The sequence below is a fragment of the Xanthomonas albilineans genome (genome assembly GCF_002939705.1).
In the GTDB taxonomy this organism is placed as follows: domain Bacteria; phylum Pseudomonadota; class Gammaproteobacteria; order Xanthomonadales; family Xanthomonadaceae; genus Xanthomonas_A; species Xanthomonas_A albilineans.
In genome coordinates this window covers 1-57,671 of sequence record NZ_MDCB01000013.1, presented here as the reverse complement: position 1 = coordinate 57,671, position 57,671 = coordinate 1, and the positions used below count along the sequence as shown (strand labels likewise).

General features: G+C 63.2%; 38 protein-coding genes, 1 other RNA gene, 1 pseudogene and 1 riboswitch (1 of these 41 running past the window's edge). Of the genes and pseudogenes, 19 read left to right on the top strand and 21 right to left on the bottom strand.

The genetic code is table 11. The features are described from left to right. On the bottom strand, positions 1 to 405 hold the 5' end (the start) of the coding sequence (locus XalbCFBP2523_RS12095) for a ligand-binding sensor domain-containing diguanylate cyclase (protein ID WP_080928046.1). It extends 2,709 nt beyond the left edge of the window; only the first 405 of its 3,114 coding nucleotides appear in the window; it begins with the start codon at positions 403 to 405; its stop codon lies off the left edge, out of view. A gap of 81 nt (positions 406 to 486) precedes the next feature. On the opposite strand from XalbCFBP2523_RS12095, the gene XalbCFBP2523_RS12090 reads away from it, so the two are divergent. Beyond that, positions 487 to 1,125 (top strand): LuxR C-terminal-related transcriptional regulator, encoded by a 639-nt coding sequence (locus XalbCFBP2523_RS12090; protein ID WP_045765360.1) that lies wholly within the window; start codon positions 487 to 489, stop codon positions 1,123 to 1,125. 158 nt (positions 1,126 to 1,283) lie between these two features. Here XalbCFBP2523_RS12090 and XalbCFBP2523_RS12085 read toward each other — a convergent pair whose 3' ends face one another. Together XalbCFBP2523_RS12085 and XalbCFBP2523_RS12080 are read right to left on the bottom strand one after the other, a co-directional pair. After that, positions 1,284 to 3,941 (bottom strand): hybrid sensor histidine kinase/response regulator, encoded by a 2,658-nt coding sequence (locus XalbCFBP2523_RS12085; RefSeq protein ID WP_045765361.1) that lies wholly within the window; start codon positions 3,939 to 3,941, stop codon positions 1,284 to 1,286. Positions 3,942 to 4,068: 127 nt separating this feature from the next. Continuing rightward, positions 4,069 to 5,244 (bottom strand): OprO/OprP family phosphate-selective porin, encoded by a 1,176-nt coding sequence (locus XalbCFBP2523_RS12080; protein WP_045760466.1) that lies wholly within the window; start codon positions 5,242 to 5,244, stop codon positions 4,069 to 4,071. Positions 5,245 to 5,683: 439 nt separating this feature from the next. Between XalbCFBP2523_RS12080 and XalbCFBP2523_RS12075 the strand changes: the two genes are divergently transcribed. The 4 genes and pseudogenes from XalbCFBP2523_RS12075 to XalbCFBP2523_RS17420 form a co-directional block, all read left to right on the top strand. Next, positions 5,684 to 7,030: a dicarboxylate/amino acid:cation symporter gene (locus XalbCFBP2523_RS12075; protein WP_045765362.1), complete on the top strand. Its 1,347-nt coding sequence runs from the start codon at positions 5,684 to 5,686 to the stop codon at positions 7,028 to 7,030. A 61-nt stretch (positions 7,031 to 7,091) separates the two neighbouring features. Then, positions 7,092 to 7,167, top strand: a non-coding RNA gene (locus XalbCFBP2523_RS12070) — sX9 sRNA. A 138-nt stretch (positions 7,168 to 7,305) separates the two neighbouring features. Continuing rightward, positions 7,306 to 9,597, top strand: coding sequence for an NADP-dependent malic enzyme (locus tag XalbCFBP2523_RS12065; protein WP_045760467.1), 2,292 nt, complete (start codon positions 7,306 to 7,308; stop codon positions 9,595 to 9,597). A 197-nt stretch (positions 9,598 to 9,794) separates the two neighbouring features. Next, a pseudogene (locus XalbCFBP2523_RS17420) lies at positions 9,795 to 10,224 on the top strand (peptidase domain-containing ABC transporter); the annotation flags it as partial. 185 nt (positions 10,225 to 10,409) lie between these two features. Here XalbCFBP2523_RS17420 and XalbCFBP2523_RS12055 read toward each other — a convergent pair. Beyond that, positions 10,410 to 10,673, bottom strand: coding sequence for a helix-turn-helix domain-containing protein (locus XalbCFBP2523_RS12055; RefSeq protein WP_230598591.1), 264 nt, complete (start codon positions 10,671 to 10,673; stop codon positions 10,410 to 10,412). A gap of 184 nt (positions 10,674 to 10,857) precedes the next feature. Here XalbCFBP2523_RS12055 and XalbCFBP2523_RS12050 point away from each other — a divergent pair, with 184 nt between their 5' ends. From XalbCFBP2523_RS12050 to XalbCFBP2523_RS12040, 3 genes are read left to right on the top strand one after another with little or no spacing between them, the layout of a single operon-like run. Continuing rightward, positions 10,858 to 11,055: a zinc-finger domain-containing protein gene (locus tag XalbCFBP2523_RS12050; protein WP_012915270.1), complete on the top strand. Its 198-nt coding sequence runs from the start codon at positions 10,858 to 10,860 to the stop codon at positions 11,053 to 11,055. Positions 11,056 to 11,066: 11 nt separating this feature from the next. Then, the gene (locus XalbCFBP2523_RS12045) at positions 11,067 to 12,182 is read left to right on the top strand and encodes a glycosyltransferase (protein ID WP_045758748.1); all 1,116 of its coding nucleotides are present in this window, start codon (positions 11,067 to 11,069) and stop codon (positions 12,180 to 12,182) included. After that, positions 12,163 to 13,521: an O-antigen ligase family protein gene (locus XalbCFBP2523_RS12040; protein WP_045765364.1), complete on the top strand. Its 1,359-nt coding sequence runs from the start codon at positions 12,163 to 12,165 to the stop codon at positions 13,519 to 13,521. Before XalbCFBP2523_RS12045 ends, XalbCFBP2523_RS12040 begins: the two co-directional genes overlap by 20 nt. A gap of 7 nt (positions 13,522 to 13,528) precedes the next feature. Here XalbCFBP2523_RS12040 and XalbCFBP2523_RS12035 read toward each other — a convergent pair whose 3' ends face one another. Beyond that, positions 13,529 to 14,473 (bottom strand): LpxL/LpxP family Kdo(2)-lipid IV(A) lauroyl/palmitoleoyl acyltransferase, encoded by a 945-nt coding sequence (locus tag XalbCFBP2523_RS12035; RefSeq protein WP_045765365.1) that lies wholly within the window; start codon positions 14,471 to 14,473, stop codon positions 13,529 to 13,531. An 80-nt stretch (positions 14,474 to 14,553) separates the two neighbouring features. Here XalbCFBP2523_RS12035 and waaA point away from each other — a divergent pair, with 80 nt between their 5' ends. Then, positions 14,554 to 15,891, top strand: coding sequence for a lipid IV(A) 3-deoxy-D-manno-octulosonic acid transferase (gene waaA / locus XalbCFBP2523_RS12030; RefSeq protein ID WP_045766631.1), 1,338 nt, complete (start codon positions 14,554 to 14,556; stop codon positions 15,889 to 15,891). A gap of 117 nt (positions 15,892 to 16,008) precedes the next feature. Here the strand turns inward: waaA and XalbCFBP2523_RS12025 are convergent, their stop codons facing one another. The 3 genes from XalbCFBP2523_RS12025 to XalbCFBP2523_RS12015 all read right to left on the bottom strand — a co-directional run bounded on the left by XalbCFBP2523_RS12025 (position 16,009) and on the right by XalbCFBP2523_RS12015 (position 18,780). Continuing rightward, positions 16,009 to 17,373, bottom strand: coding sequence for a TolC family outer membrane protein (locus XalbCFBP2523_RS12025; protein ID WP_045765366.1), 1,365 nt, complete (start codon positions 17,371 to 17,373; stop codon positions 16,009 to 16,011). Positions 17,374 to 17,391: 18 nt separating this feature from the next. After that, complete coding sequence (locus XalbCFBP2523_RS12020; RefSeq protein ID WP_045765367.1) at positions 17,392 to 18,054, bottom strand: protein-L-isoaspartate O-methyltransferase family protein; 663 nt, start codon at positions 18,052 to 18,054, stop codon at positions 17,392 to 17,394. 135 nt (positions 18,055 to 18,189) lie between these two features. Then, entirely contained in the window at positions 18,190 to 18,780 is a 591-nt protein-coding gene (locus XalbCFBP2523_RS12015) for a TetR/AcrR family transcriptional regulator (RefSeq protein ID WP_045764312.1), read from the bottom strand. Between the two features lie 515 nt (positions 18,781 to 19,295). Between XalbCFBP2523_RS12015 and XalbCFBP2523_RS12010 the strand changes: the two genes are divergently transcribed. Continuing rightward, positions 19,296 to 22,175, top strand: coding sequence for a ligand-binding sensor domain-containing diguanylate cyclase (locus XalbCFBP2523_RS12010; RefSeq protein ID WP_230599023.1), 2,880 nt, complete (start codon positions 19,296 to 19,298; stop codon positions 22,173 to 22,175). 80 nt (positions 22,176 to 22,255) lie between these two features. Here XalbCFBP2523_RS12010 and leuB read toward each other — a convergent pair whose 3' ends face one another. The 9 genes from leuB to ilvC all read right to left on the bottom strand — a co-directional run bounded on the left by leuB (position 22,256) and on the right by ilvC (position 31,446). Next, the gene (leuB, locus tag XalbCFBP2523_RS12005; protein WP_045765368.1) at positions 22,256 to 23,335 is read right to left on the bottom strand and encodes a 3-isopropylmalate dehydrogenase; all 1,080 of its coding nucleotides are present in this window, start codon (positions 23,333 to 23,335) and stop codon (positions 22,256 to 22,258) included. Continuing rightward, entirely contained in the window at positions 23,325 to 23,903 is a 579-nt protein-coding gene (gene leuD / locus XalbCFBP2523_RS12000) for a 3-isopropylmalate dehydratase small subunit (RefSeq protein WP_012915280.1), read from the bottom strand. Before leuD ends, leuB begins: the two co-directional genes overlap by 11 nt. Continuing rightward, positions 23,903 to 24,082: a hypothetical protein gene (locus XalbCFBP2523_RS11995; RefSeq protein ID WP_045765369.1), complete on the bottom strand. Its 180-nt coding sequence runs from the start codon at positions 24,080 to 24,082 to the stop codon at positions 23,903 to 23,905. Before XalbCFBP2523_RS11995 ends, leuD begins: the two co-directional genes overlap by 1 nt. Beyond that, positions 24,079 to 25,506, bottom strand: coding sequence for a 3-isopropylmalate dehydratase large subunit (gene leuC / locus XalbCFBP2523_RS11990; RefSeq protein WP_045760472.1), 1,428 nt, complete (start codon positions 25,504 to 25,506; stop codon positions 24,079 to 24,081). The genes XalbCFBP2523_RS11995 and leuC overlap by 4 nt, the downstream gene beginning before the upstream one ends. A gap of 75 nt (positions 25,507 to 25,581) precedes the next feature. Then, a complete protein-coding gene (locus XalbCFBP2523_RS11985; RefSeq protein WP_045760473.1) occupies positions 25,582 to 27,141 on the bottom strand; it encodes a 2-isopropylmalate synthase in 1,560 nt (519 codons plus the stop codon). Further along, positions 27,138 to 28,244, bottom strand: coding sequence for a threonine dehydratase (locus XalbCFBP2523_RS11980; protein WP_012915284.1), 1,107 nt, complete (start codon positions 28,242 to 28,244; stop codon positions 27,138 to 27,140). The genes XalbCFBP2523_RS11985 and XalbCFBP2523_RS11980 overlap by 4 nt, the downstream gene beginning before the upstream one ends. 195 nt (positions 28,245 to 28,439) lie before the next feature. Next, entirely contained in the window at positions 28,440 to 28,688 is a 249-nt protein-coding gene (locus XalbCFBP2523_RS11975) for an ACT domain-containing protein (RefSeq protein ID WP_012915285.1), read from the bottom strand. Next, positions 28,672 to 30,396, bottom strand: a complete 1,725-nt coding sequence (gene ilvG, locus XalbCFBP2523_RS11970) for an acetolactate synthase 2 catalytic subunit (protein ID WP_045765370.1) — start codon at positions 30,394 to 30,396, stop codon at positions 28,672 to 28,674. The genes XalbCFBP2523_RS11975 and ilvG overlap by 17 nt, the downstream gene beginning before the upstream one ends. A 42-nt stretch (positions 30,397 to 30,438) precedes the next feature. Then, positions 30,439 to 31,446, bottom strand: coding sequence for a ketol-acid reductoisomerase (gene ilvC / locus XalbCFBP2523_RS11965; RefSeq protein ID WP_012915287.1), 1,008 nt, complete (start codon positions 31,444 to 31,446; stop codon positions 30,439 to 30,441). Between the two features lie 692 nt (positions 31,447 to 32,138). Here ilvC and XalbCFBP2523_RS11960 point away from each other — a divergent pair. Both XalbCFBP2523_RS11960 and thiC read left to right on the top strand, forming a co-directional pair. Beyond that, on the top strand, positions 32,139 to 33,989 hold the full coding sequence (locus XalbCFBP2523_RS11960) for a methyl-accepting chemotaxis protein (protein WP_045765371.1): 1,851 nt from the start codon (positions 32,139 to 32,141) through the stop codon (positions 33,987 to 33,989). Between the two features lie 215 nt (positions 33,990 to 34,204). Continuing rightward, positions 34,205 to 34,305: riboswitch (TPP riboswitch) on the top strand. A 115-nt stretch (positions 34,306 to 34,420) separates the two neighbouring features. Next, the gene (gene thiC / locus XalbCFBP2523_RS11955) at positions 34,421 to 36,298 is read left to right on the top strand and encodes a phosphomethylpyrimidine synthase ThiC (protein WP_045757192.1); all 1,878 of its coding nucleotides are present in this window, start codon (positions 34,421 to 34,423) and stop codon (positions 36,296 to 36,298) included. 504 nt (positions 36,299 to 36,802) lie between these two features. Here the strand turns inward: thiC and XalbCFBP2523_RS11950 are convergent. After that, complete coding sequence (locus tag XalbCFBP2523_RS11950; protein ID WP_045765372.1) at positions 36,803 to 37,918, bottom strand: HDOD domain-containing protein; 1,116 nt, start codon at positions 37,916 to 37,918, stop codon at positions 36,803 to 36,805. A 158-nt stretch (positions 37,919 to 38,076) separates the two neighbouring features. Then, entirely contained in the window at positions 38,077 to 38,610 is a 534-nt protein-coding gene (gene ppa / locus XalbCFBP2523_RS11945; protein WP_045761734.1) for an inorganic diphosphatase, read from the bottom strand. A 198-nt stretch (positions 38,611 to 38,808) separates the two neighbouring features. Here ppa and XalbCFBP2523_RS11940 point away from each other — a divergent pair, with 198 nt between their 5' ends. Then, positions 38,809 to 39,309: a hypothetical protein gene (locus tag XalbCFBP2523_RS11940; RefSeq protein WP_045765373.1), complete on the top strand. Its 501-nt coding sequence runs from the start codon at positions 38,809 to 38,811 to the stop codon at positions 39,307 to 39,309. Between the two features lie 39 nt (positions 39,310 to 39,348). On the opposite strand, the gene XalbCFBP2523_RS11935 is transcribed toward XalbCFBP2523_RS11940, so the two are convergent. Further along, a complete protein-coding gene (locus XalbCFBP2523_RS11935; protein ID WP_045765374.1) occupies positions 39,349 to 41,376 on the bottom strand; it encodes a sodium-translocating pyrophosphatase in 2,028 nt (675 codons plus the stop codon). Positions 41,377 to 41,654: 278 nt separating this feature from the next. Here XalbCFBP2523_RS11935 and XalbCFBP2523_RS11930 point away from each other — a divergent pair, with 278 nt between their 5' ends. Then, positions 41,655 to 42,164 (top strand): hypothetical protein, encoded by a 510-nt coding sequence (locus XalbCFBP2523_RS11930; protein WP_407071001.1) that lies wholly within the window; start codon positions 41,655 to 41,657, stop codon positions 42,162 to 42,164. 150 nt (positions 42,165 to 42,314) lie between these two features. On the opposite strand, the gene XalbCFBP2523_RS11925 is transcribed toward XalbCFBP2523_RS11930, so the two are convergent. Then, positions 42,315 to 43,571, bottom strand: a complete 1,257-nt coding sequence (locus XalbCFBP2523_RS11925; protein ID WP_012915295.1) for a 6-phosphofructokinase — start codon at positions 43,569 to 43,571, stop codon at positions 42,315 to 42,317. Between the two features lie 140 nt (positions 43,572 to 43,711). On the opposite strand from XalbCFBP2523_RS11925, the gene XalbCFBP2523_RS11920 reads away from it, so the two are divergent. The 5 genes from XalbCFBP2523_RS11920 to XalbCFBP2523_RS11895 form a co-directional block, all read left to right on the top strand. After that, the gene (locus XalbCFBP2523_RS11920) at positions 43,712 to 44,275 is read left to right on the top strand and encodes an adenylate kinase (protein ID WP_045760477.1); all 564 of its coding nucleotides are present in this window, start codon (positions 43,712 to 43,714) and stop codon (positions 44,273 to 44,275) included. A gap of 231 nt (positions 44,276 to 44,506) precedes the next feature. Further along, positions 44,507 to 45,883: a UDP-N-acetylmuramate:L-alanyl-gamma-D-glutamyl-meso-diaminopimelate ligase gene (mpl, locus tag XalbCFBP2523_RS11915; protein ID WP_045765375.1), complete on the top strand. Its 1,377-nt coding sequence runs from the start codon at positions 44,507 to 44,509 to the stop codon at positions 45,881 to 45,883. 28 nt (positions 45,884 to 45,911) lie between these two features. After that, positions 45,912 to 46,493, top strand: a complete 582-nt coding sequence (locus XalbCFBP2523_RS11910) for an LON peptidase substrate-binding domain-containing protein (RefSeq protein ID WP_045760479.1) — start codon at positions 45,912 to 45,914, stop codon at positions 46,491 to 46,493. Between the two features lie 283 nt (positions 46,494 to 46,776). Continuing rightward, a complete protein-coding gene (locus XalbCFBP2523_RS11905; RefSeq protein ID WP_045765376.1) occupies positions 46,777 to 47,238 on the top strand; it encodes a protease inhibitor I42 family protein in 462 nt (153 codons plus the stop codon). Positions 47,239 to 48,243: 1,005 nt separating this feature from the next. Beyond that, positions 48,244 to 57,671 (top strand): non-ribosomal peptide synthetase (locus XalbCFBP2523_RS11895; protein WP_146084079.1); only part of this gene is annotated, 9,428 nt, incomplete at its 3' end.

Below are 57,671 nucleotides of genomic sequence, written 5' to 3'. Positions count from 1 at the left end.
GGTTGTATTGAGCCGATGGCGGTGCCAGGTGGTCAGGTCGATTACCTCCAGCCCGGCATCGTTGCTGCCTAGCCATAGGCGTTTGCCGCGCGATTCGAAGGCCAGGCTGTCGATGCTGCTGCTGACTAGGCTTTGCTTTTCGTTGGCGTTGAGCTCGTGTCGGTAGGTGTGGAACTGATGCCCGTCGAAGCGGTTCAAGCCTTCCTGGGTGGCGACCCACAGGAATCCCTGGTCGTCGCTTTGCAAACTATTGATCGTCAGTTGCGACAGGCCCTCGTCCAGACCGAAGTGTTCCAGGCTGCTGTGCGTCGCCGCGTTGCCAGCCAGGGCTGGAACCGGTGCCAAGAGCAGTCCTGGCAGGCAGCCGTACAAACAGCGGATCAGTGTGGAGAGAAATACGTTCACGCCGCATTATCGGCCGGCATGACCTCGGGCTTGAGTGTGCGTTACTGCCTTGCCGCCCATGCGCATGTCAGACTATCCCCCATGGATGGGCCCACAATCCTGGTCGCCGACGACCACCCTTTGTTTCGTGCTGCGGTGTTGCATGTATTGCGGCAGGCGTTGCCGCGCGCCCAGGTCGTTGAGGCGGCCAGCGCCGCCAACTTGGATGCTGCACTGGCCGCGCATGCCGATGTCGATCTCGTCTTGCTGGATCTGGCGATGCCCGGTGCGCGTGGCTTCTCGGCGCTATTGCACGTGCGTGGCGAGCGTCCGGATGTGCCGGTGGTGGTCATTTCCTCTAACGACCATCCGCGCGTGATCCGCCGCTCGCAGCAGTTCGGTGCCGCTGGATTCATTCCAAAGTCGTCTCCTGCCGAAACCATCGGGGTGGCGGTGGCGGCGGTGTTCGACGGTGGCACCTGGTTCCCGCCGCTGACAGTCGCGCGTTCGGAGGCCGATGCGCAGTTGGCGGCCCGCCTGGCCCAACTGACGCCGCAACAGTTCCGGGTACTGCTGTGCCTGGCCGATGGGCTGCTCAACAAGCAGATCGCTTACGCACTGGGTTTGGCTGAGAACACGGTCAAGGTCCACGTGACGGGCATTTTGAAGAAGCTCGAATGTCACAGTCGTACTCAGGCTGCGCTGCTGGTCAAGGCGCTGGAGCCGGAAGGTGAAGTTTGAGCCGTGGCTGCGGCCTAGGGATTCTCTGTATATCGACAAGGCCTACTGCCTGCTTGGCCGATGTCGACGCGTCGATTGCTTCACGTGCGCGGTCGGGGGTTGGGATCGGCCCGCATGGCATCGTCTTCGATTGTCCTCGTATTCCAATCCAAATCTCATCAGATGCTCTGGCCGCGTCGCAACAGCATTTGCGTCATCAGGGCGCGTAAGGCTGGCGCGCGTACCGGTTTGATCAGCAAGCCCCAGCCGTTCTGCTGGGCGAGTGCGCGCAACGCCGTGTCCATTTCGCCAGTGACCAGTATCAAGCGTGGTTCAGCCTGCCAGCGGGCGCAAAGTTGCGCGAACAGGGGCGGTCCGTCGTGTTCGTCCATGTGGATGTCTAGCAGCACCAGCTCTGGCACGTGTACCGGTTGCGCCGCGGCCAGCGCTTGCTTCGGGCTGGCGGCCAGATCTACTCGGCACGCCCAGCGCGTTAGCATGGCACTGTTGGCTTCGCACACACGCGGATCATCGTCGATGCACCAGACCCTGCAGCCGTGCAGGATAGGATCGTCGCCGTTGTCGCTGGCCACTGCGGCCGGTGCCTGCGGTTGCGTCATGGCCGCGGCATCGCCCAGCGGCACGGTGACGGCGAACACGCTGCCACGGCCCAGCTGCGAGCGTAGGCTGATGGGGTGCCCGAGCAGGCGTCCGATGCGTTCCACGATCGCCAGGCCCAGCCCGGCGCCGCGATCCTGGGCGACGCCGTCGCCGAGCCGTCGGAACTCTTCGAAGATCTCTTGATGCAACGCATCGGGGATGCCTGGGCCCTGATCGTGGACTTCGATGCGCAGGTTGGCACCATCGCGTCGGCAGCCAAGCAGAACGGATCCGCTTGGGGTGTAGCGCAGCGCATTGGACAGGAAATTTTGCAGGATGCGTCGCAGTAGGGTCGCGTCGCTGCGTACCGTGGCCCGGCTTGACACGTAGTTCAGGCGCAGGCCGCGGTCCTCGGCCAGAATGCCGAATTCGTGTGTCAGCGCTTGCAGTAGCGGGTCCAGTGCGATGTCCTGCACCTGAGTCTTCAGCGTGCCCGATTCCAGTCGCGAGATGTCCAGAAGGCTATTGAGGATCGCGTCTTGCGCCACCAGTGCGTTGTCGACATGGTCGACGATTTGCCGCGCGCCGGTGTCGTGCAGCTTGCCGCGTAGCGCCGAGACAAACATGCGCGCGGCGTTGAGCGGCTGCAACAGGTCGTGGACGGCCGCGGCGACGAAGCGGGTTTTGTAGCGGTTGGCGTTCTCGGCCTCGCGTTTGGCCGCGGCGAGGTCGCGGGTACGTTCGGCGACGCGGTTTTCGAGTGCATTCGCTAACGAGCGTAGTTCACGTGCGGCATTTTTGTAGCTGGTGATGTCGGCATAGCTGGTCACGAAGCCACCGTCGGGTAGCGGATTGCCACGAATTTCCAATACGGTGCCGTCTTCTTTCTCGCTCTCGCGCATGTGCGGACGACCGCTGCGCAAGTGGTCCAGGCGGCGTTGGATTGCCGCTTCCACCGGGCCAGCGCCGAGCAAGCCACGGCGTGCGTTGTAGCGGAAGACGTCCTCGATCGGACGGCCGACGCAGATCAGCTCTGGCGGGAAGCGGAAGATTTCCAGGTAGCGCGAATTCCATGCCACAAGACGCAGTTGCGTGTCGATGATCACCACGCCTTGTGGGAGGTGTTCCAGGCTGCGGCTGAGTCCTGTGTCGGCCTGTTGTGCTGCTTGCACGATGCCGTCCTGTGCGGTGTGGAGCTCGTGTGCATGCTGTTGCAGCAGCGATTCCAGTTCCTGTCGGCTGCGCTGACGCAACCACGCCAGACGCTGGTGTTGTTGGAACAGCAGTCCCAGCAATGCCAATGCTAGCCAGATGCCGCCTGCGGCCAGTGCCGCAGCATGGCCGGCGGCACGGGGACCACTGATGTCGTGCAGTAAATGCAGCCGCCATCCGTTCTCTGGTAGCGCGATACGTTGCCACAGCAGTGGCGCCGGTTGCGCGGGGACGGCGACGCGTATCACCTGGCTACCGTCCTCCAGCGTATCCAGTACGTACCGTTGCGTCGACAATAGGGGCTGCTGGGCGTACTGGCGGGTGGCCAGTAGTTCGTCGCGCTCGCGTGCACCGAGCGGCTGTAACTGACGGTAGCGCCAGACATCGCGGTTGGACAGGAAGACGATGTCGTGACGGTCGCTGACCAGGACCACGTCGGACAAACGTCGCCATTCGCGCTCCATTGCGGCCAACTCGATTTTGATGACGATCACGCCGAGTACTCGTCCGTCGTCGTCTTTGATCGCCTGCGAGAGGAAATACCCTGGGACGCTGGTGGTCATGCCGATGCCGTAGAAGCCTCCTTTACCTTGGGTCAGCGCCTGTTTCACGTAGGGCCGGAAGCCGTAGTCGGCACCCACGTTGCTGTTGGCAGAGCGCCAGTTGCTGGCGGCCAGGGCGAGGCCAGCGGTATCGATCAGGGTCAGCGTCGATGAGCGGGTGACGGTGTTGGCGCGTTCCAGCTTCAGATTCAACTGTCGCTGCGTGGCCGGACTCAGCGGCTGCTTCAGCGCGTTGCGCAACTCCGGGTCCAGTGCCAGTACCTGCGCTATGGTCCGATAGCGCTCGATGCGTTGTTGCAGTGATTGCGCATACAACTCCAACTGCTGGTGCAGTTGCAGGCTTTCGCTACGTCTTGCACGCTGTTCGGCCAAGTGCTGCGCCGACAGCATGACCAGCGCCATTGCGCCGACGATGAAGCTCAGTAGCAGGATGCGGTGGCGGTGTTGCAAGAAGAACGACATGCGGAGAAAGGCGATGACCAGTTCCGCATCAGCTTAGCTGGCGTGCGACGCGGTGTCCGCCGTGTCGCAGGCGCGATCGCGTGGCGGTCCGGTACGTGCCCGGACCGCCGTATTCGCGAGGGGTGGATCAGAACTGGACTTGGGCGCGCACGTCCACCGAGTTCGGCTTGAATTGCACGCCGGCGCGTTCGGCATTGGCCCGCACGTAGTTCAGTTGGAATTTGAAGTGGTTGGTCAGGTACCAGTTGGCGCCGAAGGTCCAATCGTGTTGGCGGCCGCCGAACACGTTGCCGTCGTCCAGGTCCAGACGGCTGTAGCGCGCCAGCACTTCCACCGCGCCGTAGGCGTTGGCCGGCTTGACCATGTCGACGTTGCCGGCGCTGTACGGGCGCGATTCGCCGGTCAATACATAGCTGGCGAACACGTACTGGCCGTCTGCGCTGTAGTTGGGCAGGCTGTTGGTGCGGGTTACGTCGGCACGCAACGCTTCGCCTTGCAGCGAGAACGGTCCCTTGATCCACAGCGCTTCCAGCCCGGTGCGGCGGATCTGGTCGACGTCGGTCAGGATGCCTGAATCAACCAAGCTCACAGGGGTCAGCGCGACTTCCGGCGGTGTATTCAGGCGCACGCTCGGGCTGAAACTCACGTTCAGGCCGTTGTGGTAGCCGCGCGGATTTTCCTGCGAATACACCAGGCCCAGGTGCAGGACATCGCCTTCGGCCTTGAACGGGGTCCACGCGGCATGGACGGCCTGCGTGGTGCCGGGATTGTGACCCTGCAGGTCTTTGCCGCCGTAAACGGCAGCCTGCAGCAGGTACTGCGGCTGCTCGAAGGTCCATTCCGCGCCAGTACGGCGGCCCTGATAGATCGCCTGTACCGGGAGCGCGGCTTCCATGAAGCTGCCCGCAGCACCGCTGGTCAACGCTTCCAGGCCACCCAGCACCTTGATGTAGCCCACGCGCACGTGGCCGTAGTTGTTGCCGAACAGCGCCTTGGTCTCCACGCCGAAGAACACGTCCAGCCACTGCTTGGACTGGAAGTCGAAGCCCACCATCGCGTCGTATACGCCGTCCTTATTCAAATGGACGCCGAATTCCTTGCGCCGGAACGTGTGGTTGTTCTTCAGGAGGCGACTGTTGTCGTTGGAGAATGTGTTCCAGTCGTACTGGTAGGTGCCGACCGCAGCCAGCGTGGTGCCATCGCTGAAGGTCACCTTGGTCGGCCAGTCATCGAAGCCGTTGGCGGCGATGGCGGGAGCGGCGGCGGTCAGGCCCAGTGCGGCGAAGAGGAGGCTGTGTCGCATGATGGAGGTTGTCTCGATTAAGGTCAAAGAGGCGCCACAGTTCCCGGTCAGGACGCAATGCGACACGGGAGCGGCCACGCATGAAAGGCTGCCATCGAGGGAGATGTAGTCCCCGATAACGGCTTGCATCTAGGCAATAGCGGTCGTGGGCGGCCATTCTTTAACGATAAGATCACAATTCATGTGTGAATGATTTAACTTAAGGGGCGTGTCGTGGCGAAAGTGCAGGCGAAAGGGGGCTGCGCACATATCTGAACGCCGATGCTGGTTTCTGGGTGGTCCCGCTTCCGTGAGCGTTTGGGGACACCGCCCCTGCGCCGCCGGCGCCCGCAACGAAGACTACGACCAATGGGTTATCTGCTTTCGCAGCGTTGACGCGTACAAAGGCTGCATTCCGCGACCCGCGTTGGGTTGCCGTACCGTTCCGGAGCGCGTTCAGATGCACAGTCCCTTTCCCACGCTAGGTCGCGGGCCGCAGCCCGTGCCGTTCTACCGGCACACATACGTTCAGGTATTGTTCGCCATTGTCGTCGGTGCCGTACTCGGCCATCTTGATCCCGCCTGGGCCGTACAGCTCAAGCCGCTGGCTGACGCATTCATCAAATTGGTGAAGATGATCATCGCCCCGGTGATCTTCCTGACCATCGTGACCGGTATCGCTGGGATGACTCAGTTGAAGACGGTGGGCCGGGTCTTCGTCAAGGCAATGGTGTATTTCCTATTTTTCTCCACGCTGGCGCTGGTGGTGGGCATGATCGTCGCGCATGTGGTGCAGCCCGGCGCGGGCATGAATGCCAATCTGGCGACGTTGGACCAGAGCAAGGTCGATAGTTACGTGCAGCAGTCGCACCAACTGACCATGACAGGCTTCTTGATGGACATCATTCCCAACTCGCTGATCGGGGCCTTTACTGGCGACCAAGTGATCAACGGCAAGTTGGCCGGTCCCAACATCCTGCAAGTGCTATTCGTTGCGGTGTTGTTCGGCGTGTCGCTGGCGTTGGTGGGCGAGCGCGGCAAGCCTGTGTTGAAGCTGCTCGATGCCTTGGTCGCGCCGGTGTTCAAACTGGTGCATCTGTTGATGAAGGCCGCGCCGATCGGTGCGTTCGGCGCGATCGCTTACACCATCGGCGAGCATGGTGTGCAGTCGCTGGTGAATCTTGCCTGGTTGGTCGGATCGTTCTACATCACCGCACTGCTATTCGTGTTGGTGATTCTCGGTGCAGTGGCCCACCTGTGCGGGTTTTCGATCTTCAAATTGATCCGCTATCTGAAGTCGGAGCTGCTGCTGGTGCTTGGTACTTCTTCGTCCGAATCGGCACTGCCGTCGCTGATGGAAAAGATGGAGCATGCCGGCTGCGAGAAGTCGGTCGTCGGCCTGGTGGTGCCCACCGGCTATTCGTTCAATCTCGACGGCACCAATATCTACATGACCCTGGCCGCGCTGTTCATCGCGCAGGCGACCAACACCGAGTTGACCCTTGGTCACCAGATCACCTTGTTGCTGGTGGCGATGATTAGCTCCAAGGGTGCAGCTGGCGTGACCGGTGCGGGTTTCATCACTTTGGCGGCGACCCTGGCGGTGGTGCCGGAAGTGCCCATGGCCGGCTTGGCACTGATTCTTGGCGTGGACCGTTTCATGAGCGAGTGTCGTTCGTTGACCAACTTCATCGGCAACGCGGTGGCCACCGTGGTGGTCTCGCGTTGGGAGAATGCGTTGGATCGCGATCGTCTGCGCCTTGCGTTGGACGCGGGTGACGTCGTCCTGCCGGTGACGGTGGCCTAAGAGTAGCTAACAAGACGACTGCGTCGCCGCCGGAAGGGCGCGGGCAGTGCTCGGAATCCTGATGTACCACCTGTACACTGCGGTTCCTGCGCGCTGTACGCGCCCACCCGACAGCGACTCGCGACGTTTTGTTAGCCACTCTAAAGCTTGGCGCGTTGTGCTGATTGATGCCAGTGCACGATGTGCGGGCATGATCGGCATTGCGCATTTTTTCCGGCGCAGGTCCACAGAGTAGAATTCCGCTCCTTCGCGCCTTTCGACAAAAGAAGCTCTCCATGTCAAACGACGATTTCAAACAGGCCGCACTCGACTATCACCGCCAGGAGCCACGGGGCAAGATCAAGGTCGCCGCGACCAAGCCCATGGTGACCCAGCGCGACCTGTCCTTGGCCTACTCGCCGGGCGTGGCGTTCGCCTGCCAGGCCATCGTCGCCGATCCGCAGCAGGCCAGCGAACTGACCGCGCGCGCCAATCTGGTCGCGGTCATCAGCAATGGCACTGCGGTGTTGGGCCTGGGCAATATCGGGCCGCTGGCCTCCAAGCCAGTGATGGAAGGTAAAGGCGTGTTGTTCCAGAAGTTCGCCGGCATCGACGTGTTCGACATCGAGATCAACGAGAACGACCCGGACAAGCTGGTCGATATTATCGCCAGCCTCGAACCGACTTTCGGCGGCATCAATCTGGAAGACATCAAAGCGCCGGAATGTTTCATCGTCGAGCGCAAGTTGCGCAAACGTATGAAGATCCCGGTGTGTCACGATGATCAGCACGGCACCGCGATCCCCGTGGCCGCGGCGGTGCTCAATGCACTTGTGGTGACCGGCAAGAAAATCGAGGACGTCAAACTTGCCACCACCGGCATGGGTGCGGCAGGCATCTCATGCGTCGATATGCTGGTGTCGCTGGGCCTGAAGCCGGAAAATATCCTGGCGCTGGATCGCGATGGGGTGATCCACACTGGCCGCACCGACCTGGATCCGGACAAGGCGCGCTACGCACGCGACACCGACAAGCGTACGCTGGCCGAAATCGTCGAAGGCGCAGATATTTTTCTCGGCTTGTCGGCGGCAGGTATCCTCACGCCGGAGATGGTGGCGACGATGGCACCGCAACCGGTGATCTTCGCCCTTGCCAATCCCAATCCGGAAATCACCCCGGAAGCGGCCAAGGCGGTGCGCCCGGACGCCATCATCGGTACCGGCCGTTCGGACTATCCGAACCAAATCAATAATGTGCTGTGCTTCCCTTATCTGTTTCGCGGTGCGCTCGACGCCGGCGCAACGAGCATCAACGAGGAAATGAAGATCGCCTGCGTCAAGGCGATCGCGGGGATGGCGCGGCGCGAAGCCTCCGATCTCGGCGCGGCCTATGGGGGCGAGACCCCGAGTTTCGGCCCGGATTATCTGATTCCCAGGCCGCTGGACCCACGTTTGCTGGTCGAACTGTCCTCGGCGGTGGCGCAGGCGGCGATGGACTCGGGTGTGGCGACGCGCCCGATTGCCGATATGCAGGCCTATCGCGACAAGCTCAGCCAGTTCGTTTACCGCACCAGCCTGATGATGAAACCGCTGTATGACCGCGCGCGTGCCGACAAACAGCGCGTGGTCTACGCCGAAGGCGAAGAGGAAGTCGTGCTGCGCGCGGTGCAGAGCGTGATCGACGAAGGTCTGGCGTTCCCGATTCTGATCGGCCGACCGGATGTGATCGAGGCGCGCATCCAGCGCATGGGGCTGCGCATCACCGCCGGCGTGGATTTCGAGATCACCAACATCCATGACGATCCGCGTTTCAACGACTACTGGCAGTACTACCATGCGCTCACCGAGCGGCGCGGGGTGACTGTCAGCGCAGCAAAAGAGCTGATGCGTTCGCGGCCGACGCTGATCGCCGCGGTGATGGTCGCGCGCGGCGAAGCCGATGCGTTGCTGTCCGGCGTGGTCGGCCGTTTCCATAAAAAACTCGGTTATGCGCGTAGCGTGATTCCGCTGGAGCCGCGGGTCAGCTCCACCTCGGCGATGACCGGCATGATCAACCAGCAGGGTGTATTCTTTTTCGTGGACACCCACGTGCAGGAAGACCCAAGCGTGGAGCAGATCGTCGAAGCCACCCTGCAGGCCGCTTATCGTCTGAAGTTGTTCGGCATCGAGCCGAACATCGCGCTGCTGTCGCATTCCAACTTCGGCAGCCACGACTCGCGCGATGCGCTGAAGATGCGTCAGGTGCGGGAGGCACTGCTCAAGCGTAAGCCCGATCTCAACATCGATGGCGAGATGCAGGGCGACACTGCCTGGGACGAGGCATTACGCAATCAAATCATGCCCAATAGCACGCTCAAGGGGCGCGCTAATCTGTTCGTGCTGCCGAATCTGGAAGCGGCCAATATTGCCTACAATCTGGTGCGCGTTTTCACCGAGGGCGTGGCGATTGGGCCGATTTTGATGGGCATTTCCAAGCCGGTGCATATCCTCACCACCAGCGCCACCGCGCGCCGGGTGATGAATATGACCGCGATCGCGGCTGTCGATGCGCAGATCCGCAAACAGATTGAGGCGGAGAAGATTGGTTGATTTCTCTTCAAAGGCAGATTCGCCGGTAGGTCGCATGGTTTTTTCCTTGTCTACAAGCTAGCGAATGCGGGGAGGCGAATAGTGTTGGTCGTCGATATTGGACTGGATCGCTCTCCACGGATTGACAGTTCTTAGGCTCAAACTCCAAGTGCAATGCTCCATGTGATTGCGAGGTGTTGCGCATGGAAGTTGAGTTTAAGCTGTTCGCCGACAGCATTGCCGACACTATCAGTTTCTTCGATCCTACCTTCGACTTTGGGTGCATGCAGGCAGTGATGCACTTGGCGGCAGTGCACGACGACATAGCGGCGATGCCAATGGGATATCACGGTTTGATCGGCGATATGGGGGGGGGCACTTTGGTGTCGGCAAAAGCAGCGAGTGATCCTCGCTCGTGCACTGTCCCGACAGCCGGAATTATTGTTTCTGCATAAGGTAACTCGCCATTGACATGCCAAGTGCGAGTGCCTGGGCAAGTAGGCCGTGAGGCAGTTGCAGTTGTTGATCTAAGGTGGTCGTCGCCCATAGACCATCGCCAGCGCTGACCGCGTGCTGACAATGGAGCAGGGGCGTATCGTGTATGAGATGCAGCCACAGGTGTCACATTACCTGCAGGCGTGGGTTTGACTTCTGACAGTGCGCTCAAGCTAAGCAGGCCGAGGCTGCAAGCGCCGCAGGAATGCACTTCCCAAGCGTCGGCTATCAGACAAGCGCCGATGTGGGGCAACTGGGCTGAGCGTTTTTGTGACGCCCGTCAAAAGACTGCGCCGCCACGCCGAAGCGTGGCGGCGTTGTCACGGCGCCCAGTCATTTCAGGCCAGACGCTTGCTGCCAGCAGGCAACGGCAGATTGTCGCTGTCGTTTTGGTTCAGCTTGGAGGGCTTGCCAGTTAGCAACACATAAGCGTCAACGCCGGTAAGTTCGGCGATCTTCAACAAATGCCTGGCATTGGGGACAGAACGGTTGTTCTCCCAGTGACCAAGGGTGCTATGCGCCACGCCCAACAAGGCGGCAAGCTCGCGCAGAGTGAAGCCTGCATTTCGCCGCGCCTGCATCAATCGCACACCTATATCCACAGAACACCTCGAAGCGGCATATCGGCGCCGCGTCGCGTCAGCATAGTGTTGCCTTCGTTCCGCATCAAGCATGTTGGTCGAGAGGAGGGGGGCGAGGGGGGGGGGCTGCCGGCTGCAGCAACCCGCCCGCCCCCTGGGGGGGCTGCTAGAATTGCGCTTCATCTATCGATGTGTCCCCATTGCCATGAGCCAGACCGCCACCGTGCCCGCCAATGCCCAGACGCGCTACGAGGTGCGCCGCGCCGACCTGCCGCTGTGCTGTCCGACCCCGGAAATGGCGCTGTGGAACTCGCATCCGCGCGTCTACCTGCCGATTCAGGACGCGGCCGACCGCCAGGCCAAATGTCCGTATTGCGGTTCGGTCTTCGTGCTGGTCGATTGATCGATGGTGCGATGCACCGTCTGACCGTGGTGCAACTGCTGCCGGCGCTGGAGTCCGGTGGCGTGGAGCGCTCCACGCTGGAAATCGCCCAAGCCCTGGTGGCTGCCGGGCATCGTGCGCTGGTGGTGTCTGCGGGGGGGCGGCTGTTGCCGGCGTTGGCCGCTGCCGGTGCCGAACATCTGGCTTTGGACATCGGGCGCAAGTCGCTGCTGACGCTGCGCCACGTGTCGACGCTGCGGCGCCTGTTCGCGCGGGAGCGTGTCGACATCGTGCATGCCCGTTCAAGATTGCCGGCCTGGCTCGGCTGGCATGCGCTGCGCGGAATGCCGACGGTGCAGCGTCCACGCTTCGTCACTACGGTACATGGACTCAATTCGCCCAGCCGCTACAGCGCGGTGATGACCCGTGGCGAGCGCGTGATCTGCGTATCCGACACGGTACGCGGCTACGTGCTGCACCACTATGCACAGACCGATCCGGCGCGGCTACGGGTGATTCCGCGCGGCATCGACCCGGCGCAGTTTCCGCGTCGGCCCGCGCCGGACCCGGATGCGCGCGCCTGGGCCGCGACGCAGGCACCCGCACTCGCGGGTCATCCCGGTCCGCTACTGTTGCTCCCGGGTCGGGGGACAAGGCTGAAGGGCCATGCCGATGCGTTGCGGCTGCTGGCGGCGCTGCGTGGCGAGGGCGACGATGTGCGATTGTGGTTGCCCGGGTCGCGCGAACCGGGGCGCGAGGCCTATGTGCGCGAATTGGAGGCCGAGGCGACCGCGCTGGGCGTCGCCGATGCGGTCGCGTTTACCGCGCCGACCGCGCGCATCGCCGAAGCCTATGCCGCCAGCGATCTGGTGCTGCAATTGTCGCGCAAGCCAGAGGCATTCGGTCGCACCGTGGTCGAGGCGCTGGCGGTGGGTCGGCCAGTACTGGGTTGGGCGCACGGTGGGGTCGGCGAACTGCTGGCGCAATTGCAGCCTCGCGGTGCAGTGGTCGCCTTCGATACCGTCGCGCTGCATGCGGTCGCGCGCCAATTGCTGATGTTGCCACCGGCGTTGCCGGCCGTGATTCCCTATACGCTGCAGGCGATGCAGCGCAGTACTCTGGCGATCTATGACGAACTCCGGCACTGAGAGGTCCTTGTCCACATCTCCTGTAACGGAATCCGGGGAGCATTGGGCACCGGTCTGGGTGCTGATCTTCGTCGCGCTTTGGCCGGCGCCGGGTCTGGCCGCGAGTGTGCTGGCGCTGGGCGCGCTGGTCACCTTGGCGCGTTTGCTGCACAGCCGCTTCCGTGGTGGTGGTGCGGGCTTGTTGAGCGGGCCGGCCTGGGCGCTGACCACGCTATTGTTTCTGGCCTATTGGCTGCCGCAGCCGCTGTCGGCGCTGGGCGCGGTGGACGTGCCGTTGGCGCTGCGCGAGTCTGCGGTGGATCTGCGCTTTTTGCCGTTTTTGTGGTTGGTCGCGATGGCGGTGGCGACGCCGCGCGGGCGTCGCCTCACGTTCAACGGTCTGGGGGTGATCGCCGCGATCTGGACGCTGGACGCCTTGGTGCAGGCATTGTGCGGTACCAGTCCGCTGTTCTGGTCGATGGATCAGTTGAAGTGGGCGATCAGCCACCACGGTCTGTGTACGCTGCAACAGGCCATGGCGGCCGATCGTCTCAGTGGTGTGTTTGGCCCGTGCAACCTCAAATTCGGCCAGGTCCTGGCGAGCGTGTCGCCATTTCTGTTGTGGGGGGCTGCGCGTCGCGGTGGTGCCTGGGGGTGGTTGCTGGCTGCCACGGTGGTGGGGGTGGTGCTGGTGTTGGCTGGATCACGTGCGTCGTGGATTACCTATGCGCTGCTGCTGGTGCTGTCGGGCTGGGGTTTGCTTGGCGCGCGCAAGTTGTTGGTGCTCGGGGTGGCTGCGGCGTTGGTGGCCGGCGTGCTCGGTCTTGTGTCGCCGCAGGTGCATGACCGCTTCGAGCGCAGCGCGCGTGCGTTCAGCGGGCAACCGGCCGATCTCAATGCGGCATTGACTGGCCGTGCGCAGATCTGGGCTGCCTCCTGGTGCATGATCCGTCAGCATCCATTGGACGGAGTCGGCGTACGCGGTTTCCGCGAGGCCTATGCCGCCTGCAATCCGACTCCGACCCAGCCCGGTGAGTGGGGCAGCGAACCGGCCTTTCATGCCCACCAGATCGTGCTCGAGGTGCTCAGCGAAACCGGCGTAATCGGCTTACTGCTCTGGCTGGCCGGTGCGGCCCAGGCCTGGCGGGCCTGGCGTTATGCGTCTGTTGCAGCGCGCGAACGCACGCGGCCGGCGATGCAGGCGTTGCTGATCACGGTGTTTCCGTTCAACACCCACTTGGCGTTCTATTCGTCGTTCTGGGGTTCGTTGGCGTTGCTGCTGGTCGGCTTGTACGTCGGCGCGCTCTTGGCGAAGGAGCCCGATGCGGGGGATCCCGAGGATGCGGTGGCGTCGGTCTAGGCGGGACTCAATCGCGTGTGTAGACGCTACTACGTCCATTGGGCTGGCGCTTGAAGCGGCGATGGATCCACAGATACTGCGCCGGCGCTGCGCGCACCATCGCTTCGATCGCGGCATTGATCCGAGCGGTGTCGGCGACGATGTCGGTGGACGGGAAGTTGTCCAGTGGTGGCGCGATGCGCAGCACGTAATCGCCGCTCTCGCGATGGTGGAAGAACGGCACGACTGCGCAGCCGGTGAGCCGCGCCAACTGGTGGGTGGCGGTGATGGTGGCCGCAGGCACGCCGAAGAACGGCACGAAGACGGTGTCCTTGCCGCGCATGTCCTGATCCGGCGCGTACCACAGCATGCCGCCGCGCTTGAGGTGGCGCATGCTGCCGCGCAGGTCCTCGTTGGCGAACATGGCGCTGGCGTAGCGCAGGCGACCGCGTTTGACCGCCCACTCGAACACCGGATTGCGGTGGCGCCGGTACATGCCGGCCAGCGGTACGTGTTGGCACAGCAGGCGGCCACAGATCTCCAGGGTCATGAAGTGGCCGGAAACCAGCAGGACACCGCGCCCCTGCGCTTGCAGCCGTTGCAGGTGTTCCAAACCCTCGATGCGTGCGTGGCAACGCATCGGGGCGATGCTGCCCCACCAGGCCCGGGCGAACTCGAATACCCCCACGCCCAATGCATCGAAGCTCTCGCGCAGCAGGTGCGCGCGCCAGGCGTCGCTCTGCTCCGGAAAGCACAGCGCCAGATTCGTTGCGGCGGCGTGGCGGCGGGTGCCGGCCAGGCGCAGCGCGAGCCAACCGATGCCGCGACCCAGTGCGCGCTGCAAGCACCAGGGCAGGCGCGCGGCGAGCAGCGCCAGGCCCAGTAGCAACCAAGTTGACCAGTGGCGCGGCGTGCGTGGTGGTGGGGTGACGTGGGTGGCGGAGGAGGACGGAGCAGAGGCGACATCGGACATGGCGTCAGTGTAGCCGGGCGTGCAAGATGGCGTCGGCCATCGTCTGCCGCCAGCCGCGCGCAACCGGCTATGCTGTCCGGATGCGCAATGATTTCATCGAACGGCTGCTGCGTGGCCTGTATTCGGCCGTGCTCTATCTGCTGCTGCCGGTCACGGTCTATCACTTGATCTGGCGCGGTTTTCGTGTGCGTCAGTACTTCCAGCGTTGGGACGAGCGTTATGCCGCGTATCCGCAGAGCCTTGGCCGTCCGCGGGTGTGGTTGCACGCGGTGTCGGTGGGCGAGGTCAACGTCGCCGCGCCGGTGGTCAATGCGTTGCGCGCGCAGCGTCCGGATATCCGCTGGGTCATCACCACCATCACCCCGACTGGGTCCGAGCGGGTGCGCGCGCTATGGGGGGACGCGTTGGAGCATGTCTATCTTCCGTATGACGTGCCAGGCAGTGTCGGTCGGTTTCTGCGCCACTTCCGTCCCAGTCTGGCGCTGATCCTGGAGACCGAGTTGTGGCCGAACATGCTGTTCGGTTGCCGCGACCGCGGTATTCCGGTGTACGTGCTCAACGCGCGGCTATCGGCGCGTTCGCTGCGTGGCTACCGGGTGCTGCGACCGCTGATCGGGCGTGCGCTGCGCACGGTGACCTGCGTGGCGGCGCAGTCGCAGGAGGATGCCGCGCGCTTCGTCGAGTTGGGGGCGGGTGCGGAGCAGGTATGTGCGCTGGGTAATCTGAAGTTCGATATCGCCGCACCTGCGGACTTGTCGGCGTTTGTCGCGGCGTTTCGCGAGCGAGTGCCTGCGATATGTCCGCTATGGATTGCCGCCAGCACCCACGATGGCGAAGAGGCGGCGGTGATCGAAATGCACCGGCAGTTACGCAGGCAATGGCCGGGGTTGCTGTTGCTGTGGGCGCCTCGTCATCCTGAGCGCTTCGCCAAGGTCGAGATGCTGGCGCGCGACCAGGGCTGGCGGGTGTCCACGCGCCGTCAGCAGCAATGGCCGGGGACCGAGGACGATGTGTTCGTGATCGATACGCTGGGCGAGTTGATGGCGTTCTATGCCTGCGCCCAGGTCGCCTTCGTCGGTGGCAGCCTGCAGCCTGTCGGCGGGCACAACCTGCTGGAACCGGCAGCTGTCGGCACGCCGTCGGTGAGCGGCCCGCACCTGCACAATTTCGCCGAGATTTCGCGGCGTATGCGCGAAGCCGGTGCGCTGGTCATTTGCGAGGATGCGGCGGCAGTGTGCGTCGCGTTGCAGCGGCTACTGGCCGATGCTGACGCACGCGTGCACATGGCCGACGCCGGGTACGCGCTGGTCGCGAATGGTCGCGGCGCGCTGCAGCGTACCTTGCAGTTGATTGCGCCGCATCTGCCGCCGGTGGCCGCAGTGGAACCGGAAGCAGGCCCGTTCGCGGCATGCGGCTGAGGTCAGTCCGCTGTAGCGAATGGCAGGGCGAGCGCATCATGTCGCATCGGCACAACATGCTCGCGCGAACGAATGGCCACCGTGTAGGACGATTGGCGTGCCTGCGGCCAGTCGGGTTTACTGGGGACTGTTGCTGGGGTCGAGTTTGGATTCGGCTTTTTGCGTCAGCAACGCATTGATCGATTGCACGTCGGCCACGTTCAGCGTTCCCAGCGCTTGGTTCAGCAGGAGGCGGTTCTGCAGGAAGTTGTAGCGCGCCTGCGCGTAGGCCAGTTGTGCCTGATACAGGGTGCGCTGGTTCTGCACCACGTCCAGCACGGTGCGGGTGCCCACCTCCAGGCCGACTTGCGAGGCGTCGAAGGCGGCTTGCGCCGAGACCACCGCCAGACGCCGCGCCTCGATTTCGCTGATCCCGGCGAGGACTGTCTGATACGCATTGCGGGTGTTGCGGTCGAGTGCTCGCTTCTGCAACTCGTAGTTGTCTTGCGCAATGTCGCGCTGCGCCAGGGCCTGGCGCACCAACGATTGAGTGGCGCCGCCAGCGAAGATTGGGATGTTCAGGGTGAGGCCGATGACGTTGCTGTCATTGCGTGGCGTGTTGTTGCCGGAGATGCCGTTACCCCAGTTCGCGTCGCGGCCGGCGCTGGCCGACAGGTTGAGCGTCGGCAGGTGCCCGGCACGTGCTGTGGATACGCTGTACTCGGCTGCCTGTACCTGGTACTTGTAGGAGCGCAGCGACGGATTCTTGTCCAGCGCAGAGGCGATCATGCTGTCGATGTCGCCGTTGCTGGGCGGCAGTTGCGGACGGAAGTCCTCCGGTAGTGCGCGCAGGTCGTGCACCGGCTGTCCGGTGATCTCGGTCAGCGCCTGGTACAGGTCCTGTAGCGAGTTGCGCGAGCTGATCGTGTCGGCGCGGGCCTGGTCGTACTGGGCACGGGCTTCGTGCACGTCGGTGATCGGTGCCAGGCCGACTTCCAGGCGCTTGTTGGCGTAGTCGAATTGTTTTTTGGCGGCGGCTTCGTTGGTCTGTGCCGCGACCAGCGACTCGATCGCAACGAGCACGTTGAAGTAGGCCGCCGAGGTGCGCACGATCAGCTCGTCCTTGGCCGATTCCAGCGTGTAGTCCGCTGCCAGGCTACGCGCTTTTTGCGCGCGCAGGTTGGAGAACTGCGCGAAATTGACCAGGGTCTGCTGACCCTGGAGGTTGTAGCTACGGCTCTTGCTGGTGCCCGCCAGTTCGCCGGTGCCACGCTCGATCTCGCTATGGCTGCGCTGCAGTGAGGCACCACCGTTGATCTGTGGCAGCAGTGCCGCGCGCGCCTGCACAGCGCCTTCCTTGTCGTACAGACGGGTCGATTCCGCCGAGGCCAGCTGTGGGTCGCTGTTGCGGGCCATTTCGTAGACTTGCAATAGGTCCGTGGCGTTGGCGGCCAACGGAGACAACGCGACAGCCAGTGCCAGAACGAGGGATCGGCGGATCATTGCGGCTTCCTTGATGGATCAGAATGTGAACTGAGGAACTGGCGCGGCGCCGCGCAGGTAATACGCCAAGTCGGTTTCGAACAGCGATTCCGTGCGTGGCGTGCCGGCGTTGGCGTGGATCCTTACCGCTTCCATGACCGGGGCGCGACCGCAGATGGCGAACAGGCGTCCGCCCGGGCGCAGCCAGGAGAGAAACTGTGCCGGAATCTCGGTGACCGCGGCGGTCACGCAGATCGCGTCGAAGCGTCGCTCGCCTGGGGTCCAGGTCAATGCGTCGGCGGTCTCGATGCGAATATTGCTCCCCAGTCCGGCGGCATCGAGGTTGGCGCGTGCGGTCGCGGCCAGGGCGGCTTCGATCTCCAGGCTCACCACCTCGCGGCCCAGTTCGCCTAGGCACGCGCTGACGAAGCCGCTGCCAGTGCCGATTTCCAGTACGTCCTCGCCCGCCTGCAGGTCCAGCGCTTGCAGCATGCGGCCCTCGATGACCGGCTTCATCATGTACTGGCCGTGGCCCAACGGAATCTCCAGGTCGGCATAAGCGACGGCGCGGTGGCTGTGCGGCACGAAAGTCTCGCGCGGCAGCCGCGACAACACGTCGAGCACGCGCAGGTCGAGCACGTCCCAAGGACGGATCTGCTGTTCAACCATTTTTTCGCGGGCTTGGGAGTAGTCGATCGTCATTTCGGGCATCCAACGCAGAGGGGCGCGCATTTTAGCTGGCGGGGAGGCTGGGCGTATGCCGCAGCATCGCCGTCGGGACAGCGCGGCGCGCAGTGCCGGAAGTCATCGGTACCGGGCCACGCCCGTAGCGTGGACTCAGCGCACTGCATAGGCGCGCAGGAAAAAGTCGACGCTGGCCTGGACGTGGGCCTGGATCTGCGCCGGGCTGGGGTCGCGGCACAGGCCGCACATCATCAGCGTGAGCAGTTCGCCCCTGACCAGGCAGAAGAACTGCGAGGCGGCCAAGCCCAGATCGGCGATCTCCAGTTCGCCGGCCGCCGCGTGCGCTTGGAGTAATTGCGCCAGATCCTGTCGGGTGCGTTTGGGGCCGGCGTTCCAGAACATCTCGCGGACGTGCTCGTCGCCGGTGCCCGGGCTCAGCATCATGCGATGGGTGGCCATCGCATCCTCGCTGCTGATCATCGCGAAGTAGGCTAGGCCGATCTCCATCAATTGCGTGCGCAGCGGACCTTTCAGCGGATGACCGAACAGGTCGTCGGGCAGCAGCGTCTGGCATTGCGCACGCACCGCCTCGGCGAACAGGGTCTCCTTGTCGCCGTAGTGACTGTAGACGGTTAGCTTGGAGACGCCGGCACGGGCAGCGATGCCGTCCATGCTGACCCGGCCGAAGCCCAGTTCGGTGAACATGTGCATGGCTGCTTCCAGGATCGCGGCACGCTTGCCCATGTCCTTGGGACGTCCTGGCCCGGCAGGACGTGAGGAAGGCTTGGGTGAGTGTGCAGCGGACGATTGGCGGACCATAGTGATAATACTATACCAGTCGGTTCGATATATATGCTATGCCGTCGGGTTCATTATTTTGATAATGGGACATGGATGGCTACGGTTCATCTGTCCTGCTTAACTTGTTGGAATCGCCAGGGCGGCGCGATGTGTCGCCTATGGCGCACTTCGATCCCCGTGCTGAATAAATGTCGTACGGTCTACTGCCCAAGTCAGGAATATCCTGACATTGGCGTTGAGTGCTCGGTGATAGATTAGTCGGCTTGCCATATGGGGTGCCGAGCGCCGTTGCTGGTGCGATTCGGAATGTAATGGAACAGGGGCAACGGCTTCATCAAAATCGCGCACGCATCCGTGCGTGCGCGACCCGCCGTTGTGTGACGCTGGGTTCGCGCCTTTTGTTGTTGCTGCTGTGCACCCTGTGCGCACCCGCAATCGCAACCATACCTGCGCAGTCGGTGCCGTTGCTGACTGAGCGCGAGGTACTCAATCGTCCGGTGATCGCACGCTGGACCATGGAGGAGGGGCTGCCGCACAACCTGGTGCACGGTCTGGTGCAGGACCGTGATGGCATGATTTGGGTCGCCACCTGGGAAGGCGTGGCACGTTTCGATGGCCGCACCTTTACCTCGTTCGACCGGCAAAATACGCCAGGTATGGAGCTGTCGAGCGTGTTCTCGGTCGTGGCCGAGTCCGATGGCAGCGTGCTGGTCGGCACCGCCTATAACGGAGTGTTCCGCTACGTCGCGGGGCGGTGGCAACATCTGGGCGACGCGCGCGCGCAGCAGCTGCGCGCGGAATTCATATTGCGCGATGCCGATGGCGCAGTGTGGGTCGGCAACGAGGATGGCCTGTTCCGGATCGAGCGCGATGGCCGTTTGATCGATGTCGGCACTCGTGCTGGTCTGCGCAATATCAAGGTTGTGTGTTTGTTGCAGGACGGTGATGGGTTGTTGGTGGGCACATCGCAGGGTCTATTCCGGCTGTCCTCGGCGACTGCCTCGGCATACCGCTGGGGTAGCACGGCGATGCAGACAGCGTCGATCCGCAACTTGGCGCGCGACCGCAAGGGCGGGCTGCTGATCTCCACCGATGTGGGTCTGTTCTGGCGCAGTGCCGGTGGTGACGTGCAATGGCTACAGCGGGGCGAACGTGTCGTGGCCGCGTTGCAGGACCAAGAGAACCAACTCTGGATGACCCTGTCCAACGGGCAACTGCTGCGGGGTTTGCCGGGTGGGGGCAATGCGCAGGTTCTGTCGATCTCCGGTGTCTTCGGCGCGACCTTGATCGAGGATCGCGAAGGTCTGATTTGGGCAGGCAGCAGCGATGGTCTGTACCGCGTCGCCAAGGGCGATGCCGGTGGTCTGACCCGACACGATGGATTGGGGAGCGATTATGTGCGCGTGGTCCGGCAAAGCCCCGATGGCGCTATCTGGATCGGCCACGCGGCCGGACTCGACCTTTGGCAGCACGGCCGCATCCGCGCGTTGCGCATCGGCGATCGGCCTGGTCGAGATCCAGCGGCGTTGGCGCTGGCACCGACCAAGGATGGCGGCATGTGGGTCGGCACCGATAGCCAAGGCGTGGTGTTGTTATCGGCCGATGGATCGATCAGGCAACGCCTTGGTGTCGAGGCTGGGGTTCCTAAGACGATGGTGCGGGCAGTGCTGCCCGATGCCGACGGTGGCCTGTGGATCGGTAGCAATGACGGCCTGCTGTATCGCAAGGGGGCCTATATGCGCGCCTACGGCACCGCCGATGGATTGCCTGGATCGCATGTGCAAACCCTGTACCGTGATCACGTCGGTGTGCTGTGGATCGGGACCAACCAGGGCATCGCGACAATGTCGGCCGATGGTGTGCTGAAGGGCATCCCGAGCGGCAGTGGATTTCAGGCGCAGAATGCGTTCGATTTTCTCGAAGATCCCGATGGCACCCTCTGGATCGCCAGCGATCATGGCTTGCTGCGGCGAAGCGGCGGGCTGTTCCATCTCTACGATCATCGGGTTGGTCTGCCGCGCGATAAGTTGTTCCGGCTTATCGATGACAAACGCGGCAATATATGGGCGACCAGTAACTTGGGTGTGTTGCGTATTCCGCGTGCCGATCTGGGGCAATTGGATGCTGGCCAGCGCACGAAGCTAGTGGTGGACGTACTCGACCGCAGCGATGGCATGCCGGGCAGTCAGGTCAACGGTAGTAGTGCGCCGGCGGGCTGGCGCAGCCGCGACGGGACGCTGTTGATCCCGACCTCCGCTGGCCTGGGATTGATCGATCCGACGCTGCCTGGACTGCGCAGCGTGCGCCCGCCGCCGTTGATGATCGAGAGCCTGCAGGTCAACGGCAAACCACTGGCCTTGCACAGGAATTACATCTTGCATGGGAGTGTCGCGCGGTTGGCGATTCGCTACGCCGGGCTGAGTTTCCGCTCTCCCGACAAGGTCCGTTACCGCTATCGCCTGTATGGTTTCGATCGCCAATGGATCGATGCTGGTAGCAACGAAGAAGCGGTTTATACCAACCTGCCGCCGGGCGATTATCGCATGGAGGTGCAGGCGATCATCAGTCCGCTGGATTGGTCGCGCAGCGAACGGATCGGCAGCGTCTCGTTCCCCCTGCAACTCGTGCCGCCGTTCTGGCAGCGTTGGCCGTTCGTGCTGTTCGCATCAATGAGTGTCACCGGTTTGTTGCTGTGGTGGTATCACGGCCGTACTTATCGTCATCGGCGCCGTCAACGCCGCCTCAATGCGATCATTGCGGATCGCACTCACGAGTTGCGGGCGAATAATATGGCGCTGACGGCGGCCAATCGCGAACGTGACGAATTGGTGCGCAAGCTTGCTTATCAGGCTGGCCACGATGCGTTGACCGGCTTGCCGAATCGGCATACCGCCGAACCCTATCTCACCGCAGCGTTGGAGCAGGCCATGGCCGCGTCTACAACACTGTGTGTAGCGTTGCTTGACATCGATTACTTCAAGAAGATCAACGACGCTTACGGCCACGAGATCGGCGACGAGGTGTTGCGCCGGGTCGGCGATTTGCTACGCGTTGCCCTGGGCGATAATGCCTTCGCGGCCCGTCATGGCGGCGAGGAGTTTCTGTTGGTGCTGCCTGGGCTGGATCGCGAACAGGCATTGGCATGTTTGGATACCCTCAGGGGGCGTTTCGCCGCCCTCACCCTGCAGGACGAGGATGGATGCGTCGTGCAATTCACCGCCAGCATCGGTTTCGCCTGTCTCTCGCCGACCTTGCGTACACGCCGCGACCTGTTGTTACAGGCCGATAAGCATCTGTACCAAGCCAAGCACGAAGGCCGCGATCGGGTGATTGGCTAGAACTCTGTGCGTTCGCGTTGTCGCGATCCGTTGCAAAAGTCGCGGCGCCCGCGCGTGCGGGCGCCGCGTTGGCGGCGTGCTCAGCGTGCCGTCGCGTTCGCGACGCTGAGCTGCTCCAGGACCGCGCGTGCAGCAGCCTCGGTGGAAACGCCGTGGCCGGGCGCGGCCAGGTCGGCAGTGAACACCTTCGCGTCGAGCGCGGCGCCCACCGCCTGCTCGATTGCTTCCGCTTCGGCATTCAAGCCGAGCGAGTGGCGCAGTAGCATCGCCGTGCTGAGGATGGTCGCGTAGGGGTTGGCGATGCCCTTGCCGGCGATGTCCGGGGCCGAACCGTGGATCGGTTCGTACAGGCCGATGCGACCGTCGCCTAGCGAGGCCGACGGCAGCAGGCCCAACGAACCGGCCAGCATCGAGGCCTCGTCGGTGAGGATGTCGCCGAACATGTTTTCGGTGACGATCACGTCGTACTCGCGCGGCTTGGCCAGCAGATGCATGGCCATCGAATCGACCAGTTGGTGTTCCAGGCGCACCTCGGGGAATTCGTCGCGGCCGATGCGCGCGGCCACGTCGCGCCACAGCCGCGAGGTTTCCAGCACATTGGCCTTGTCCACCGAGGTGACGTGGTTGCGGCGTTGTTGCGCAAGACGGAAGGCGCTGCGCAGCACCCGTTCGATCTCGTCGACGCTGTAGCGGCATAGGTCGCTGGCGTCGGTCGTGCTGCGGGTCTTGTCGCCGAAATAGATGCCGCCGGTCAGTTCGCGCACCACCACGATGTCCACGTCGGTCAGTAGATGCGCTTTGATCGGGGAAGCCTCCAGCGCCGCCGGATGCGGCTTGACCGGACGCAGGTTGGCGAACAGGCCCAGGCCGCGGCGGATCGCCAGCAAGCCTTGTTCGGGGCGCACCTTGGCATTGGGATCGGACCATTTCGGCCCGCCGACTGCGCCCAGCAGCACGGCGTCGGCCCGCTGGCAGGCTTCCAGCGTCGTCGCCGGCAATGGCTCGCCGTGGCGGTCGATGGCGATCCCGCCGATGTCGTGTTCGTGGAATTGGAAGGTGTGCTGGTAGCGATGAGCGATGGCGTGCAGCACCGAGACCGCCGCAGCGGTGATCTCGGGGCCGATGCCGTCGCCAGGCAGGACGACGATGTCAGCGTGCATGGGTGGCCTCGTAGCGTTCGATGTCCGGTTGGCGCAACAGCAGGTAGCCCATTTCGTCCACGCCTTCGAGCAGGCAGGTCTGCGAGAAGGTATCGAGCGGGAAGGTATAGACACGACCATCGGGCGTGCGTAGCTCGCGTGCGGCCACGTCCACGGTCAGTTCGTCGTCCGGACGCTGCATCAGCGTCTGCACGTCGTCCTCGGCCAGCACGATTGGCAGCAGACCGTTCTTGAGGCTGTTGTTGCGGAAGATGTCGGCGATCTCGCTGCTGACAATGGCGCGCAGGCCAAGGTCGGTGAGCGCCCATGGAGCGTGCTCGCGCGAGGAGCCGCAGCCGAAGTTGCGCCCGGCCAGCAAGATCTGGCGGCCCGCGTTATGCGGCTGGTTGAAGGCGAATTCCGGGTTCGGCGTGCCGTCAGCCTGCCAACGCCAATCGTTGAAGGCGTTACGCCCGAGGCCGGCGCGTTCGGTGGTGGACAGGAACCGCGCCGGAATGATTTGGTCGGTATCGATGTTGGTTTGGCGCAGCACCACGCTGCGCGAGGTGAGGGTGGCGAAGCCTGCCATCACGGGGTCTCCTGGGATACGGCGGAAGCGGGTCCCGCCGGGGGGCTTTGTAGTGCCGGCGGCAGCGCCGGGGTGGACACATGTGGGGGCAGCAGTGGCTTGTCGCGATGGGCGAAGGCGCGCGTGCTGGCCGCGACGAAGGTCAAGGTGGCCGCGAAGGTCGCGATGTGCAGGGTCATCTGCCGCCGTCCTTGGCATCGGCGAACAGCGTGCGTGGGTCGCTGACTTTGCCGTTCACCGCCGCCCAGGCTGCGGTCAGCGGCGAGGCCAGCAGGGTGCGCGATCCCGGACCCTGGCGACCTTCGAAATTGCGATTGCTGGTGCTCACCGCCAACTGTCCTGGCGCGACCAGGTCGCCGTTCATCGCGATACACATCGAGCAGCCGGATTCGCGCCATTCCGCACCCGCGGCGCGCACCACGTCGTCGATGCCTTCGGCCTCCGCCTGGTGTTTGACGATTTCCGAACCCGGCACCACCAGCATGCGCACGTGTGGGGCAACCTTGCGACCACGCAGTACCTGCGCCACCTGGCGCATATCGCTGAGCCGGCCGTTGGTGCAGGAGCCGATGAACACCACGTCCACCGGCGTGCCGATCAGCGGATGTCCAGCTTCCAGTTGCATGTAGTCCAGGCCCTTCTGCGCCGCGGCATCCTGTGCGGCCGGGATCGGCACGTCCACCGCGATCGCGGTACCTGGGTGGGTGCCCCAGGTCAGGGTTGGGCGGATGTCGCGGGCGTCGATGCGCACTTCCACGTCGAAGCGTGCGCCAGCATCGCTGCGTAGCAGCGACCAGCGTTGCACGGCGGCATCGAAATCGGCGCCCTTGGGGCCGCGCGGCGTTTTGGCGACCCAGTCGAAGGTGGTCTGATCCGGTGCCACCATGCCAGCACGCGCGCCGGCCTCGATTGACATATTGCACAGCGTCATGCGCTGTTCCATGTCCATCGCTTCGATGGTGGAGCCGCGGTATTCGATCACATGGCCGGTGCCGCCGTTGACCCCGATCACGCCGATGATGTGCAGGATCACGTCCTTGGCGCCCACGCCCGGCGCGAGTGGTCCGTCGACGCTGATCGCCATGGTCTTGGCCTTGCGCTGCAACAGGCACTGGGTCGCCAGCACGTGGCCGACCTCGCTGGTGCCGATGCCGAACGCCAGCGCACCGAACGCGCCGTGGGTGGAGGTGTGGCTGTCACCGCAGACGATGGTCATGCCGGGTTGGGTGAACCCCTGTTCCGGCGCGATCACGTGGACAATGCCGCGGTTGGCCGAGCCCATGTCGAACAGCTCGATGCCATAGTCGGCGCAGTTGCGCGCGAGCATGTCCACCTGCGCCTCGGAAGCCTTGCTGGCGTAGGGCAGGGTACCGTCGGCCGCGCGCGGAAGGGTGGGCGTGGAGTGATCCATCGTCGCCTTGGTGCGCTCGGGTCGGCGCGGCTTCAGGCCGCGCGTCTTGAGTTCGGTGAAGGCCTGCGGCGAGGTGACTTCGTGGATCAGGTGCAGATCGATGTACAGCACGGCGGGGGCCGTGTCGCTTTCCGGGACGACGACGTGCGCGTCCCACAGTTTGTCGTACAGGGTGCGGGGGGACGAAGACATTGCGGAACTACCTGGCAAAGACGCTTGGTCGGGGAAGGTGAGGGTACACAAGGTTGATGATCGCGCTGGCGCGGTTCAGGCTATCGCGCGGGCGACGTCGATCTGCAAGCTCTCGCGTTGTTGCAGGATGCGGTTGGCGACGTCCAGCCATGCCAGTGCGCTGGCTTCGATGATGTCGCGGCTGGTGCCGGTGCCGACATACTCGATCTCGCCGTGACGCACGCTGAGGTTGGCTTCGCCGCGTGAATCGGCGCCGATGCCGACGCTGTGTACCTGATAGCTGTTCAGCGCCAACTGCACGCCGGTGGCGGCAGACAATGCGGAGAACAGCGCATCGACCGGGCCATCGCCCTCGGCTTGCTCGCTGACCCGCTGGCCGTTTTGATCGGATAGCTCGACCTGCGCGCTGGCGCGCTGGCCGCGGTCGCTGATGGTCATCGACCACAGCCGATAGCCCTGACTTTCCGGCGCTTCCTGCATCATTGCCTGCAGGTCGGTGTCGTTGACCACGCGCTGTTGTTCGCACAGCGTCTTGAATGCATCGAAGGCGATGCCCAGTTCGGCCTCTTCCAGCACATAGCCCAACGCGCGAAGACGCTGTTCGACCGCGGCGCGACCGCTGTGACGGCCCAACACCATTTGCGAGCATTCCCAGCCCACGTCTTCCGGACGCATGATCTCGTAGGTGCCGCGGTGGCGCAGCATGCCGTGTTGGTGAATGCCCGATTCGTGCGCGAAGGCATTGCCTCCGACGATTGCCTTGTTGCGCTGCACGGGCATGCCGACCAGACGCTGCAGCAATTGCGAGGTGGCGACGATGCGTTGGGTATTGATGCTGGTGTCCAGTTCGTAGAACGCGTTGCGCACCTTCAGCGCCATCGCGATTTCTTCCAGCGCGCAGTTGCCGGCACGCTCGCCGATGCCGTTGATGGCGCATTCCACCTGGCGCGCGCCGCCTTCCACCGCGGCCAGCGAGTTGGCCACGGCCAGGCCCAGGTCGTTATGGCAGTGCGTGCTGAACACCACGCGCTCGGCGCCGGGCACGTGCGCGATGATCCGCTCGAACATGCGGCGGATCTCTTCCGGTGTGGTGAAGCCGACCGTGTCCGGTAGATTGATGGTGGTGGCACCGGCGGCGATCGCCACGCTGGCGACCTCGGCCAGGAAGTCTTCCTCGGTGCGGGTGGCGTCCTCGGCCGAGAACTCCACGTCGTCCACGTATTTGCGTGCCAGTGCCACGTGCTTGCGCACCGATTCCAACACTTGCTCGCGGTTCATCCGCAGCTTGTGCTCGCGGTGCAGTGGGCTGGTCGACAGGAACACGTGCAGGCGTGGATGTGCCGCCGCTTCCAGCGCGCGTGCCGATGTCTCGATGTCCGCGGTCAGGCAGCGCGACAGCACCGCCAGCGTCGAACTGCGCACTTCGCGGCCGATCAACGCCATCGCTTCGCGGTCCGAATGCGAGCTGGCTGGGAAGCCTGTCTCGATGATGTCCACACCCAACTCGGCCAGGGCGCGTGCCATCACCAGCTTTTGTTGGGGGGTCATGCTGCAGCCGGGGGATTGCTCGCCGTCGCGCAGGGTGGTGTCGAAGATACGGATGCGGGGGGGCTGAGAAGAGGCTGAAGTGTTCACCAGATGGGTTCCTCTACGGAGGCGGTGGCTAGCGGATGGTGGAGCGGTGGCGAGGCGAGCTGGGTAGGTACGCGTGGGGCCGGACGTTGGTTGCGAAGTCGCTCGATATTGCGCAGACGCGGCTTGCGCGGTGGACGCGGACGCACCTCCGACAGCAGCGTCGCCAGCACGCCAGCGTCGATGTTGCCACCGGACACCACGGCGCACTTGCGCTTGCCGCTGACGCGGCGCCCGGCTGCCAGCGCCAGCGCGCCAGCGCCTTCGGCGATGACGTGTTCTTCCAGCGCCAGGCGAACCAGTGTTTCGCGCAGTTCCGCCTCGCGCACGATCACCACGTCGTCGAGCTGGCTGGCGCACAGCCGGCGGGTGATGAGCCCGGGGATTTTAACCCTGACACCGTCGGCCAGGGTGGGGACCGGCTCCAGCGCGCGGATGTCGCCGCGGATCGCGCGCGCCATCGCATCCACGCCCTCGACCTGGGCGCCGACGACGCGGACGCCTTGCGAGCGCAGCGCCAGGGCTACGCCGGAGGCCAGGCCGCCGCCGCCGATCGGCACGATCACGACGTCAGGGGCATGCGCGGCCAGTTCGATCCCGACGGTCCCCTGGCCGGCGATCACGTCCGGATCGTCGAACGCGGACAAAAAGCGGTAGCCGTTTTGTTCGGCGAGTTCGCGGGCAAAGCCGTAAGCCTCGTCGTAGCTATTGCCGTGTTGGCGCACGGTGGCGCCCCAGTGTGCGACGCCGGCGATCTTGGTCTGCGGTGCGCCGTGCGGCATCACCGTGATCGCCTGTACACCCAGGCGGTGCGCAGCCCAGGCAACTCCCTGCGCATGGTTGCCGGCCGAGGCGCAGATCACCGCACGCTCGTCGCCGCGCTCCAGTCCGGCCAAGAGTGCATTGAGCGCACCGCGTACCTTGTAGGAGCCGGTGCGTTGCAGATTCTCCAGCTTCAGCCATACCCCGAAACGCTCGGCGTAATGCACCGGCGTCGGGGTCAGGTAGCGACGCAACCGCGCTTGCGCGGCCAGCACGTCGGCCACACTCACCGCGACGTGGTCGGCATCCGACTCCTGCGGGGCGGGGCGGCCGGCATCAGACATGGTGGATGGGGTCGCGCAGGACGCAGGATGCGATGGACAAGGCGCAGGTGCGAAGAAGACACCTCCATGTCGAAAAGCCCCTGCGCGCCGCCGTGCGCCGCTGCCTGACGGTATGCATGCAGCCAGAGGCCGAGGCCAGCACGTTGCCAGGGCTGGCGCTGCGCCCCATGTCCCGACGCATGGATCCCGATACGCTCATGTCGCCCCATCCAGCGCGGTCACCCGTACCGATTCGCAGTCGTAGACCTTTTCCATCTGCATGCGCAGCGTCTCGCCGGGACGATTGCCATCCACCACGATTTGCAGATGCCAGCGGCCTGCGTCTTCGGCCATCGGTGCGCCATTGATCGACACTGGGGCGAAGCCGCGCCGTTCGGCCATGCCGATGGCGCGCAGGAGCGCACCATCGATGGGCTTGAGCACCAGGTCAAGCCGGTATCGCATGCGGTGCCTCCTGGCGCTGGGTTGCTGGGTTGCTGTCCAGCATGGTGCTGTTGGCGGAATTCGGCGGTACCAATGGCCATACGTTGGCGCGTGCGTCGATGACCACGTGTAGTAGCGCCGGGCCTGGTTGCGCCAGTAGTTCGGCCAGTCCGTCCTCGACCTGGTTGCGCGCGGTGATGCGTTTGGCCGGAATGCCGAAGACCTGCGTCAGCGCGGCGAAGTCCGGGTTGTCGGACAAATCGATCTCGCTGTAACGCTCGGCGAAGAACAGTTCCTGCCACTGTCGCACCATGCCCAGCGAACTGTTGTCCAGCAGCACGATCTTCACCGGCAGTTTGCAGCGGGCGATGGTGACCAGCTCCTGCACGTTCATCATGAAGCTCCCGTCGCCGCTGACCAGTACCACGGTCCGGTCCGGACAGGCGAACTGTGCGCCCATCGCCGCTGGCAGGCCGAAACCCATGGTACCCAACGCACCGCTGGTCAGATGGTTGCGTGGATGATTGAAGCGGCAGTGCTGGGCCACCCACATCTGGTGCTGGCCGACGTCGCAGGCGATGACGGTGTCGGCCGGGGCGAGTTCGCTCAGCCGTTTCAGCAGGCCTGGCGCGTAGATGTCATCGCCCGGCGCGTCGTAGCGCACGCCGAACTTCTCGCGGTGGCCGATGCAGTGCGTGTGCCAGGCTTCGCAGGTACTGGTCGCCGCGCTCAGCGCGCGTAGCGCCTGGGCCACATCGCCGGGGATGGCGATGTCGGCCTGGCGCAGTTTGGAGATCTCGCAGGCATCGGCGTCCAGATGGATGATCCGCGCAAACGGCGCAAATTCGGCCAGTTTGCCCGTGGCGCGGTCGTCGAAACGGGCACCGACCACGATCAGCAGGTCCGATTGCTGCACCGCCATGTTGGCGGCGCGGGTGCCGTGCATGCCGAGCATGCCCAGGTAGTGCGGATGTCCGTGCGGCAACGCGCCCAGCCCGCGCAGGGTCAGCACGGTGGGGATGCGGGTGATGTCCACGAACTGGCGGAATGTGTCTACCGCATCGGCCAGGGCGATGCCGCCGCCACCGTAGATCACCGGTTTTTCGGCGCTGGCGATCGCGGCCAGCGCGTCGGCCAGGACGCTGTCGCACGGCGGCGGCAGCGTCGGGACCTTGGCGGGCACGTGGTCCGTTAGGTGCGATGCATCGGCCAGTTGCACGTCCTTGGGCAGGTCGACCAGCACCGGTCCCGGGCGCCCTTCGCGGGCGATGCGGAACGCATCGCGCATCACCTGCGGCAGGTCGTCCACGCGCCGCACCAGGAAGCTGTGCTTGACGATCGGCAGGGTCAGCCCGAACACGTCCAGTTCCTGGAACGCGTCGGTGCCCAGGAGCGGCGTGGCGACTTGTCCGGTCAGGCAGATCATCGGCACCGAGTCGAGCATCGCATCGGCGATGCCGGTGACCAGATTGGACGCGCCTGGACCGGATGTGGCCACGCACACCCCGACCCGGCCACTGGCGCGGGCATAGCCGTTGGCGGCGAGCGCGGCGCCCTGTTCGTGGCGGACCAGGATGTGTTTGAGCTGGCTGTCTACCAATGCGTCGTAGAACGGCATGATGGTGCCGCCCGGATAGCCGAACAGCGTGTCCACGCCTTCGGCTTCCAGTGCCTGGGTCAGCCAGCGGGCGCCGTTGCGGGGGGGCGTGCCTTTAGCGGAGGAGTTCATACGTGGCGACCTTTCGGTGGAAGCGGGTGGGGGAGCCGCGGTTTAGGCGGCTTTGGTGCTGCCAGCGGCTTGTTTGGCCGCAGCCTCGCCGTTGAGCCACACCATCTTGGCGCGCAACTGTTTGCCGACCGCTTCGATGGGATGGTTCAGGTCGGCCTGCTTGAACTTGGTGTAGTTCGGCAAGCCCGCGTTGTATTCGGCCACCCAGTTCTTGGTGAAAGTACCGTTCTGGATGTCGGTCAGCACCTCGCGCATGCGTGCCTTGGTCGCCGCGTCGATGACCCGCGGGCCGCTGACATAGTCGCCGTACTGCGCGGTTTCGGAGACGAATTCGAGCATGCGGGTGATCCCGCCTTCGTAGAACAGATCGACGATCAGCTTCAGTTCGTGCAGCACTTCGTAGTAGGCGATTTCCGGCTGATAGCCAGCTTCCACCAGCACTTCGAAGCCGGCCTGCACCAGTGACGAGGCGCCGCCGCAGAGCACCGCCTGCTCGCCGAACAGATCGGTTTCGGTTTCTTCCTTGAAGGTGGTCTTGATCAGGTTGGCGCGTGCGCCGCCCAGGCCTGCCGCGTATTCCAGCGCGAGTTGTTCGGCTTTGCCGCTCTTGTCCTGATATACCGCCCAGATGCACGGCACGCCACGGCCGATTTCGTACTCGCGGCGCACCAGCGCGCCCGGCCCCTTGGGCGCGACCAGCACCACGTCCAGGTCTGCGCGCGGCTTGATCATGTCGAAATGCACGTTCAGCCCGTGCGCGAACAGCAGGCAGGCGCCCTGCTTCATGTTCGGCGCCAGTACCTCCTCGTACAGCTTCTTCTGCACCATGTCCGGGGTCAGCACGGCAACCAGATCGGCGTCTTTGACCGCTTCCTCAGGGCGCTTCACCACGAAGCCATCGGCCTGCGCCTTGACTTCGGTCGGGCCGCCGGCACGCAGGCCGATGGTGACGTCGAAGCCGGATTCACGCAGGTTCAGCGCGTGCGCGCGCCCCTGGCTGCCGTAACCGACGATGGCGATCTTGGTGGTGGGCTGGGCGGAACTGCTCATGATGCGGATATCCTCAAAGTGGGGTGGAGTGGAAAGGGTCTTTGCGTTTGTGGTCACTGAAATGAAAAACCCCGCGCCGTTGCCAGTGCGGGGTCTGATCGAATCCTGGCGGCTTGTCGCTTACGTGCCAGTTCGTCCCGCAGATGTGGGCGAGCTAATAAGCACGAGTACAAGGAGCGATGCCGCGACGTCCGCGCCAAGCGCAGCGTGCAGGTGGGACGGCTTCGGGGTGGCGCGGTATCGCAGCATTTAGCGAGATAACCATGTGCTTCGCACGCCTGTCAACCGGGCTGCGCGCATCTACGAGTGGATGTGCCGAAAACCGCGCCAGTGCTGTATGGTTGCGCATGAAACGGAATGCGCGCGCGATGCGGATCGCGCCGATTGCGCGAAAACGGGAGGCTCACGTTGCCGCTGTCGGCAGCCGTGCGCGGTGCTTGCGGCCGTACTCGGCTGGCGTTGCCCAGGCCGCGCTCAGGCTGATGGAGCCGGCTGGCAACGGCGACATGCGCAGGCGTATCGTATCGCCAGCAGTTGGTTGAGGGAGGATCCTGAAAGAACAATCCAGCGGTCGTGGCGTCACGCTAGCAGCATATTGGCGTCGCCTATGACGTCAATCCCGATTGCAGCGACCGCCGCTGCGGCGGCAGTGTTGGAGCCGCTACCATGGGGCAGAACCGAGGGAAACGACGATGGCCTTGTTCTCACGCAACCCGGATACCGACGCCGCACCGGCCGCCGGCTTGCCAGATGCCCCGATCGCCTTGCTGCGGCTGGATCCGGACGGATGCGTCAGTGCCGCTAATCGCGTTGCGCTGGATCTGCTGGGGGTCCAGGCTGACACGCTGCTCGGTGCGTCCAGCGAGGCGGTCTGGGGCTTGCCGCTGGCGGCGTTGGTTGGTTCTGAAGGCTGTTGGTTGGCGCCAGGTACCGATCCGTCGCGGCGCGTGCGCTACCAGTGTGATCGGGATGGACAGGGGTGGCTGTTGTCGCTGCCGCATCCGGAGACCGCCGCGTTGCTGCGCGATGTCGCCCTGCTCGGCGGTGGGCAGGTGCAAGGTGCGATCAGTCCGGCGTTGCAGGCGCTTGCACAGCGTGTCTTGGAGGGAGCCGCGGCACAGGCGCTGCTTGAGCGCGTCGGCGAGTGTCTGACCGGCTGCGATCTGGATCTGGGCCTGAGCACGCCACTGTCGGTGCAGGACGCCGAGGTGGTGCCGGGGCGGCGCTTGGCTGCCGGCTTCGGTAACTTGGCGGAGGCGATCCGTCAGGCGGTGGGGTTGTCGCTGCAGATTGCGGCCGATGTGCCGCATGTGGTCGCCGAGAATGACGAACTGGCGCGGCAGTCGCAGACCCAGCTGGATGCACTACAGACGGTGGTATCCACGACCCGTCGGCTGTTGCAGGGATTGCACGAGATGGACCAAGAGCTGCGCGCGGTGATCGCCGTGGCGGCCAGTGCAGACGACAGCGCGCGGCAGGGCGTGGAGGCGGCGCGGACCTTGGGCCAGGCGATGCAGGAGGTGGCGCGGCGCTCGGCGCGTGCCAACGAGGTCATCCAGGTGATCGATTCGGTCGCGTTCCAGACCAATATTCTATCGATCAACGCCAGCATCGAGGCGGTGCATGCCGGCCCGGCCGGGCGTGGTTTTGCCGTGGTTGCCACCGAGATCCGGCAGCTCGCCGAGCGCGCCGCCAACGCTGCGCGCGATGTCCGCATTATCATCGGCGAGACCGGCACCGCTTTGCAGGACAGTGCTGTTTCGGCGCAACGCACTGAGCAAGTGCTTGGCGGCATCGGCGAGTTGCTCGGCCGCGCCAGCGCTGCGATGGATGCGGTGGCAAGCCGCGTCGCCGCGCAAAGCGGCGAGATCGGCGGCATCGATCGTGCGGTCGAGCACCTAGTCGGACTCAGCCGCAGCAACTTGGAGCATGCTGCAAGCGTGGTTCAGCGCAGTGAGGCGCTGGGGACCAGTAGCGCCACTCTGCACGATTGCGTGAACCTGTTCCGCTTGCCGGACGATCCGATGCGGCAGCCGCGCCATGCGCGCGTGCGCGACTTGGCCACGGCGGCGGCCGCGCAGGTCGGCCAGGCGTTTGAGGCCGCACTCGCGCGCGGTCGCATCGCCGAGGATGCGCTGTTTTCCACCGATTACACCCCGATCCAGGGTGTCGACCCACCCAAGTACCGTACCGCCTTCGACGCGCTATGCGACGAGTTGCTGCCGCCGTTGCAGGAGCCTTTGCTGTCCGCGCATCCGTGGATCGTGTTCGCGATCTGTGCAAACGTCGATGGCTACGTGCCGACGCACAACCTGTGTTTCAGCCAGACGCTCAGCGGCGACCGCGCCCGTGATTTGGTCGGTAACCGGACCAAGCGCATCTTCACCGACCGCGTCGGTCGCACCGTCGGTCGTCATACCGAGCCTTATCTGTTGCAGGTGTATCGGCGCGACACCGGGCAGATCCTGTTCGATCTGTCGGTGCCGGTTTATGCGCGTGGACGCCATTGGGGCGGGCTGCGCGTGGCCTACGTGCTGGAGTGAGCGGGGTGCAGGCTAGCGGCGAAAAAAATGCCGCCGGTGTTAACGGCGGCAATGAGAGAGACTTCTTGCACTCGTATGTCTAGGCTAGGTCGGCCACATGGTTGGAGTTTGTCGCCGCTGCCGCCGCGTGTGGCAGTGCTGACACAAAGTACGGCCTGTGTGCAGGCTCTGGACATGAGACCGGTTGGCGCTCGCGCCGGAAACGGGTCTAATAGCGCCAGAAGTGGGGGTACCGCTGGCGCAGGCTGCGGTTGAGACAGTCCCTTGGAACCTGATCCGGTTGAGACCGGCGTAGGGAAGCTTCGCAAGTCCGCTGTCGGCCTCTTCCCGTTGCCACTGGACCCGCGCCGCCGCTTCGTCCCCCATGCGAGTTCGTTTGCTCGCCACCGTTCCGCGCCCGGCGCGGGTCACCCGAACCAGGACGAATGCCGATGAATGCCATGCCCAACCCACTCCAGCAGCAGACCGATACCCTGTCCGCTGCGGTAACTCGCCCCATTCCCGGCTCGCGCAAGATCTTCGTACAAGGCTCGCGCCCCGACCTGCAAGTGCCGATGCGCGAAATCGTGCTGACCCGCACCCCGACCGTGTTCGGCGGCGAGGAGAACGCACCGGTGAGCGTCTACGACACCTCCGGTCCGTACACCGACCCGCAGGCCCGGATCGACCTCGGTGCGGGTCTGGCGCCGCTGCGCGCGGGCTGGATCGCCGAGCGCGGCGACACTGTCGCGCTGGCGGGGCTCAGTTCCCACTTTGGCCGCGAGCGGGAGGGCGACGCGCGCCTGCAGGCGGTGCGCTTCCCCGCGCGGCATCTGCCACGGCGGGCGCTGGGCGGTGCCAACGTCACTCAGATGCACTACGCGCGGCGTGGCATCGTCACTCCCGAGATGGAGTTCGTCGCGATCCGCGAGAATCAGCGCTTGGAATTGGTGCGCGATGCGCAACTGCGCGCGCAACATCCCGGAGAGGCATTCGGTGCGGGCATCCCTGCGGTCATCACCCCCGAGTTCGTGCGTGATGAGATCGCTCGCGGTCGCGCCATCCTGCCGTGCAATATCAACCATCCGGAAAGCGAGCCGATGATCATCGGTCGCAACTTCCTGACCAAGATCAATGCCAACATCGGCAACAGCGCGGTCAGCTCCGGTATCGCCGAGGAGGTGGAGAAACTGGTGTGGGCGATCCGCTGGGGCGGGGACACGGTGATGGACCTGTCCACGGGCAAGCACATCCACGAGACGCGCGAGTGGATTGTGCGCAATTCCCCTGTGCCGATCGGCACGGTGCCGATCTATCAGGCGCTGGAGAAGGTCGATGGGCGCGCTGAGGAGCTGACCTGGGAAATCTTCCGCGACACGTTGATCGAGCAGGCCGAACAGGGTGTGGATTATTTCACCATCCATGCCGGCGTGCTGTTGCGCTACGTGCCGTTGACCGCCAAGCGCGTCACCGGCATCGTCTCGCGTGGTGGTTCGATCCTGGCCAAATGGTGTCTGGCGCATCATCGGGAGAATTTCCTCTATACCCACTTCGAAGACATCTGCGACATCATGAAGGCCTACGATGTGGCGTTCTCGCTCGGCGACGGTCTGCGCCCGGGGTGCATCGCCGATGCCAACGACGCGGCGCAATTCGGCGAACTGGAGACGCTCGGCGAGCTGACCAAAATCGCGTGGAAGCACGATGTGCAGACCATGATCGAAGGCCCCGGCCATGTGCCGATGCAGTTGATCAAGCAGAACATGGACAAGCAGTTGCGCGAATGCGGCGAGGCGCCGTTCTACACGCTGGGGCCGCTGACCACCGATATCGCGCCTGGTTACGACCACATCACTTCCGCGATCGGCGCGGCGATGATCGGCTGGTTTGGCACGGCGATGCTGTGCTACGTGACCCCGAAGGAACACCTGGGCCTGCCCAATCGCCAGGACGTGCGCGATGGCATCATGGCTTACAAGATCGCCGCGCATGCCGCCGATCTCGCCAAGGGCCATCCTGGCGCGCAGGTGCGCGATAACGCATTGTCCAAGGCGCGCTTCGAGTTCCGCTGGGACGATCAGTTCCACCTCGGGCTGGATCCGGAGAAGGCGCGCGAATTCCACGATGAGACCTTGCCCAAGGATGCACACAAGCTGGCGCATTTCTGCTCGATGTGCGGGCCGCATTTCTGCTCGATGAAGATCACCCAGGACGTGCGCGATTACGCCGCCGAACATGGCGTTGATGCGGAAACGGCGCTACAGGCGGGCATGGAGGAAAAATCGGCGCAGTTCCGGGCTGCCGGGGCGCAGGTATATCGGGCCGAGTAGCGCGCGGCGGGCAGCGACGGTCTGGTCGGCGTGTCGGCCAGGCCGGTGTCGATTACGAGCGGCTAACGAAACTGCTGCATCGCGGCGGGATGAGTGCAGCGCTTGGAATCCTCAGTAACCCCGATTACATGCCAGTGCCTGCGTGCTGTACGCGCCCGTGAGGGCGCGACAGTGCGACGAGAGCAAGCCGGTACCGATCACCGAGTTTCAATCCACGCGTCCGTCCAGTAGCGCTTGGGATGTGTTGCCGGTCACTACTAACGCCTGCGCCGATTGCGCATCGTCCGTCCGCTCTCAGGCGGGCCTGCTTTCGAATCCCAGTGTTCTTGATCGCGTACACGACGCGGTGTCCGGCAATGTTGCCGTCGATGGCAAGTACGCCGAATGGGCGACACGCAGGGTATACCTTCCGGCCTGCCGCCAATGGTGAGCGCTATGGATCGGTAAGAAGGATGATCGGTTCTGTGCGTTGGCGCGTGTGCTGCGATCCACGACTGCCTGGGGTTATGCCGAGTCCATTCCCATCAAATTTTCCGCAGACTCGCGCCAGCTCGGTAGCTTATTGAGTACGCCGGTCTTGGTCAGGTAGTCTTCGTTCACCTCAGTACCGCTGGCCAGCGCCATCGCCACATGGACTGCGCCGGTGATCCAGAAGCTGCGAGTGCTGGAGCGCTGTGGCTGACGGTGCAACGCCACCGCTTCGATGATCGGCATCGGAAGGCCCCACAGGCCTAGCAGGTAGGCGCCAGCCTCTGTATGGCCTGGGCGTATGTCGTCCGCATCCACGAGTGGTTTGTATTCGTCGCGAATGCCCGGCAGCAGCATGCCGATGTCGGCCAGCAACGCCGCGGTCGAGCCGAGTTCGGCGCTGGATGCGGGCAACATCTTCGACGCCAATTTGGATGCGACCAGCGAGCGCCGTTGCAGCGCGTTGCGTTCGGCGTTGGAGAGCGTTTGTACCGTGAACACCTCGCTGGCCAGTACCAAATCGCGCAGGGTGGCGGTACCCAGCCGGGTGACGGCAGTGCGCAGATCGGAGATGGTGCGGCCGTTGGAGAAGAATGCCGAATTGCACAATTGCAGGATCTTGGCCGCGATGGCGGGATCGCCCGAGACCAACTTGCACAGATCGGCTGCATCGCTGCCTTCGTCTTGTTCCAGCGCGTTCATCAGGCTGAGGTACAGATGCGGCGGCGCCGGCAGCTTCTCGATACGGCCGATGCTAGTGCGCAGTCGCGGATTGCCGAGCAGGTCTCGCAGCTCTTCGAGGTTGGTGATGGCTTCCAGCAACATCTCCGGCGATAGCGGCAGTGGCAGGAAGCGGTGCGCCACGCCGATGATCCGCGCCGGTGGCGCACGACTGATTTGCTCGGCTTCAATCAGCGCGATGCGAATGGTTTCCGGGCTAAGCGTGCGGATCTGGCCGAGCAGGGTGGCGGTGGTCAGGTCCGGTAGCGTCGGCGCGGCGATCACCGCGTCCAATTGGACGGTGGCGGCCATCGCGATGGCGGTATTGCCGTCCGCCGCGCTTTGGACTTGCCAATCCCCGTCAAGATCGCGGAGGTATTCCGTGATTTCAGCCGGAAGGCTCGCTTCGTCGCCGACGAATAGGATACGCAAGTGAATTTACCCCAAGAAAACCCGGATCGTCCGCGACCGGTTCGATCATGTCGCGGCTCAATCTACTCCAAACCCTCCGGCACTTCTTTGTCGGCGATGGCAAAACGTGAAATGGCATCGGTCGCGGCGGAACCTGACGGTCCAGCCGCGGCCCGTGCTTAGGCGTTGGCGTCGAAGCGAGCGACGGCAGCGCGCAGGATTTCCTTGGCTTCCGCAGCGTTGCCCCAGCCGTCCAGCTTGACCCACTTGCCCTTTTCCAGGTCCTTGTAGTGCTCGAAGAAGTGGCCGATGCGTTCCATCCAGTGGCCCGACACCTGAGAGATGTCCTCGATATGGGCATAGCCCTGGAACACCTTGGCCACCGGCACCGCCAGGAGTTTCTCGTCGTTGCCGGCCTCGTCGCTCATTTTCAGTACGCCGACCGGGCGGCAGCGCACCACGCAGCCGGGTACCAGCGGTAACGGCAGTACTACCAACACGTCGGCCGGGTCGCCGTCGCCGCACAGGGTATTGGGTACGTAGCCGTAGTTGCACGGATAGCGCATCGGGGTAGACAGGATGCGGTCGACGAAAATGGCGCCGCTGGCCTTGTCCACTTCATACTTGACCGGCTCCGAATCCTTGGGGATTTCGATGACGACGTTGATTTCTTCCGGCAGGTTCTTGCCGGAGGTGACCAGTTCCAGACCCATGCGTGAGCTCCAGTAGAGTGGCTTCTTGAAAGGGACCAGCATTCTAGTCGCTTGACTGTTGCAGTACAGCGTCCCTGCGCCTGTGGCGACTCCTACACCCTGTTCGGATTCCGGCCCCGAGCCGATGCGGGATAGTCCGATAGCCCCAGTGCCGGGTGGGTGGAACGCTGTCTGTCCTGTCCTTGAAGGAGCAAGGCGATGAACGCAGTTCGGTATTTGTTAGGGCTGTTGCTGACTGTGTCGGTGCTGGTCTGCGCTGGTGCGCGGGTCTGCCATGCGGAGCAGACGCAACAGGCTTACGTGGACGCGATGGACGATGCTCCTGGCGAGGGCGGGGAGACATTCGCTGATTTGGAGCAGCGACTGGTCCACGATTTCGAGCGGCTGTGCGGCGACACTTTTTGCGCAGGCGATTACAGCGCCTACCGGCCGTTGCGCTACCGCTGCTCGGTGCGTCAGCGCGATGGTGTGATCGGCCAGTGCGTGTGGACTTTCGGTGCCAGCGAGGCCAGCATCGACCCGGACACCGGCCGGGTGCTGGTCGATGCGCGGCTGTGGCAATGCATCACGCCCTTGCTGCCGCAGACCCGTCTGGCAGCGTTGTACAAGGCGCTGGCAGGTGAGCGACCGTTGCGCGCGCCGTTACCGCATCACCGGCACAGTATCAACGATGGTTTGATGGACTGCCTGACGCCATGATCGGTTGATGTTGGCGGCTGCCGGTCAGAGCGCTACCTTCTATAGTAGTGGTACCAGCAGCAGCGCTACGATGTTGATGATCTTGATCAGCGGGTTGATCGCGGGGCCGGCGGTGTCCTTGTACGGGTCGCCGACAGTGTCGCCGGTGACCGCAGCCTTGTGCGCCTCGCTGCCCTTGCCGCCGAAGTGGCCGTCCTCGATGTACTTCTTGGCGTTGTCCCAGGCGCCGCCGCCGGTGGTCATCGAGATCGCCACGAACAGCCCGGTGACGATGGTGCCGATCAGCAGGCCACCGAGTGCACGCGGTCCCAGCAGCAGACCGACCACGATCGGCACCACGACCGGTAACAGCGACGGTACGATCATCTCGGCGATCGCCGAACGGGTCAGCATGTCCACCGCGCGGTCGTACTGCGGCTTCCCGGTACCTTGCATGATGCCGGCGATCTCGCGGAACTGGCGCCGCACTTCCTCCACCACCGCGCCGGCGGCACGGCCCACCGCCTCCATCGCCATCGCACCGAACAGATAGGGGATCAGCCCGCCGATCAGCAGGCCGATGATCACGGTGTGATCGGACAGGTCGAAGGCGAAATGCGCGCTGGGGTGTGCGGCGCGCAGGTTGTGCGTGTAGTCGGCGAACAGCACCAGCGCGGCCAGCGCGGCCGAACCGATCGCATAGCCCTTGGTCACTGCCTTGGTGGTGTTGCCGACCGCATCCAGTGGATCGGTGATGGCACGCACCTCCGACGGTAGCTCGGCCATCTCGGCGATGCCGCCTGCGTTGTCGGTGATCGGGCCGTAGGCGTCCAGGGCCACGATCATGCCCGCCATCGACAGCATCGCGGTCGCTGCGATGGCGATGCCGTACAGGCCCGACAGCGCGAACGCTCCCCAGATCGCCGCGCACACCGCGATCACCGGCAACGCAGTCGATTTCATCGAGATACCGAGGCCGGCGATGATGTTGGTGCCGTGGCCGGTGGTGCTGGCCGCGGCCACGTGCTGTACCGGCGCATACTGGGTGCCGGTGTAGTACTCGGTGATCCATACGATCAGACCGGTCAGCGCCAGCCCGATCAACGCGCAGCCATAGAGGTTGCCGGCGCCGGCCGCGGTGTCGCCCATCAGTTGCTGGGTCACCGGCCAGAACGCCAGTGCGGCCAGCACCGCCGAGATCACCACTCCCTTGTACAGCGCGCCCATAATCGAACCGCCTGGGCGCACGCGCACGAAGAAAGTGCCGACGATCGACGCCACGATCGACACGCCGCCGAGCACCAGCGGATACAGCACGGCGTTGCGTCCTGCCTCCGCTGCCATCAGCCCGCCCAGCAGCATCGTCGCGATGAGCGTGACCGCGTAGGTTTCGAACAGGTCTGCGGCCATGCCCGCGCAGTCGCCGACATTGTCGCCGACGTTGTCGGCGATCACCGCCGGGTTGCGCGGGTCGTCTTCGGGAATTCCGGCTTCGACCTTGCCCACCAGATCGGCGCCGACGTCGGCGCCTTTGGTGAAAATGCCGCCGCCCAGGCGCGCGAAAATCGAGATCAGCGAACTGCCGAAGGCCAGCCCGACCAGTGCGTGCAGGCTGTCGGCGACGCTATGCCCCAGCCATTGCAGCGTGCCGTAATAGCCCGCCACACCGATCAGCCCAAGTCCCACCACCAGCATGCCGGTGATCGCGCCACCACGGAACGCGACGTTCATCGCCGGACCCAGTCCACGCCGTGCCGCCTCGGCGGTGCGCACGTTCGCGCGTACCGACAGGTTCATGCCGATGTAGCCGGCGGCTCCAGACAGCACCGCGCCGATCGCGAAGCCGCCGGCGGTGTACCAACTCAGAAACACCCCGACCAGAACCAACAGGATCGCGCCAGCGATGGCGATGGTCAGGTACTGACGGTTGAGGTAGGCGCGGGCGCCTTCCTCGATCGCATTGGCGATCTGCCGCATGCGTTCGTTGCCGGCCGGTTGTGCCAGGATCCAGCGCGTGGACACGATGCCATAGAGGATCGCCAAACCTGCGCACGCCAATGCCACGATCACCGCATATCGTTCCAACATGACCCCTCCCAAGGATGTGGATGACGCCCAGGCGCTGGACATGCTGCGGGATCGCGCCGTGGGAGCGTCAACAGACAACGACTCCCAGTCGTAATGCGCCGCTGGTGCGTCTAGCAATCTCGACCTGGCCTGAGCGCCGCGAGTATGCGCCCGGCCCCGGCAGGCCGCCAGCGACGCGGTCGGGATGTGGCACTTTGGCATTCGGTTCAGTTGGCACATGGCAGCGTGACCCATCGCTTCCGAGGAACAATTCGATGCAACCGACGCTTCCCCCCCGCATGCGCGTATCGGCGCTGGCCTTGAGCCTGTGCGTATTGGTACCCCTGAGTGCGCTCGCCGCCGACCCCACTCCGGAATTGCAGCGCTCCATCGGCGCGCCGCAAGCCGTGGGCGTGGTGCATACGATCCGGCAGATTCCTGAGGCCTGCGTGCGTTTCGAGGGCCAATACACCGGCGACGCCGCACAGCCGTATCGCTTCTCCGCCGTGCGCAGCAGCCCCACCTGTCAGCCGCGCGCCAAGCTGGTGGAGTTCGACCAGGCCAAGCCCAGCGAAGCGACCGGCTGGAAGTTCAACGATCTGATCCGCGTACCCAGCGCGGCTTGCCCCAGCCAGCAGGCGGTGGTGCGGGTCTGGCGCAAGCCAGTCGCGCTCAACACCGAGCGCGATGGTCAGGGCCAGTCGCGGATCTACCTGGAAGAGGCCAAGCAGCAGGCGGACGCTGGCAAAATTGCCCCGGTTCCGGAGTTCACCGTGCAAATGACCCTGGAAGGCACTGCCTGCCGCTGAGTGGCATGGGGGTGATGCCAAAGGCGCTCCCGCCGATGCCTTGTCCGGCAGATGCCGCTTGCGCTGGGTGGCATCTGCCAGGCTGGCTCAGCCTGCGTCCCGGGCCGTAGGTGGTCTTTCTGTGCGTGCCCCATCGCACGTGGCTTGGCGTCATCCTTCCCAGGCCGGTAGTTTTTTCTTCACCGCCACGTTTTTCAGTGTCACGTATTTGGGCAGGCCGTCGTTGCCATAAGCCAGCGGCGCTTCGCCGCGGATCAACGGTTGCAGGTAGCGGCGGGCTTTCTCGGTGATGCCGAAGCCGTCCTTGCGCAGGAACGACGGCGGCATTTTTTTCTCATGGTTGGCGACCTTGCTCAGCGGCGCGGCCTCGATCTTCCAACGGTAGGGCGCATCGCTGCTGCGCACGATCGCCGGCATCACCGCGTTCATGCCGTTGAGGGCGAATTGCACCGCCGCCTTGCCAACCGCCTGTGCCTGTTCCCAGTCGGTGCGCGAGGCGATATGGCGTGCCGAGCGTTGCAGGTAGTCGGGCAGGGTCCAGTGCACCTTGTAGCCGAGTTCTGACTTGACCTTGCCGGCGAGGTACGCCGCCACGCCGCCGAGCTGGCTGTGCCCGAACGCGTCGGTGCCGCCGCCTACATCGGCGACGAAGCGCCCGTCCGCGGTTCGAATGCCTTCGCTGGCCACCACCACGCACCAACCGACCTGATCCACCACCTTGCGCACCTGTGCCAGGAAGGCCGCCTCGTCGTAGGCGCGCTCGGGGAACAGGATGATCTGCGGTGCATCGTCCGGCGACTGCGCGGCCAGCCCGGCGGCGGCAGCGAGCCAGCCGGCATGCCGGCCCATGGCCTCGTAGACAAAGACCTTGGTCGAGGTTTCCGCCATGGCGGCCACGTCCAGCGCCGCTTCCCGCACCGCCACCGCAGTGTATTTGGCTGCCGAGCCGAAACCGGGGCAGGTGTCGGTCACCGTCAGGTCGTTGTCGATGGTCTTGGGCACGCCGATGCAATGCAGGGGATAGTCGAATGCCTGTGCCAGTTGTGCGACCTTCCAGGCGGTATCGGCCGAATCGTTGCCGCCGTTGTAGAGGAAGTAGCGTACCTGATGCGCTTGCAACACTTGTAGCAGGCGCTCGTACCTGGGGCGATCGGCTTCCAGCGATTTGAGCTTGTAGCGGCAAGAGCCGAAGGCGCCGCCCGGGGTGTGTGCCAGCGCGCGGATCGCCGCCGCCGATTCCTTGGAGGTGTCGATCAGGTCTTCGCGCAGTGCGCCGAGAATGCCGTTACGCGCGGCCAGCACCTTGACCTTGCGCGCTCGTGCTTCGCCGATCACGGCGGCGGCGCTGGCGTTGATGACGGCGGTGACGCCGCCGGATTGGGCGTAGAGCAGGGTGCCTTGGGCCATGGTCGAGGGTCGCTCCTGGGGTGGGGACATTGCCGGGGCATTGCCCGGATGCGGTAAACTGAGAGGCTTGCGGCGCAGCGTGGACCTATGAGTCTAACGCGGCAGGTCATGCACGGTAATTTCCTTGAGGAGTCAGGTTGATGCGATTGGTTCTATTGGGACCGCCCGGATCGGGCAAGGGCACGCAGGCGGCCCGTCTGAAGGACACGCTACAGATTCCGCACATCTCCACCGGCGATCTGCTGCGCGCGGAAGTCGCCGCCGGTACGCCGCTCGGGGTCCAGGCCAAGGAAGTGATGGCGCGTGGCGATCTGGTTTCCGACGATATTCTGCTGGGTATGCTGGCATCGCGCCTCAGTCGTGAGGATGTACGCAACGGCTTCATCCTCGATGGCTATCCGCGCAATCTTGCCCAGGCTGGGGCGCTGGACGAATTGCTGGCCAAACTCGGCCAACCGCTGGACGCGGTGGTGCAACTGGACGTGGCCACCGATCTGCTGGTGGAGCGCATCGCCGGCCGTGCCAAGGCCGAGGGGCGCGAAGACGACAATCCCGCGTCGGTGCGCAAGCGTTTGCAGGTGTACAACGATTCGACGGCGCCGGTGATCGGCTTCTACGATAAGCGCGGCACGCTCGCGCGCGTGGATGGAGTCGGCTCGCTGGACGAGGTGCTCGCCCGCATTCTGGCCGCGATCGGTCGCTGAGGCGACAGCGACCTTCCGCGGATGCGCTTGGCGCGCGTCCGCCGGTCACGTTGCGCGCTGCTTACCGCCGCGTTAGGGCGTCGTGTTGGGTCAGCGCGGCTGTGCAATGTGAGCGTCTGCCGAGCCTGTTTGCTCGTGCATGGCGCATCCGAATACTGCCACCGTGCAGTCGCCGTGGTATCAAGCCATTTGCCGGTTTGCCTGGGTCGGGGGATCGGCGACAATCGGCTCATGAGCAAAATCCATATTCTCGGCATCGCCGGTACGTTCATGGGGGGTGTCGCCGCGTTGGCGCGTGAACTCGGCTATGTGGTCGAGGGTAGCGACCATGCGATCTATCCGCCGATGTCCACGCAGTTGGAGCAATTGGGCATCGCGTTGAAGCAGGGGTACCTGCCGGAGCACATCGAGGCCGACTGCGCGCAGGTGATCGTCGGCAATGCGCTCTCGCGCGGCAACCTCGCCGTGGAGGCGGTGCTCGATGCCGGACGCGCCTACATTTCCGGGGCGCAGTGGCTCAGCGAGCAGGTGTTGCCCGGGCGCGAGACGCTGGCAGTGGCGGGCACCCATGGCAAAACCACCACCACCAGCATCCTGACCTGGCTGTTGCAATCGGCGGGTCGCGAGCCGGGGTTCCTGATCGGCGGAGTAGCCGAGGATTTCGGCGTGTCGGCGCGCCTGGGCGGTCCGGTCGCGACCCCGCAGCGGCCGTTGTTCGTGGTCGAGGCCGACGAATACGACACCGCGTTCTTCGACAAGCGCAGCAAGTTCGTGCACTACCGGCCGCTGGTGGCGGTCCTCAACAACCTCGAATACGATCACGCCGATATTTTTCCCGATGTCGCCGCGATCCAACGTCAGTTCCACCACCTGGTGCGCACGGTGCCGCACCGGGGCCGCCTGATCGTCAATGGCGAGGACGCGCATCTGCGCGAGGTGCTGGCGATGGGCTGCTGGACGCCGGTGGAGCGCTTCGGCTTCGATCCGGGGTTCGATTGGAGCGCGCGTCTGCTTGCCGCCGATGGCAGCCGTTTTGCGGTGCTGCATGCAGGCCAGCAATTGGGTGTGGTCGAATGGTCGTTGCTCGGTCGCCACAACGTGATGAACGCGCTGGCGGCTTTGGCGGCGGCGCATGCGGTTGGCGTGGCGCCTGCGCAGGTGATCCCGGCGCTGGCGCGTTTTCGCAGCGTCAAGCGGCGGCTGGAAGTGCTTGGTCAGGCGCAGGGCATCACCGTGTACGACGATTTCGCCCATCATCCCACCGCGATCCGCACCACCCTGGAAGGGTTGCGTGCCAAGGTCGGTACGGCGCGCATCGTGGTGGCGATGGAGCCGCGCAGCAATTCGATGCGCTTAGGCGCGCATGCCGATGCGCTGGCGCCGTCGCTTGAGGTGGCCGATGCGGTGGTGTTCCTGCAGCGTCCGGAACTCGCATGGGACGCCGGCAAAGTGATCGCCGCAGTGCGCGGCCAGGCTTACGCCGCCACCGACGTGGACGCGCTACTGGCGGCGTTGCAGACGCAGGCACGCGCGGGCGACCATGTGGTGTTCATGTCCAACGGCGGTTTCGACGGCGCGCCGCGGCGTTTCCTGGCGGCGCTTCAATGATTCTGATCGGACGCAGCGGAGTGTGCGAGTGAGCGTGGAGCGAACGACGCTGCCGCTATTCATGCTGCATAAAGTGCTGCTGCCAGGCGCATCGATGAAGCTGCGCGTGTTTGAGCCGCGTTATCTGGATATGGTTCGCGAGTGCGGCCGTCACGACAGCGGTTTCGGTGTTTGCTTGATCCTGCATGGCAGTGAGGCCGGTGCCGCAGCGTTACCGGCGGAGTTCGGCATCGAGGCGCGCATCGTCGATTTCGATGTCGGCACCGATGGCGTGCTGCTGTTGAGTCTGCGCGGCGCGCGGCGCTTTCATGTGGCGCGTCACTGGACTCGCGACAATGGCCTGGTGGTTGGCGATGTGGCGTGGTGCGAACCGGATCACGACGACGAACTGCGTCCGCAGCATGCGCTGCTGGCGACGCTGCTGGAGAGCCTGTTGGACCAGGCGGCTGCGGTGTATCCGGTGGTCGGGCCACGCCTGCTGGATCAGGCCGCCTGGGTCGGCTGGCGTCTGGCCGAACTGCTGCCGCTTGACGAACGGCAACGCCTGTCACTGTTGCAGCAAGACGATCCGCACGTGCGGCTGGAGCAATTGCTGGCCTGGATTCCGTGAGCGGCGATTCATGACGTCGTGCCGATTTTCGCGCCCGATTCGGTGCCGGCGTTGCTTGGCGTGGCACATAAGCCAGCCACGCGCTGCGTCCCATGAGCGCGAAGATCGGCGGGCGACGGTATCCTCGACAGCGCCGCGCTCCTGCGTTCAGCCTCGGGCTGATCTGTGTGGATGATGATTGGTCGCGATCCTCCCGCATCGCAGCTGCCACCGGCAATGGCCCAGCGCACCGGGCGGGCGGATACCCGTACATCGTTTCCACCCATGATCGAGGAAACTTCAGATGACGCGTTCTTTCCTGCTTTTACTGCTCTCTGCCAGCGGTTGCCTGAGTCTTCCGGCTATGGCCGCAGGCGCTGTCGCCCCTGGCGCTGGCGTGTGTTCGGACGGCTCCATCGTCCAGGTGACCGGCAACGCCGACCAGCCGGTAGCCAAGACCTGTCTGGCCGATGCCATAAAGGGGTTTCCGCTGAAGCGTGGTCAGTTGGTCGCGATCGAGCTTCCCGAAAATAATTCGACCGGCATGTCATGGGCGTTGCGCACTCTGCCGCGGTCGCTGTCGCTGCTCGATGTCTCTCGCCGCCCGAGTAGCTCCTGTGGCAAGGGAGAAGTGGGGTGCGGTGGGAGTGTCATCTTCACCTTCAAGGCGATGAATCGTGGCAATGGTGTCGTCGACCTGATCTACGCGCGGCCCAGGGAAGAGCAGGCTTCGGATTCGCGATCTGTCAGGCTTGAGGTGAAGTAGTCGGGTTCCACGCAGGTCAGGGTCGTCGCCGCGGTCGCCGTGCTTGGTGTGTGATCGCAGTCTTATTTACTGCGCCGCTTTACTGCGCCGCGGGCTCGATCGGTGCGGCGGTGGGAGCCGAGGTTCAGTCCAGCGGTGCCTGTATTTCGCCGTCGCTGTGCAACAGCAGTACCGACCTTGGACTTGTTACGTGTGGGCAGGGCGTGCAGTGCTTCGGTCAGCGCGTTCGGTGCCGCCAGAGACAGCGGTCGCTACATCCGGATCAAATTGAAATGGTGTTAGTAGCGCAGGCTTTGTGCGCTGCCGATCCATAGCGGTACGTCGCCCGGCTGAAGGTGGAGTTCGTCTGCGCGCTTGCCGGGCAAAGCATCAGCAGCGATTCCATCCGGGTGTATCCAACCTTGCTGGCAACACCGGCACCTGTGTGGGTATGCGCTGTGTCGTCGTGCTGTGGTGTAACCGTTAGCCCATGGCAACGAGTTGGCGTTGCAAAGACGTTAGCGCTCCGGCCACCTGTAAGTTCAGTGACCAGCGTTGGTCGGCGTCGAATGCGTTGCATCGCGATGGTCGTTGCGACCAGTCGTGCCGCCGCCATGTTGAGGCTGCCATCCCTGTTAGCGGTGGTGACGGTGGTTTGAAGTTGACCAGCTTGCTTTCCAGGTGGCAATGTAACTGGAGTACGCTCCGACAAGTGGTGGAGCTGAAGATCGAGAATCTGTGGCGGGTAGCATCGATTCGGCCGCTGCTGGTTCAATGGCACTCAAGCTGATGTGTTGAACGCCATCGGCGCGACCGCCGGCCACAATATTTGCTGATATTTGCTTTATTTACCTGTATCCGTGCCATGGTTCTGGCGTCTACGGGCGCTGTTGCGATTCCGTATTTTTTTCGTACATAAGAATCAATTATGAAAAAAATATTAAAAAATAGTTCAGCTCATCGATAGTGGTTCACGTTCTCTAAGGAATTAAACTTTGTGAGGGTGGCGTGGAAAATTTTGAAGTAATGGTTCCGAAAGTTGATGGTCAAAACGCTTTCGCTAGTGTGAATGATGATGCCTGGTTCCCATTGTCCGCAAATCAGCGCAATTTATGGTTTTTGTACAAATTGCAGCCGGAGTTGCAGGGGAATTACAACATTAGCTTTTTCGCACGTCTTCTTGGTGCAGTTGATCTTGACTTATTGGATAAGGCGATTGCAGAGCTAATGAAGCGTCATGCGATGTTGCGCACTCGCTTTCGTGATGTGGGCAAAGAGCCGGAACAAAGAAGCGAGCGTTTTGCGCGGTTGCAACTTCAAGTGGTTGATGTATATGGGGTAAAATCCGCGGATCTTGATAGTATGGTCAAGGAAGATAGCGTTCGGCCTTTCGATCTCACAGTTGCTCCGTTATTTAGAGTCGGGATTTATCGGGTCAATGCGCAAGAAAGCGTTATTGTTTTGACATTCAATCATCTTGTGGTGGATGGTTGGTCGCTTTGGCGTTTGATCGAAGAATTGGGCGTTATTCTGGAGGGAATTGGTGGCGCTGCGCCATTACGCCCGGTGGTCTCCTGTGGCAGTGAATCGAAGCCGAGCTACTTCGATTATGTGTGCTGGCAACGTGATTGGATTAACGGTGATGGCGGAAGTAAGCAATTTTCTTATTGGAAGGAATTGCTTGCTGATGAGGTTCCATCCTTGAATTTGCCGGTACGCACGCCACGGGCGGCGTTTCCAGCGAAGCACCGAGATGCCATCTACTTTGGTTTGGACATGGAGTTGTCCATGAAGTTGAATAATTTTTCAGATCGCTGTAATTCCTCGATCTACGTGGTCTTGCTGGCGGCTTATTTCATTTTGTTGCGTCGGATTACGGGTCAGGATGATTTCAATGTCGGATCGCCGATGCCGGCTCGGAGAGGGAAGAAGTGGTCCGATGTCACCGGGGCATTCTTTAATCAGGTCGTCTTGCAAGCTAATTTCGATCCTGATCTTACCGTCGGGGAGTTGCTGCGCAGAGTGCGTAGTCGCGTTAGGCGTGCGATGGAAAATCAGGATTTTCCATTTTTCGAGTTGGTCGAACGACTTAATCCTCATCGAGAGGAAAGTCGTTCGCCATTTTTTCAGACCATGTTCGTATTTCAGAATCCGCGTGGCTTTGGCGATGCGTTGAATATTTTGGTCGGCGATGATGAAATTGCGCCTGTGCATTGGGGTGGTTTGCATCTCGTTCACTTCTGCCATCCTCCGATTGCTGGTGCTGCAGCACTTGACCTTGTATTAGAGGCGGTCAAATGGGGAGGAAAGATAGGTTTCATTCTGGATTTTGATCCATTGCTTTTCGAGCGTTCGACGCTGGAGCAGTGGATGGGACATTGGCGTCATCTGTTGGAAGCCATGGTGGCCGAGGGCGCTGAAGATCAGGTGGTGGATCGTCTGCCATTACTGTCTGAGGCCGAGCTCCATCAAGTGTTGACGCAGTGGAATGCAACTGCGGAAGATTATCCGCGCGATGCGTGTGTACATGAGTTGTTCGAGAGGCAGGTGGCGCGTGATCCATCGGCCATCGCGGTGGTGCAGGGCGAGGTGTCGCTGACATACGGCGAGTTGAATGCGAGGGCCAACCGTCTGGCGCATTACCTGCGCGAATTGGGCGTGTGCCCGGACGATCGCGTGGCGATCTGCGTGCAGCGTAGTGTGGAGATGGTGGTGGCGTTGCTGGCGGTGTTGAAGGCCGGTGGCGCGTATGTGCCGCTGGATCCGGCCTATCCGCCGGAGCGACTGGCCTACATGCTCGCCGATTGTGGTGCGGTGGCGGTGCTGACGCAGACCGCCAGCCGCAGCCTGATCGAGGAGAGTGCTGCTTCGGCCGTGATCGTCGATCTGCACGTCGACGCCGAGCGCTGGGCACAACTGCCGGACAGCAATCCGGATCGCAATGCCATTGGTTTGGCTACGCGCCATCTGGCGTATGTGATCTATACGTCCGGATCGACCGGTGCGCCCAAAGGCGTGATGATCGAGCACCGGGGTTGTGTCAATTTATACCATCACTACGCTCTTGGCTATTTAAGGCAGGGCGAGAAGGTATTGGTTGTTTCTTCTTTTTCTTTTGACCTGACGCTTAAGAATATTTTTTCTCCATTATTTGTTGGTTCTACTGTCGTATTGGCGCCGGCAGTTGTAATGGTGGGGTCAAGTATTTTGAGTCTTCTTGAGTCGAGTGGCGCCGCGTTGATCAATTGTGCGCCAAGTCAGTTGTATGGAGTTTTTGATGAATGCGGGTCTGGAAATAAGGAAATTCTGCTTGATCAGTTGCGCTATATTGTACTTGGTGGAGAGTCGATAAAAGGAGATCGCCTTTCGGCATGGATTTCAGGTAATGAAAAGTATGTATTTGTAAATAGTTATGGGCCCGCTGAAATCACGGACGTTGCTGTCGATGGTGTTATCAAAGATCTCTTTGCATCGGAGACGATGCCAATCGGTCGTCCTATCGCCAATACGCGCATCTACATCCTGGATGCACACGATGCGCCAGTTCCGGTCGGGGTAGTGGGCGAGTTGTATATCGGCGGCGATGGAGTGGGGCGTGGGTATCTCAATCGTGACGACTTGACCGCCGAGCGCTTCCTCACCGATCCATTCAGTGCCGATCCGGCTGCGCGGATGTACCGCACTGGTGATCTGGGGCGCTGGCGTGCCGACGGTACGATCGAGTTTGTCGGACGCAACGATCACCAGGTCAAGATCCGTGGATTCCGCATCGAGTTGGGCGAGATCGAGGCACGGCTGAGCGCGCATGCGGATGTGCGCGAGTGTGTGGTGGTGGCGCTGGAGGATGCGACAGGCACGGGCAAACGGCTGGTGGCGTACTGGGTCGGTGCCGAGGAGGTGACGTCCGAACATCTGGGCGCAGAAACTTTGCGCAGCTGGCTATCGGATGTGCTACCGGATTACATGGTCCCAGCCGCCTATGTGCGGTTGGATCGCCTGCCACTGACCCCGAACGGTAAGCTGGATCGCAAGGCATTGCCAGCACCGGATGGGTCGGCTTATGCAGCGCATGCGTATGAAGCGCCGCAGGGCAACATCGAACAAACGATTGCCACGATTTGGAGCGATCTGCTTGGTCTAGAGAACATCGGGCGGCACGATAATTTCTTCGCTCTCGGCGGTCACTCGTTGCTGACGGTACGGGTCGCTTCGCGCTTGCGTCAGCAGTTGGATATCGAGATCGGCGTGGCCGACCTATTTGCGCATGCGACGCTCCAGCAGCTTGCCGCGCGTGTGGCGTCTTCCTCTAGCGCGGTCTTGCCACCGATCGTACCACTGGAGCAGGATGCGTCGCGCGTGCTGTCGTTTGCGCAGCAGCGGCTCTGGTTTCTGTCGCAATTCGAAGGCGTCAGCCAGGCGTATCACATCAGCGGCGGCCTGCGTTTGCGTGGGGCGCTGGACACCCAGGCGTTGCAACGTGCACTGGATCGCATCGTGGCGCGGCACGCATCGCTGCGCACGACCTTTGGGCTGGTCGATGGGCAGGCGCTGCAGCAAATCGCCGCCGAGGACAGCGGCTTCCAGTTGATCGTTCACGATCTAGGCGAGTTGGTTGAGCGCGAGGACGCGCTGGAGCGTTTATTGGCCGATGAGGCGAAAGCACCATTTGCTCTGGAGCGCGGCCCGCTGATCCGTGGCCGGCTGGTGCAGCTTGCCGATGACGAGTCCGTGCTGTTCGTGACAATGCACCACATCGTCTCGGACGGGTGGTCCTTGGGGATTTTGATCGACGAACTGAGCGTGCTGTATCGGGCATTTGCACGTGGCGAGGCCGATCCGCTAACGCCATTGCCGATCCAATATGCCGATTATGCGAGCTGGCAGCGGCAATGGCTGGCGGGCGAGGTGTTGGATCAGCAGGCCAGTTACTGGCGCGAGACGCTGTCCGGTGCGCCGGTGCTGCTGGAACTGCCGACGGATCGTCCGCGTCCAGCCCGTCAGGACCATGCCGGCGCGACGCTGGAGGTGGTCGTCGGTCCGCAGCAGGCACAGGCGCTAAAGGCGCTGAGCCAGCGGCATGGGCTGACGTTGTACATGACGTTAATCGCGAGTTGGGCGTTGCTGCTATCGCGGCTTTCCGGGCAGGAGGATGTGGTCATCGGCAGTCCAGTGGCCAATCGTGGTCGCTCCGAGACCGAAGGGCTGATCGGCTTCTTCGTCAACACGCTGGCATTGCGCGTGGAGTTGTCTGGCTCGCCGACGCTGGCGCAACTGCTGGCATCGGTGAAGGCGCGTGCGCTGCAGGCGCAGGCGCATCAGGACATCCCGTTCGAGCAGGTGGTGGAGCTATTACAACCGCCGCGCAGCCTGGCGCATGCACCGTTGTTCCAAGTGATGTTGGCGTGGCAAAACACACCACATGGTGAGTTGGATCTTGGCGAGATAGAGACCAGTGAAGTTGGCGTCGCACAGACGAGCGCGCAGTTCGACTTGTCGTTGTCTTTGGCGGAGAGCGAAGAGGGGATTGTCGGCAGTCTGACCTATGCCACAGCGCTATTCGAGCATTCGACTCTAGAGCGGTGGATGGGACATTGGCGCCATCTGTTGGCGGCGATGTTGGCCGAGGGCGCCGAAGATCAGGCGGTGGATCGTTTGCCATTGCTGGACGAGGTCGAGCGCTATCAGGTGCTGACGCAGTGGAATGCAACCGCAGAGGATTACCCGCGCGATGCGTGTATACATGAGTTGTTCGAGAGGCAGGTGGCGCGTGATCCATCGGCCATCGCGGTGGTGCAGGGCGAGGTGTCGCTGACATACGGCGAGTTGAATGCGAGGGCCAACCGTCTGGCGCATTACCTGCGCGAATTGGGCGTGTGCCCGGACGATCGCGTGGCGATCTGCGTGCAGCGTAGTGTGGAGATGGTGGTGGCGGTGCTGGCGGTGCTCAAGGCCGGTGGTGCTTATGTTCCGCTGGACCCGGCCTATCCGCGGGAGCGGCTGGCCTATATGCAATCCGATTGCGGCGCGGTGGCGGTGCTGACGGATGCCGCCAGCCGCCACCTAGTCGAGGACAGTGCCGCTACGGCAGTGATCGTGGACCTGCAAGCCGACGGCGAGCCCTGGGAGCACCTACCGGACAGCAATCCCGACCGTCATGCCAATGGCCTGACCGCACGCCATTTGGCGTATGTGATCTACACGTCCGGATCGACCGGTGCGCCCAAGGGTGCTATGAACGAGCATCGCGGCTTGGTCAACATGGCTTGCGCTCAGAAGAAAATATTATTCTTAAATTCCAATAGCCGTATCTTGCAGTTTGCCTCTTTCAGTTTCGATGCCTGTACGTTCGAAATTATGATGGCGATCTGCTGGGGGGGGGCATTATTTATCCCATTCAATAATGAAATTCTGGCGGGAGATGATTTTTTTGAAATAATCAAGAAGAAGGAAATCACCAACGCGACGTTGCCACCAATAGTGTTGCCTACGGTGTCAAATGTTGAAGAGCTGGTCTCTTTGCAAACGGTTGTCGTTGCAGGTGAGGCACTGCCTGCTGCGATGGTGAAACGTTGGGGTGAAGGAAGACGTTTGATCAATGCATATGGGCCCACGGAGACGACGGTCTGTGTCAGTGTGCATGAATGTGATGCGAATGCGACGGGAGCACCACCGATCGGTCGTCCGATTGCTAATGTGCGCATCTATATCCTCGATGCACACGGTGCACCAGTTTCGATTGGAGTGGTGGGCGAGTTGTATATCGGCGGTGATGGCGTGGGGCGTGGGTATCTCAATCGCGACGACTTGACCACAGAACGCTTCCTCATCGATCCATTCAGTACCGATCCGACGGCGCGGATGTACCGTAGTGGCGATCTGGGTCGCTGGCGTGCCGATGGCACGATCGAGTTTGTGGGCCGCAACGATCACCAGGTCAAGATCCGCGGTTTCCGCATCGAGTTAGGCGAGATCGAAGCGCGTCTGAGTGCGCATGCAGATGTGCGCGAGTGCGTGGTGGTGCCGCTGGATGCGGCGGCAGGCAGCGACAAGCGGTTGGTAGCGTACTGGGTTGGTGCCGAGGATGTAGATGCACAGAGATTGCGCAGTTGGCTATCGGATGTGCTACCGGACTACATGGTGCCGGCGGCCTATGTGCAACTGGACAAGCTGCCGTTGACCGCCAACGGCAAGCTGGATCGCAAGGCATTGCCGGCACCGGATGGTGTGGCTTATGCGGCGCATGCGTATGAAGCACCGCAGGGTGAAATCGAACAAGCCATTGCGGTGATCTGGCGCGACCTGTTGGGTCTGGAGACGATCGGGCGGCACGACAACTTCTTCGCTCTCGGCGGGCATTCGTTGCTGGTGGTGCGGGTCGCGTCGCGCTTGCGTCAGGACTTGGGTGCCGAGATCGGCGTGGCCGAGTTGTTCGCCCATGCCACGCTCCAGCAGCTTGCCGCTTGTGTGGCGTCTTCCTCCGGCGCGATCTTGTCGCCGATCATGCCGCTGGCACCAGATGCACCGCGCGTGCTGTCGTTTGCACAGCAACGGCTCTGGTTCCTGTCGCAGTTCGAGGGTGTCAGTCAGGCATATCACATCAGCGGTGGCCTGCGTTTGCGCGGGCCACTGGAGAGGCATGCGCTGCAACGTGCGCTGGATCGCATCGTGGCGCGGCATGCATCGCTGCGTACGACCTTCGCCTTGATCGATGGGCAAGCATTGCAGCAGGTCGCTGCTGAGGATAGTGGCTTCCATTTGATCGCTCACGATCTGCGGGAGGTGCCCGAGCATGAGGCGGTGCTGGAGCGGCTGTTGGCCGAGGAAGCGCAGACACCCTTCGCGCTGGATCGCGGCCCGCTGATCCGTGGCGTGTTGGTACAGCTCGCCCACGACGAACACGTCCTCTTCGTGACCATGCACCACATCGTCTCGGACGGGTGGTCGATGGGGATTTTGACCAACGAGTTGAGCGCGCTGTATCGAGCGTTTGCACGTGGTGAAGCCGATCCTTTACCGCCGTTGCCGATCCAATATGCCGATTATGCGAGTTGGCAGCGGCAATGGTTGGTGGGCGAAGTATTGCAGCAACAGGCGACTTACTGGCGCGAAACGCTGTCCGGTGCGCCGGTGTTGCTGGAGTTGCCAACGGATCGTCCGCGACCTGCCCGGCAAGACCATGCCGGCGCAGCGCTGGAAGTGGTCGTCGGTCCGCAGCAGGCGCAGGCGCTGAAGGAACTCAGCCAGCGGCACGGGCTGACGATGTATATGACCTTACTCGCCAGTTGCGCGATGCTGCTATCGCGCTTGTCTGGACAGGACGATGTGGTGATCGGCAGTCCGGTGGCCAATCGTGGTCGCTCGGAGACCGAGGGGCTGATCGGCTTCTTTGTCAATACACTGGCGTTGCGGGTGGAGTTGTCCGGCTCGCCGACGTTGGCGCAGTTACTGGCGTCGGTGAAGGAGCGTGCGCTGCAAGCACAGACGCATCAGGACATCCCGTTCGAGCAGGTGGTGGAATTAGTGCAGCCGCCGCGCAGCCTGGCGCATGCACCGTTGTTCCAGGTGATGTTCGCCTGGCAGAACACACCGCAGGGTGTGTTGAATCTTGGCGAACTCGATGCCAGTGGTCTGGGTGCGGCGCAGACGAGCGTGCAGTTCGATCTATCGCTGTCCTTGGAAGAAAGCAAGGATGGGATCGTCGGCAGTCTGACCTATGCCACCGCGTTGTTCGAGCATGCGACGCTGGAGCGATGGATAGGTCATTGGCAGCATTTGTTGGCGGCGATGGTGGCCGAAGACGCTGACGATCGGGCGGTGGACCGTCTACCAATCCTGGGTGAGGCCGAGCGCCATCAGGTATTGATTCAATGGAATGCGACAGCGGCGGATTATCCGCGCGATGCGTGTGTGCACGAGTTGTTCGAGGCGCAGGTGGCGCGCGATCCCACGGCGATCGCGGTGGTGCAGGGCGAGGCGTCGCTGACGTATGGCGAGTTGAACGCACGTGCCAATCGCCTGGCGCATTACCTGCGCGAGTTGGGTGTGCGCCCGGACGAGCGGGTGGCGATCTGCGTGCAGCGCAGCGTGGAGATGGTGGTGGCGTTACTTGCCGTGCTGAAAGCCGGTGGTGCGTATGTGCCGCTGGATCCTGCTTATCCGCCGGAGCGGCTGGCCTACATGCGTGCCGATTGCGGCGCGTTGACGGTGCTGACGGATACCGCCAGCCGGCACCTTGTCGAGGGCAGTGGTAATTCTACTGTGATCGTCGATCTGCAAGTAGACGGCACGCGCTGGGAGCATCTGCCTGACAGTAATCCCGACCGTCATGCCAATGGCCTGACCGCACGCCATTTGGCGTATGTGATCTATACATCCGGATCGACCGGCGCGCCGAAGGGTGTCATGATCGAGCACAGGAATCTGTGCAACTACGCGTTGGATGCGGTGACGTTGTTCGGGGTGACGCAATCCGATCTCGTCTTGCAACAAAATTCGATCAGCTTCGATCTTTCGGTGGAAGAAATCTTCCCTGCCTTGCTTGGCGGGGCTGCACTTGTTCTTGCACCAACGATATTCGGCGCTGTGGATCATGGATGCGGAGAGATATCTTCGTCCCCACGGGTGACGGTGGTGCATTTGACGATGGCGCATTGGCATAGCCTTGTCGGCACATGGAAGCAATCGCCGGAACTGGCACGTGTACAACTGCAAGGCGTGCGACTTCTGAATGTCACTGGAGATGCCATATCTCCGCAGAAGCTAAGGGAATGGCATGCATTAAGGCCTCACAACATAGAAGTTGTTAATACCTATGGACCGACAGAGACCACGGTTTCTTGTACTGCAGAACATCTGACGCAAGATGCCGAATGCGATTCGGCTGTCACTATCGGACAGCCTCTCGCCAATACGCGTATTTATATCCTGGATATAAACAGTGCGCCGGTTCCGATCGGGGTGGTGGGCGAGCTGTATATCGGTGGCGATGGCGTGGGGCGTGGGTATCTCAATCGCGATGACTTGACCGCCGAGCGCTTCCTCACCGATCCGTTCAGCGACGATCCGACGGCACGGATGTACCGCACTGGCGATCTGGGGTGCTGGCGTGCCGACGGCACGATCGAGTTTGTCGGACGCAACGATCACCAGGTCAAGATCAGTGGATTCCGCATCGAATTGGGCGAGATCGAGGCACGGCTGAGCGCGCATGCGGATGTGCGCGAGTGCGTGGTGGTGGCGCTCGATGATGCGGTAGTAGCCGACAAGCGGCTGGTCGCGTATTGGGTCGGTGTCGAGGGCGTGACCTCCGAGCATCTGGGCGCAGAAACTTTACGCAGCTGGCTAACGGATGTGTTGCCGGATTACATGGTCCCAGCCGCTTATGTGCGGTTGGATCGCCTGCCACTGACCCCGAATGGCAAGCTGGATCGTAAGGCGTTACCGGCACCTGATGG

Coding starts and splice junctions, on each gene's coding strand:
- XalbCFBP2523_RS12090 (WP_045765360.1), top strand. CDS start 487: ATGGATGGGCCCACAATCCTGGTCGCCGACGACCACCCTTTGTTTCGT.
- leuB (WP_045765368.1), bottom strand. CDS start 23,335: ATGCACGCTGACATCGTCGTCCTGCCTGGCGACGGCATCGGCCCCGAG.
- ilvC (WP_012915287.1), bottom strand. CDS start 31,446: ATGAGCAGTTCCGCCCAGCCCACCACCAAGATCGCCATCGTCGGTTAC.
- XalbCFBP2523_RS11995 (WP_045765369.1), bottom strand. CDS start 24,082: ATGACCCTGCACATCGCGACCTTCGCGGCCACCTTGACCTTCGTCGCG.
- XalbCFBP2523_RS12025 (WP_045765366.1), bottom strand. CDS start 17,373: ATGATCCGCCGATCCCTCGTTCTGGCACTGGCTGTCGCGTTGTCTCCG.
- XalbCFBP2523_RS11975 (WP_012915285.1), bottom strand. CDS start 28,688: ATGCGATACCGGCTTGACCTGGTGCTCAAGCCCATCGATGGTGCGCTC.
- XalbCFBP2523_RS12065 (WP_045760467.1), top strand. CDS start 7,306: ATGTCAAACGACGATTTCAAACAGGCCGCACTCGACTATCACCGCCAG.
- leuC (WP_045760472.1), bottom strand. CDS start 25,506: ATGTCTTCGTCCCCCCGCACCCTGTACGACAAACTGTGGGACGCGCAC.
- XalbCFBP2523_RS12080 (WP_045760466.1), bottom strand. CDS start 5,244: ATGCGACACAGCCTCCTCTTCGCCGCACTGGGCCTGACCGCCGCCGCT.
- XalbCFBP2523_RS12085 (WP_045765361.1), bottom strand. CDS start 3,941: ATGTCGTTCTTCTTGCAACACCGCCACCGCATCCTGCTACTGAGCTTC.
- XalbCFBP2523_RS11930 (WP_407071001.1), top strand. CDS start 41,655: ATGCGCGTATCGGCGCTGGCCTTGAGCCTGTGCGTATTGGTACCCCTG.
- XalbCFBP2523_RS11935 (WP_045765374.1), bottom strand. CDS start 41,376: ATGTTGGAACGATATGCGGTGATCGTGGCATTGGCGTGCGCAGGTTTG.
- XalbCFBP2523_RS12050 (WP_012915270.1), top strand. CDS start 10,858: ATGAGCCAGACCGCCACCGTGCCCGCCAATGCCCAGACGCGCTACGAG.
- XalbCFBP2523_RS11960 (WP_045765371.1), top strand. CDS start 32,139: ATGGCCTTGTTCTCACGCAACCCGGATACCGACGCCGCACCGGCCGCC.
- XalbCFBP2523_RS12035 (WP_045765365.1), bottom strand. CDS start 14,473: ATGTCCGATGTCGCCTCTGCTCCGTCCTCCTCCGCCACCCACGTCACC.
- waaA (WP_045766631.1), top strand. CDS start 14,554: ATGCGCAATGATTTCATCGAACGGCTGCTGCGTGGCCTGTATTCGGCC.
- XalbCFBP2523_RS12045 (WP_045758748.1), top strand. CDS start 11,067: ATGCACCGTCTGACCGTGGTGCAACTGCTGCCGGCGCTGGAGTCCGGT.
- XalbCFBP2523_RS12040 (WP_045765364.1), top strand. CDS start 12,163: ATGACGAACTCCGGCACTGAGAGGTCCTTGTCCACATCTCCTGTAACG.
- XalbCFBP2523_RS12015 (WP_045764312.1), bottom strand. CDS start 18,780: ATGGGCAAGCGTGCCGCGATCCTGGAAGCAGCCATGCACATGTTCACC.
- XalbCFBP2523_RS12020 (WP_045765367.1), bottom strand. CDS start 18,054: ATGACGATCGACTACTCCCAAGCCCGCGAAAAAATGGTTGAACAGCAG.
- XalbCFBP2523_RS12075 (WP_045765362.1), top strand. CDS start 5,684: ATGCACAGTCCCTTTCCCACGCTAGGTCGCGGGCCGCAGCCCGTGCCG.
- XalbCFBP2523_RS11980 (WP_012915284.1), bottom strand. CDS start 28,244: ATGTCTGATGCCGGCCGCCCCGCCCCGCAGGAGTCGGATGCCGACCAC.
- mpl (WP_045765375.1), top strand. CDS start 44,507: ATGAGCAAAATCCATATTCTCGGCATCGCCGGTACGTTCATGGGGGGT.
- XalbCFBP2523_RS11925 (WP_012915295.1), bottom strand. CDS start 43,571: ATGGCCCAAGGCACCCTGCTCTACGCCCAATCCGGCGGCGTCACCGCC.
- thiC (WP_045757192.1), top strand. CDS start 34,421: ATGAATGCCATGCCCAACCCACTCCAGCAGCAGACCGATACCCTGTCC.
- XalbCFBP2523_RS11940 (WP_045765373.1), top strand. CDS start 38,809: ATGAACGCAGTTCGGTATTTGTTAGGGCTGTTGCTGACTGTGTCGGTG.
- XalbCFBP2523_RS11920 (WP_045760477.1), top strand. CDS start 43,712: ATGCGATTGGTTCTATTGGGACCGCCCGGATCGGGCAAGGGCACGCAG.
- XalbCFBP2523_RS11905 (WP_045765376.1), top strand. CDS start 46,777: ATGACGCGTTCTTTCCTGCTTTTACTGCTCTCTGCCAGCGGTTGCCTG.
- ilvG (WP_045765370.1), bottom strand. CDS start 30,396: ATGAACTCCTCCGCTAAAGGCACGCCCCCCCGCAACGGCGCCCGCTGG.
- leuD (WP_012915280.1), bottom strand. CDS start 23,903: ATGGCAGGCTTCGCCACCCTCACCTCGCGCAGCGTGGTGCTGCGCCAA.
- ppa (WP_045761734.1), bottom strand. CDS start 38,610: ATGGGTCTGGAACTGGTCACCTCCGGCAAGAACCTGCCGGAAGAAATC.